We start from the raw sequence: 57,671 nt of genomic DNA, 5'->3' as shown, positions 1-57,671 counted from the left end.
CTATTTGCTACCGTACTGTTTATTTTTGGTGGGGCAATTAATTTTTGGTTAAAAAAAATGGCATCCCATCACCGGCATGCATCATCCATAGGCGGAGTTTTATTAGCCATAATACTCTTAGGAGTATCGATCTATGGCGGTTTCTTCAACGCTGGGCTAGGCATCATTTCACTGAGCTACTTAGCATTAGCTGGTCACACTAACATCAATGCTATGAATGGGTTAAAGCTATTAATCTCATCGACAATCTCACTCATCGCTATCGTACTGTTCATTTTTAATGATGTCATAGCCTGGTATGAAGGCTCTATTGTGTTATGTGGCACTATCGTCGGTGGCTATGTTGCGGCAAATGTGTCACGCAAACTCCCGCAAAAGCATGTCAGACAGTTTGTTATTGTGGCGAGTATTGCCACTACAGCCTATTTCTTTTTTGATATTTATGCCGGTTTAGACAGTGTTTAAGTATCCAGAATATAACCATTTTGCTAAACGGCTGCTGCGTGGCCTGGTTGAATAAATAGAGGAACCTTTCTGAGTTGGCGAAGAGCTGATCATCCAATTGATGCCCAAAGGGCCTTTCGATGCCAAAAAGTTCGCCGAGTGAAAGAGCGAAATCAAGCCAATACAAAGTAAGACGTTGGCATGTAAGCCATTGGAGGAGGTTACTTTTAGGCCAAAATATGCGCTATGATCTATTTGACACTTAGTAGTATAGCTTGGGAGTCTGGAGAAGGAATTAAGTTACATCTATTACCAGTGAGTAAGCACCTACGAGGTTAACTCAGCCATAACGCTTTTATCTAAGCCAAATAAACTAAGATAGTGTTGTGTGTTTGTCGGTTCAGGGTTATCACAATCATCAGCATCGATGATTTTACCATCCAGTAAATTCAATTTATGTAATAACATGTACTGAGATTTACGTTCCATAATTAACTCTACTTCGAGCATTTTCTGATATTCGTCGCTGTTTAAATGGGCTTTGGCGATCCGGCGTAAGCCTCGGTAAGGCTGAAGTACACTTGCTTCCCATTGCTCTATGACTTTAGTCAATGTTTCCCAATGTTGCTGCGTTAACATATAACACTGTTCATCGAGGTATTGCGCCAATAATAAAATGTTAATATTGACGTGATAACTGTCTTGTAGATTTATGTAAAATATAGGGTTAATAGAATAACTTTGCTCGCAATTATGCCAAATAGTGTGACTAAAATTTTGGCGATTTAAAGGCTGCGACATACTGTATTCCTTGTGGCATTTGTGGTGTGGATCAACAGCACAAATGCCAATAAAATAATCAAGACTAACCGCTTATTGGAAGTCTTGCTCGATAAGCTCAATTTGTTCTTGAATATCTAACCAATGCATTTCGCTTTCATCCATGGCTTGAGTCAGTGTGGTTCGCTCGTTGAGAACGTTAGTCATTTTAGCTTTGTTCTCGGCTTCGTATAAGCTGCCATCGGCTAATTCAATTTCTAATTCAGCTAATCTGGTACTCATTTTCTGTTGCTGGGTTTCTAACTTTACTTGTTGTTTTTTCAGTGGTGATACTTTTTGGCGCAGCTCAGCTTCCATTCTCTTTTGCTGCTTTTTATCAACTGCATCACCGCTGGTGGGCGTTTCTGATTTGTTGTTGGCTTGGGCTAATTTAGCGGCATCAAGTAACCATTGATGATAATCATCTAAGTCGCCATCAAAAGGTGTTACTACACCTTGATCAACTAGATAATAGTCACTACAACTCAATCGTAATAGGTGACGGTCATGTGACACAATTACCATGGCGCCTTCAAATGATTGCAATGCCATGGTGAGCGCGTGGCGCATCTCTAAATCTAAATGGTTGGTGGGCTCATCGAGTAATAATAGGTTTGGACGTTGCCAAACGACTAATGCTAAAACCAGACGCGCTTTTTCGCCGCCCGAAAATGGTCGTACTGGCGATAATGCCATATCACCATTAAAGCCAAATCCACCTAAGAAGTTACGTAATTCTTGTTCGCGCGCGCCTGCTGGCGCCAGTCTGATCAAGTGTTGCATTGGCGAATCATCAAGGGTTAAAAACTCAACTTGATGCTGAGCAAAATAACCAATATTCAATCCTGGGTTAGGTTGATACTTGCCCGTTTTAGCTTGTAACTGCCCAGACAACAGTTTGATCAGTGTCGATTTACCAGCACCATTTCTCCCCAATAGACCAATACGCGCGCCAGGAACAAGGTTTAACTCAACCTGTTTAAGAATCGTATTATCTTCATAACCAATAGAGACATTTTCCATCACTACTAATGGGTTAGGCAGTGCTTCGGGCTCTCTAAAGGCCATTTGAAATGGATTATCTACTTGCGATGGTAATAACTCCGCCATCCGTTCTAGCGCCTTTAAGCGGCTTTGTGCTTGTTTAGCTTTACTGGCTTTATAGCGGAAACGGTCAACAAACGACTGCATATGCGAGCGTTCTTTTTGTTGACGTTCAAAGGCAACTTGCTGCTGGGCCATACGTTCGGCGCGTACGCGTTCAAAAGAAGAGTAGTTACCCTTGTAGTAATTTAATTTGTGATTCTCGACATGAACAATTTCACCGACAATCCCATCGATAAAGTCTCGATCGTGACTGATCAAAATCAGTGTTCCCTGATAGGATTTAATCCAACCTTCTAACCAATACATGGTATCTAAGTCTAAGTGGTTGGTTGGCTCATCGAGTAACAATAAGTCTGAGCGGCATAGTAGTGCTTGGGCTAGGTTAAGACGCATACGCCAACCACCAGAGAAGCTTTTAACCGGGTTACTTTGGTCTGCATCTTTGAAGCCTAGACCGGCTAATAACGACCCTGCTCGAGCTTTAATGGCATAGCCGCCAATAGCATCAATTTTGCCGTGGATAAGCGCAATGGCGTTACCGTTATTGTCTGCTTGAGCTTTCTCTAGTTGGGCCTCTAAATCACGGTATTCAGTGTCGCCATCAAGCACGTATTCTAATGCCGACACATCTAATGCTGGTGTTTCCTGTGCAACAGAGGCGACTTGCCAACCTGATGGGAAACTAAATTCACCTTTATCAAGATGTAAATGACCCAGAATTAAGGCAAGCAATGATGATTTACCTGTACCATTGGCGCCGACAAGGCCTACCTTGTGTCCGGGATAAATTGTCAGTGAGGTTTCATCGAGTAAGGTTTTACTGCCGCGAATTAACTGAGCTTGGCTTATGTTGATCATTAATTACAACTTGATACTTAAGAATAGAATAATGGTGCAGATAATATCGCATATCCGATTTATTTCCCACAATCACGGGACTCATGTGGGCTAATCATGGCAAAATAGGCGTATAAATTGATAAATGCCGTATTGAGTCAACAGCTCATTGTATAAACACTAAGTCGAGTAAATCATGACCAAAATTAAGAAACGTTTTGTTGCAGGCGCTAAATGTCCTAAATGCAGTGCCAAAGACAGTATTTTATTGTTTAAAGAAAATGGGATTGAAACGGTTGAATGTACTGAATGTGATTATCGTGAGCAGCAAACGGACATTAAAGTGCCGCAAAAAACGAATGGCAGCATGATAGGGGTATTTAAACCAGATTAAGCCTGACTAAATATTTTACTCACAACAAACCTCAATACTTTTCAGCCGTTGAGGTTAATTACTCATGTATTCATCTGGTTGTGTTTCAGCGGTTATCTTCATTTTATGCTGATTTAGTACCTTAATCACATCGACGTTATTCTGAGTAAGATCATCAAAGCGATCGTTAATCTCTTGTAATTCTAAGCCATAACTTGGATCGTCTTTAGGCTTAGTTTGCCAAAAGCGTTTGCGATCAAGTTTTTGTATTTCGCTAGCTCGTAATATTTCAAAGTAGCTGTTTTCTTGCTTTAGACGATACATTTCACCATCAAGGAGTTGCAGTAACTTCTCTTTAGAAATAGTTTGTTTATTCAGCAGGGCTTTTAATGGGTCTTCTTTAAGTTCGTGCTTGTCGGAGTCGACTTCGGTGGTAATACCTAATTGGTATTCAATTTTGTGCTGACGATACTCTTGTGGGCAGACGGTTTGGCTGAAAACGACTTTGTCATCCATCATACATTTGTAAATAGTATTGGATTGAGCGGTAAATGCGCTCATGGCGAGTATGATAAATAGCAGTCTTTTTGCCATGCGGCCACACATCCTTTTGTCATCACAATTATGACTTGATATCAGTTGGTTACATTTTCTATGCGAGAGTTTTCGACATTAATTCAATTTAACAACCGACGACCTTGTCTAGCTGCCAATGGTAGTGGCATTTATTGTAAATGTACTACCAGTGTCATTGTATTTTTGCCTCTTACCAAGCCACTTGCTTTTGTTACCCTCGTGTTGGTTTTATTTGTGTTATTTGTCTATAACGTTAAGAATATTAGCATGTTTTTAGATTAAGCTACACGCAAAATTAGTAACAAATAAACCACAATAAGCAGCAGAAATTTCATACATAGTTGTTATGCTGGCTGATAATATAGCCACATTCATACCGATAACATCATGTTATCGGTTAAATATGGCCCAAGTTTATCGATAAAACCAGTTTTTTGACAATCGAAATTTGAATAAAAAACCATCTTTACTGTTATTTGATCTACTTAAACCGAAAACGGAATGTTTTCTTTGGTGATGATTAGCTGTTTAGTTAGCTTAAGTTACGTGAGAATGACACGTTATCAATTAAGCGAGCTTTACCTAAATAAGCGGCTGCAATAACCACTAAGTCAGTGTCTGTTGCTGTTGCTTGACGTAACGTCTTGGCATTTCTCACTTCGAGGTAATCTGGGGTAAAGCCGGCATTAGTTAGCTGCTTTTTGGCTATTTCAATCGCTACTTCTGTTGATTCGCCGTGTTTAATGGCTTCAACAATAGTATCTAATGCTTGTTTTAACGCTGCAGCTGAGTGTTTTTCTTCTGCGGTTAAATAGCCATTTCGAGAACTCATTGCCAGTCCTGATGCTTCACGAATAGTGTCAACACCAATCACTTCAATCGGCATGGATAAGTCACTCACCATGGTTTTAATTATCATCAATTGTTGAAAATCTTTACGACCGAATAAGGCGATATCTGGTTGGACAATATTAAACAGTTTGGTCACTATGGTTGCCACGCCACGAAAATGTCCAGGACGGCTTGCACCACACAGTTGATCGCCAATGTCGGGTACTTCAACAAATGTTTGTTGTGCTAAACCATTGGGATAGATTATCTCGGGCGTTGGGGTAAATAATATTTCTGTTCCGGCAGCCATCAGCTTATCGCTGTCTTGTTCTAATGTACGTGGGTACCCGTCCAAGTCTTCGTTAGCGCTAAACTGCATTGGATTAACAAAAATAGATACCACAACATGATCTGCACGCTTTTTAGCTTCGTTCACTAAGGTGATGTGGCCTTGGTGTAAGTTACCCATTGTTGGCACGAAGGCAACGGTTTCGCCTTTACGACGCCAAGCATTTACATGTTCGCGAATAGTTGAAATAGCAGCAGTGGTAATCATTTTCTGTTGAAACCTTAATAAAAACAATGTCGTTAATTGATGTACATTCAATGGCTCGTTAAAGGAGCAACTAAATCATTAGTTAAATGTATGCTCTTCGGCAGGGAAGCTACCGTTAGCGACTTCATCAATATAAGCTTTGATTGCTGAGCGGATCTCGCCAGTCTGTTTGAGGTAGTTTTTAGAAAAACGTGGGATGTAACCACTGGAAATGCCTAGTACATCATGCATTACCAAGATTTGGCCGTCAGTGTCTGCTCCAGCACCAATCCCAATAACCGGAATGGTCAGTGCTTCAGTAATGGCTTTAGCAAGCGATGCCGGAATACATTCAACCACTAATAATTGCGCACCAGCTGCTTGTATTGCTTTGGCTTCATCTAAAATACGCTGGGCATTATCAGCATCACGACCTTGCACTTTAAAGCCGCCAAATACGTTGACCGATTGTGGGGTTAATCCTAAGTGGGCACAGACTGGAATACCACGCTCTGTTAACATTTTTACGCTTTCAAGTAACCAATGACCGCCTTCTAATTTAACCATGCTGGCACCAGCTTGCATAAGAATTGCCGCGTTAGTCATGGTTTGTTCTGGGGTGGCGTAACTCATAAATGGCATATCTGCGATCAGTAATGCGCGCGAAATCCCCCGTTTAACACAAGCTGTATGATAAGCAATATCGGCAGTCGTAACGGGCAAGGTGTCGTCATGGCCTTGAAGTACCATACCGAGTGAGTCGCCCACTAAAAGTACATCCACACCTTCGCTGTCAAATGCGCTGGCAAAACTAGCGTCATAAGCTGTTAATGCAGTGAACTTTTTACCTTCTTGTTTGAACTTGATCAGGGTAGAGCTGGTGACTTTTGACATAGTAGACTCTTAAAACAATATTGAAATACTAAAAGCTGAGCTTAATGTGCTGTGCATTAATATCAACTTTAATCGATAAGCTTTTGCAATTCATCACGCATTGTCACACTAATAAGACTTTCAAGGCTTGTGTTACAAGGCAGTGTCAAAGTGGGTGCAATGTCTGCTAATGGTACTAACACAAAACTACGTTGTTTCATGCCATAATGAGGCACGCAAAGACGAGGTTGGTTTATGTGTTGTGTACCATACAATAACAAATCTAAATCTAAGGTACGAGGTCCCCAGCGTTCGAGACGCAAACGTCCTTGTTGTTGCTCGATATCTTGTAAAGCATCGAGCAATTCAATCGGCAATAGCTCGGTTTGAAACCCTGCTACAGCATTGACATAATCAGGTTGTATCACATCGCCCATAGGTTTAGAGCGGTAATAAGCTGACACCGTCAAGGTGTTATTAAGTGCTAATGTTTTGAGCGCCGTTACAGCAACATCGAGTTGTTGTAGCGGCTCTGCTAAATTTGCGCCCAAGGCGACATACACTTGCACCGCCATGGTGGTTACTCTTCTGTAGGCTTGGCAGCGGGTTTTCGACGACGCTTGCGCTGTGGTGCATTTCGATTGCGAGTATTACTGCCTTTGATGCTTTTGGCGATATCACTGCGGTCAGTTTCATCGGCTTCAACAAACGCTTGCCACCAATCCGCTATCTTGGCGGTATTACCCGCTTCAACTTCACCGCGCAGTAGCAGCAAATCATAAGCTGCTCTAAATTTCGGGTGCTCTAGCAGTTTAAAGGCGCGGGTGCCTTGACCACGTTCTAAGCGCAGTTGTAATTGCCAAATGTCACGTGCTGGAGTACTAAAACGACGTGGTAAGCTAATGGTTAAACACTGTTTCTCAAGCACATCACCCATAGCTGCAACATAGGCATCGTAATGCGTTAGGCCACTTTCAATCGCGATATCATCTGCGCGTTGTTTAACTGGGTACCATAATATTGCGGCAAAGAAAAATGCTGGCGTAACGGTTTTATCTTCACTGACTCGCAGGTCAGTATTACGCATAACGGTTTGCAGCATTTTAGCTGTATGACCTTTAGGCGACTCTTCAATTAGGGCACTCACTTGTGGGAACAGCGGAGCAAATAAACCAAAATCTTGCATCATGTGGTAATTCGCTTCGGCTTTACCGGCAAAGAATAATTTCAATACTTCTTCATACATGCGCGCCGCGGGAATATCACCTAATAGTGGTGCGAGTGCTTTGATAGGATCGGCGGTAACGGCGTCGATTTGCATATCAAGTTTAGTCGCAAAACGAACGGCTCGAAGCATGCGCACCGGATCTTCACGATAACGGGTATCTGGATCGCCGATAAGTTTTATCTTGCGTGCATTAAGATCGTTTATTCCACCGCCATAACTGCGAATAGAGTAGTCACTAATGTCGTAGTAGAGTGCATTGATAGTGAAGTCACGACGTTCAGCATCTTCATCTATCTCACCATAAACGTTATCACGTAATAAACGACCTTCAGCGTTTGATTTCGATACTTTGTCATTGCTTTCACTGTGGTGACCGCGGAACGTGGCAACCTCAATAACATCACGACCAAAAACGATATGTGCCAGTCTAAAGCGACGGCCAACTAAACGACAGTTGCGAAATAACTTTTTAATATCATCTGGGGTAGCATTCGTCGCTACATCAAAGTCTTTTGGTTCTATGCCAAGCAGAATATCGCGAACACCACCGCCGACTAAATAGGCTTTGTAGCCCGATTTATTCAGACGATAAAGTACTTTAAGTGCATTTTCACTAATTTGGCGACGTGAAATTGAGTGACCATCTCTGGAGATAATATCCAGACGTAAGCCATCTTCTTGAATTGGCTCTTCAAGGACTGGAGCTACTTTGTTGTTTTCAAATAGCTGTTTACAGAATTGGCTAATACGGCGAAAAATAATACACCTCGGGATGCTAGAATAATTTGATTAAAAATCTGGCGGGTATAATACATTAAATGTGACTGAATGAGTATACGTACAGTGGTGCTAAAAAGGGCTTAATGCAATAACTCGTCATGGTAATGATGATACCTAGTCGTTTCTAGTCGATATGATAATTTCTTTTTGTGCAGGAATCGCGCTGAGATCAAATTGTGCTACTGCCTGCTTAAGCATCACATCAACTGCATCAATATCCACTGTTTGTTGACCTAAAAATGTCAGCGCTGCGTTGATACTGGCTTGAGGGTGGACGATATCGATGGCAGAGGCATGATTCTGCTTTGATAATTTAAAGCCTTTTTGTGTGCAGACTAAAGGTAAATGTAACCAATCAGGTGACGCAAAATTCAATTGAGTAAACAAGCTTATTTGGCGGCAACTTGCTTCAAGTAAATCACAGCCCCTAACCACTTCAGTAATACCTTGATAAGCATCATCAAGCACCACGGCGAGCTGGTATGCGAACAAACCATCGCTACGTTTAATGATAAAGTCTTCATCAGCGAAGGCTTTATCAACCATCACATGTCCTTGCAGTTGATCAACAAAGTGGTCCATTTTAACTTGGTTACGAATCCGAATTGCACCTTGGGTCAGCCGTGGTGTCAATCGCCCACATCGGCCATCGTACACTCCGCCACTGGTTTGAATAATTTTACGTGTGCATTGGCAATAATAACCCGCATCACTTTCGATAAGCGCATCAATCTGATCTTGATATACTTGATGTCGTTGATGCTGATATAGCACGCTACCATGCCAATGTAAGCCATAGGCATCAAGTGTGCGGAGGATATTGTCGCTGGCACCGGGTACTTCTCTAGGAGGATCGATATCTTCTATGCGGATCAGCCATTGGCCTTTAAGACTATGCGCACGCAGATAACTGCCTAATGCCGCAATGAGTGAACCAAAATGCAGTGAGCCTGACGGGGATGGCGCAAAACGGCCAATATACGATGGGGTGATCATGTTATTTTGTAGCGTAATCTTAATTAACATCGCTGTGCCATTATCTTCTGTCAAAGTGACAACACTATAGCGCGGGTAACCAATTAAATGAGTGGCGTGTTTTATTGATGAATAAAATAAAACAAAAGGGCGAGATAATCTCGCCCTTCTTCGATAGCGGATTAACCCGCCATTTGTTTTTCTTTTATTTCAGCTAGCGTTTTACAGTCGATACACTGATCGGCTGTTGGACGGGCTTCAAGTCGACGGATACCAATTTCTACACCACATGAGAAGCAGAAACCAAAATCATCTTCTTTGATCAGCTGTAAGGTCTTTTCAATCTTTTTGATCAATTTACGTTCTCTGTCACGAGCGCGTAATTCTAAGCTGAATTCTTCTTCTTGTGCTGCACGGTCGACAGGATCAGGAAAGTTTGCAGCTTCATCTTGCATGTGAGTTAACGTACGGTCGACTTCTTCACGCAATTGGTTACGCCATGCTTCGAGGATCAATGTAAAGTGACCACGTTGCTTGGTATTCATATACTCTTCACCAGCCGATTCCTGGTAAGGATCTACTCCAGCGATAGCGAGTACGCCAAGTTTTTTCGTGCCTTGAGGCATAACGCATCTCCTGTAATCATTTGCGTTTAAGGACGTCTTAAATTTATGGCCGCTATCTATACCAGAAACTCTATAGCGTGGCAAATTTTTTACATGTATTTGAGCTTTATATTTTTATCTATACGACCACATTACAAGAATCGGTGATGGAACTTGCTTGCGGTGAAAGTGCTGTTTTATAGGCTAGCACTTCAACGCCATGTTTCATGGCTTGTTGAAGTAAGTCTGCGTATTGCGGATCAATATGGCGCGCGGGTTGAACAGTGGTTATGCCACTGTGTTGTACCACAAATAATAATACCGCTCGATGACCTAGAGTGACCATATGCATCAATTCTCTAAGATGCTTTTGCCCCCGAGTAGTAACGGCATCAGGAAAATAACCTATGTGTTGTTCTAAAAGGGTGCAACTCTTCACTTCGATATAGCAATCTGCTCGATTAGGGCTGGTGAGCAATATATCGATTCGGCTATTTTCACTGCCATACTTCACTTCACGTTTTAGATGCTCATAACCTAACAGTTCCGAAATCACTTGCCTCTTTATGGCATCTTCGGCAAGAGCATTGGCACGTCCGGTGTTAATCCCGATAAGGTGCTGCTGATCGGTTTGCATCAATTCCCAGGTGTGGGCGTATTTACGTTTTGGATTGTCTGAGGTAGAAAACCACACCGTCTCACCAGGAAATAAGCAATTTTTCATTGAACCAGTATTAGGACAATGAATGGTGATCTGTTCGCCATTGGCAAGCATGATGTCGGCAAGAAAACGCTTATAACGTTTAATTAATATGCCAGATTCTAATTCGGGGATAAATTTCATCCATGACCCAAGTGTTGAGTTGATTTACAACAATGCTAACAAACTTTAGCTTGGTTTATCGATTATGTTTTGTCTACACTACTGCCATTAGCTCGTGATTACGTGCGAGTATTGGTGTTCTTAGGCTTACAACAAGGGATTATTATGAATATTATGACCGTTACTCTGACCACAGAAGCCCCAGCCGCTCATTGGGGTAAAGCTGATGTGACCTATCAAGGCTCTTTGGCGACAATTCATTTATCAGGTAGCGATGAACTTCGCCAAGTGCAAATGGCGGCACGTAAAATTCGCACCCAAGGGATTAATTATGTGCAATTAGATGGCGGCTTATGGAACCTGCATTCTCAGTGGGCATTTGCGCAAGGTTTTGCGACAGCGAAAGCTGGTTACCAAGTTGACTGGTGTGGCAGTGACGCCGATAAAGAGACCTTGAATCAACGCGCTGTCGCGACTCAGTTTGCCCGTAAATTAATTAATGACACTCCTGAAGATTTATCGCCATTAGCGTTAGCTAACCAGGCGGCATCTTGGTTAAAAAATATTGGTGGCGACCATGTTAGTTTCAACATTATTGAAGGCCAAGAATTATTAGAGAAAAAGTGGGTTGGTATTCATGCTGTTGGTCGTGGCAGCGAGCGTCCTCCTGCGCTATTAGAGCTTGATTTTAATCCATTAGGCGCTGATGCTCCTGTATCTGTTGCCTTAGTCGGTAAAGGCATTACGTTTGACTCAGGCGGTTACAGCCTAAAGTCGACCGAAGGTATGCTGACAATGAAATGTGATATGGGTGGCGCTGCGACTGTCACTGCCGCTTTGGGATTAGCGATTAACTCCGGTTTGAATAAACGCGTTAAGTTATTCTTATGTTGCGCAGAAAACCTCGTCAGCGGACGTGCTTTTAAACTAGGTGATATTTTAACCTATAAAAATGGTACTACGGTTGAAGTCGTCAATACCGACGCTGAAGGACGCTTAGTATTGGCTGATGGTCTACAAGCCGCATCTGAAACTGGCGCTGGCTTAATTATCGATGCAGCAACCTTAACCGGCGCAGCAGTGATGGCGGTTGGTTCAAATTATAATGCGATTTTCTCACCACAAACCGCGACATTACAATTAGCACAAAAAAGTGCTGCCGCTGTGTCTGAAAACGTCTGGCCATTACCGTTAGATCCATGGCATAAAGACATGTGCCCATCAGCGTATGCCGATACCGCTAACAGTCGTCCAGTAAAAGGTGGCGGCGCAGGTGGCGCCTCTAACGCCGCAGGTTTTCTATGGCGTTTTGTATCACCACAAGCCAATTGGTTGCATGTCGATTTAGCTGCAGCGTTTGAATCATCAGCGTCGGCGCTATGGGCCGCAGGTGCGACAACTCATGGTGTATTGACCATTGCTGAATTATTGAAAGACTAGCCGATAAAAGTGCTAATATAAGGCAGATTTGAAGCCGTTGTTATTTAATGTTAACTCAGTTTAAGAGCTGGACATTAGATAATAGCGGCTTTTTTGTTGTCTTCAGTTAGCGGCCAACTTTTAAGAACAGAGTAGTCAGTTTGGCGTTTATTCTTGATAGATTGATACAGATGTAACTCAGTTGGCATCAACGATAACCTAGTGGTGCATCTCAACGTAGGTAAAGTAGTGATGTTAACTTGGCGAAATAAACTAATGTGAGGGACGTATTGGTGTTCGCTAATCAATACGTTGTGATTTTTCGCAATCAAGAGTAGCGATTGAGCCATAAGCAATAACGGTTCGCTAGCGTGTCCTTTTAGGCAAATTAATTGTGCTGATTGCCATAACGATAGTGTATCTAACTCTTGCATAAAAGTCGGTTTTGGCATCAACTCGATCGCATCAACAACACTGGCATAACTGGTCTGATCTATCTGGCCTAAAAAACAGAGTGTCATGTGTAAATTACTATTATCCACTACCTTTGCTGTATCATTAATAAATGGACTAAGGCGCTGTTTTATTAGAGATGTTTTTTCTATTTCTGACTTTTTTAAGCCAAAGCCGACAAACAATCTTCGCGAAGATGTGGCTTGCATACGCTTATCCTTAATGAGTAATGAGTTGAAACCCTAAGCCGAATAGATTATTAATATTGAATGATGTAAACAAATATCGTTATTTGTGAGTGACTAAACTACACTTAGGTGAATGTTAACGATAATATAGCGCATGTTTTTTTATTCCTAAGCAAATTGAATTGCTAACCTTGACTGAGTTGATGAATGGCAGATAGCACCCAGCAACTATTGAAAAGTGTTTTTACAAATGGACCTATTGAGAGTAGTAATACTTCGGTGTTATCGCTGCTTAATCAAGCACTAGAGTTAGTCTGTAAAAGACTAGAATGCAGCGCGGCATTTGTACTGACAAATCAGTACGATAAAGTATTTTCGGTCGATGTTGAAATTATCGACACGTCAGAGCAGCAATGTGCTAGTTATTTTGGTACTTCCCCCGCTTCTGAAGCACTGTTCAATCAACAGTTTAAAGATCATCTGTCGCTTTGCGAATCCTTATTATCTAATCATCAGCTTATCACTTATGCTCATAATGCTACGCAAGGGTTAACCGACCAACAAGATCCAATATTAACTCCACTCATTAGCCTTTTTAACGGTCTCAATATTAATTGCCAGCATATTGCACTCAGTCCCGTTTTACAGGTAGGCAATGTCAGAGTCGTGTTAGGCACTCTGTGTGCTTCAGATGCTAATCCTGTTGTGAGTCAGCATAACGATCCCATTTCGTTTATACACAAGCTACTCGAAGATACCGCTTATCAATTGGCATCGTCACTTGAGTTACGTCGTTTAGCCGTTTTGCTCGATAGTAAAGATAAACAATATCAAGAGCTGTTTCAGTTGTTGCCGATAGCCTGTGCGCTCATTGATTTACAGAATAATATTGTATTGCAAAATGATGCGAGTAAAGACAGTCTGCTTATTAGTGAAGGCCAAAGTTTATTTAACTTATTGCGTGAAGAAGATCACCCACTGCTACTCGATACGTTGCACATTGTCCGCGAAGGTATTTTACGTCAAGCCTGGTGTGAAGTACCGCTGCGAAATGGTGGGCAAATTCATTGGTACAAGTTTAGCTTTTGCCATGCTCTTAATAAGCAGCAGCAGTTATTGTTAATGATTGAAGATGTCACCGAGCGTTATCGACTTGCTGATGAATTATCATTTCACTCCAATCATGACGTATTAACCGGCTTACCGAATCGGCTGCAGTTTGAAAATATGCTCGAAGAGTTATTAGACGATGAAGATCATACACCTGCTTGTATTGCCTTTCTCGATCTCGATCAATTTCAGGTAGTTAATGATCTAAGTGGTCATCAAGCGGGTGATTTGTTATTGCAGCAAGTGGCCACACGGTTAAAACAATTATTACGCAAAGGCGATGTTGTTGCGCGGCTAGGGGGCGATGAATTTGGCTTATTGATGAACAATTCTGATGTGTCATCAGCACAACAAGTGGCGCAACGAATTTGTCAGCAATTATTTGAGCATGAATTTATTTGGAAGGGGGTTAAGCATAATATTAGTGCCAGTCTTGGCATAGCCAAAGTTGATTATGTTGCTCCGGATATCTATGGTGTCATGAGTAAAGCGGATGCTGCTTGTCGATTAGCCAAAGAGGAAGGCCGTAACCGCTGGCATTTTTACAATCCTGATGACCCACAAATGAACCTCATGTATAACCAAATGCTTGCATCTGTAGATATTACTGGAGCACTTGCGTTAAATCAGTTTGAGTTATTTTATCAACTTATTGAGCCGCTAAATAAGCCCGAAACGGGGATACACATCGAAATATTATTGCGCATGGTACAAAGCGATGGCCGATATGTATCACCTGGCGTGTTTTTACCTGCTGCTGAGCGTTATAACTTAGCGCCTCGTGTTGATAGATGGGTTATCGATAACTTATTGAAATGGGGTGGCAATAATTTAACCATATGGCGTCAATTGTCTATGGTTTCGGTTAATTTGTCGGCAATGTCACTGGCCGATCAAAAGTTCATGAATTGGCTTGAAATGCGCTTAATGGTTGAACCAGAGTTGGTGAGTAAGTTATGTTTTGAGATCACCGAAACCGCAGCCGTAAGCCAGTTAGACCAAGCCACAGGGTTAATTGATTTGTTACGTCCGTTTGGCTGTAAAATTGCTTTAGATGATTTTGGTTCTGGTTTTTCAAGTTTTGCTTATTTAAAATGCCTCGATGTGGACTACGTTAAAATTGATGGCCAATTTGTGGTCAATTTATGTGAAAACCGCAGCGATAAAGCGATTGTGACAGCAATTTGTCAACTTGGTAGAGACATGGGGTTTGAGGTTATCGCCGAGTTCGTTGAGAATATTGAGATTGGCTTATATCTGAAAAATATCGGTGTTGATTATGCTCAAGGTTATGCCATTAATAAACCGACGCGCTTGGCCGAATTACCACACGGTTTGCGAACACCTTGGTTAACATCCGCTACGTTAGGAGATAATCTTACGGCCTTAAATGATTAATTGATGTATGCCATCTGCAATTAATGACACCTTGATATGATTGTGGGTAAAATGAGCCCCATAAAATTGCCGTAAAAGTTAATAGCGTTGACCTCAAAACAAGCATTACCGCGCCCAGAATCATCGATTATCACTTCATTACCCATACAGGCGGTACTTAACTCGTTGCGGGTGCAGTTTGCCGATCATTCGCAGATTATTCTCGAAGCACCTACCGGTGCGGGTAAATCAACAGCCTTGCCATTAGCCATGCTAGCCTGGCCTGAAATTAGTGGCAAAATTCTCATGTTAGAGCCGCGCCGAGTTGCCGCCCGTAATGTAGCTCAATTTATCGCTAAACAATTGGGCCAGGCGGCTGGCCAACAAGTGGGTTATCGTGTACGCGGCGAATCAAAAGTCAGCGCTGATACTCGACTCGAAATTGTGACTGAAGGTATTTTGACCCGCATGATCCAACAAGACCCTGAACTGAGTGGTATTGATGTGATTATTTTCGATGAAATACATGAACGTCACCTCACTACCGATTTAGGCTTAGCTTTAGCATTAGAAGTGCAGCAATCATTGCGTGACGATTTACGCATTATTGCCATGTCTGCAACCCTATCTGGTTTACCGCTCGACACCTTAATGCCCGATGCAGCTCACATCCACAGTGATGGCCGCAGTTTTGCGGTTGAGATTGCTTATCAACCTTGTCCAAGTCAGCAAATGTGGCTTACGCACATGTCTCGAGTCATTCTCGACACCATCACGTCGATTGAATTAGCCGCTTATCAACAAGGCAGTGTGCTAGCATTTTTACCCGGCAAAGGTGAAATCCGTAAGCTCGCTGGATTGTTACGTGAGCGTTTGGATGCATCATGGCTAATTTGCCCTATGTATGGCGATTTATCGTCTGCAGAACAAGATCAAGCTATTCGAGCAGCAGAGCCTGGTAAACGTAAGATAGTCCTTGCGACCAATGTGGCGGAATCGAGTTTAACTATCGAAGGCATTACGCTAGTGATAGACAGTGGTTATCGACGTGAAGCGAGTTTTAACCCTAAAACCGGCGTGACACGCTTAGGGCTTAAGCGCATTAGCCAAGCTTCTGCCATTCAGCGAAGTGGTCGTGCAGGGCGCTTAGCGGCGGGTTATTGCGTACGTTTATGGAGTCAAGAAGAACAAGGACGTATGCGCAAGGTCGACGAACCTGAAATTACGCAAGCTGAACTGACTTCGATGGCTCTTGATTGTGCCAATTGGGGCGCTAAATCATTTGCCGAATTGTCATTGCTTACGCCGCCGCCGGCCATTCATGAACAGGTTGCTTGGGGATTACTTCAGCAACTTGAATTGATTGACTCACAACGTAAGTTAACGCCATTAGGTCGAGATGCTTATGCATTAGGTTGCCATCCGCGTTTAGCGCATATGCTGCTTAAAGCTAAGCAACTTGCCCAGGATGACAATCAGCCGCAACTGTGTTTATTGGCATGTGTGTTAGCGGGCATTATTGAAGCTCGCGGCTTACCCAAAAAAGGCGCCGATATTCATCATTATTTGACTGAGGCTTTGCAGGGACAGATTAAGCAGCAAGTAAGGCAATGGCAGCAATCCTTGGCGATATCGGGTCAGATCAATGAAGCCATACGAAATGCATCCACTCGCGATATTAGTTATTTGTTAGCACTTGCTTACCCTGATCGTATTGCCAAAGCCCGTGGTCATGAAGGCTTTTTATTAAGTAATGGTACTGGCGTAGTGATCAGTGCCGATGATAGTTTGGCACATGAACCTTGGTTAGTGGTTGCTGACTTTCAAGAGACTCAAGGTCGTAATGCTGGTCAGGTTTACCTTGCTGCAAGGTTGGATGAGCGTTTATTTACGGCTGAGCTTACCTCGTTAGTGACCACTCATGTACACGCTGGTTGGGATGAAGCAAAAGGGCGTTTCTTTGCAGAGAGACACACTAAAATCGGTGAGATTATTATTAAAGTCGATACCGGTATTACACCTGAACGAGCACACATTACCGCCGCGTTGTTAGCACAAATCCGCATTAAAGGGTTAACAATCCTTAATCGTGACGAGCTATTAATCCAGTTACAATATCGGGTTGAATTAGCACGACACTTTGATTCAGAGCATGATTGGCCTTGCTTAAGTGATGAGTTCTTGCTGGCTTCATTAGAAGATTGGCTTGGGCCACATTTAGACAATATTCGTTCATTGGCCGCATTAGCTAAAGTTGACGCTTATGGATTAGTGAAAAACTTACTCAATTGGCAGCAGCAGCAAAGGTTAGAGCAATTGGTGCCTACACACTGGCCGATGGCAACAGGTACTCGTGCGCCAATTCGTTACCAGATGCCCCTTGACGCCGATGGACATTTTTATCATAACCATGATCAACAAGGGCGTGCGTTGCTCAGTGTACGATTACAAGAAGCATTAGGGATGGCGCAAAGCCCGACAATATTGCACGGTAAAATGACCGTGACTATGGAGTTATTATCGCCAGCACAAAGACCATTAGCCGCAACGGCTGATTTAGCCAGTTTTTGGCAAGGCCCTTATATTGATGTGAAAAAAGAAATGCGTGGCCGTTATCCTAGGCATTTATGGCCTGATGACCCAGTGAATACTGTGGCTACAAAATTTACTAAAAAGAAAACTCCTGGCGTGTAAATAAGTTATCTAGCTTATTAATAACATGTAATTATTCAGCGTTATATGGAAAATGAAATCATTATTTATGACTAAAAAAACCAAAAAGTCTTCGGTAACCACAAAAAAGACAGGACCCTCTTGGTGGCGAAAGCTGTGGTCACTCACATGGAAATTATCCATAGTTGGTATTGCCGTTGTAAGCTTTTATGCTATTTATTTAGACCAAATTATTGCGCAAAAATTTGAAGGCCAAAAGTGGCATTTACCTGCGCAAGTTTTTAGCCGTTCAATGGCGCTATACCCGGGAGCTGCGATAAACCATCCTCAGCTAATGGCCGAATTAAAGCTATTGGGTTATCGTAAAGTGGCTAACCCACGTCAAGTGGGCGAGTTTTCAGCATCCAGCACCCGCATTGAATTATGGCGTCGGCCGTTTTTGCACCCAGAAGGTAATCAAGTCGCACAAAAAGTGATGATTAGCTTTGATTCTCAGGGCGTGAGCTCGGTTAAGCGCATGTCTGATAAACGTGAATTAGCCGTATTTCATTTAGAACCAGTCTTACTTGACCGTATTATTGCCGGCGATGGCGAAGATCGCTTATTTGTGCGCGCGCCTGAAATGCCTTCGATGATCATCGATGCGCTTATTTTGGTTGAAGACCGCAGCTTTTATGATCACTTCGGGGTAAACCCATTGGCCATTGCAAGAGCTGCAGTTGTCAATATCACCGCGGGTCGTACCGTTCAAGGTGGTTCAACCTTAACTCAACAGTTAGCCAAAAATTTCTTTTTAAGCAGTGAACGTTCAATTGTGCGTAAAGTACGTGAAGCCCTTATGGCGTTGATCATTGATTTTCGATATAGCAAAGATGAAATTTTAGAGGCTTATCTCAATGAAGTGTACATGGGCCAAGATAAAGCCCGTGGTGTGCATGGTATGGGGCTAGCATCACAGTTTTACTTTGGTCGCCCCATTGCTGAGCTGACCGTGTCGCAACAAGCCTTTTTAGTTGCGGTTATTAAGGGGCCTTCTTATTACAATCCTTGGCGTTATGCTGAGCGAGCCCAAGAGCGACGTGATCTAGTATTACGTTTATTGATGGAAAACGATAAATTAACCGTTGCTCAATATAAAGCTGCTGTAGAGTCGCCTATTGGTCTTCGCAGTGCGACAAAATCGGTACATCAAAAATTACCGGCATTTTTTGCCGTGGTAAAACAAGAGTTGCGCGACCGTTATGGCGACTCATTACTCAAGCAATCGGGTGTTAAAGTCTATACCACGCTTGATCCTATGGCCCAAGAAGCAGCTGAAAAAGCCGTGTTATCTACCATGGCATCACTGGATAAACGGGCTAAAAATATTCAAGTCGGTATGGTGGTTACCGATAAATACACCGGTGGTATTGCTGCCATGGTGGGCGATAAGCAACCCAGTTATGAAGGCTTCAATCGTGCGGTAGAAATTAGACGCCCAATCGGATCGTTAATTAAGCCATTCGTGTATGCCAGCGCATTACGCCAAGCGGATAAGTTTACCCTAGCGACCCCAATTGAAGATAAACCTATTACGCTTCAAAATGAGCAAGGTAAAACCTGGTCACCTAAAAATGTCGATAAAAAGTTCAGTGGTCAAGTGCCGTTATTAAGTGCATTTAAAGATTCAATGAACGTTCCAACGGTAAATGTTGGTTTGGCTGTTGGAGTAGACAAGGTTGCTGCTACGTTAAAAAGTTCAGGTTGGGATGATGATATTTCTCCTTACCCATCCATGTTACTTGGTGCTGTAAATGGTTCACCATTAATGGTGGCTCAAGTTTATCAAACCCTTGCAGATGAAGGACGTTATCGTAAGTTATCATCGATTACTGCTGTGCTCGACAGTCAAAACCAAGCATTAGATGTTAGCCGTGTGCCATCGTCGATGGCGATTGATCCTGCTACCGATTATTTAGTCCAATATGCAATGAATCAAGTGGTGCGTTCTGGAACCGCTAAGCGCTTAGGTGCTGCATTCCCTGGCGTACGTCTAGCGGGTAAAACGGGGACCAGTAACGACAGTCGCGACTCATGGTTTGCAGGTTTTGATGAACGTAACGTGGCAGCTATTTGGGTTGGTCAAGACGATAACAGTAAAACTGGTTTATACGGCAGTAGTGGTGCAATGGCTGTGTATCAAGCTTTTCTAAATGAACGTCCGCCGCTTAGTTTGCGTATGATGCCTGTTAATGGCGTAATAAACGGTTATTTTGATCGAACAACTGGCGCGGCTAAACAAGGTAATTGTGACAATATTGTTGGCTTACCGGCTTTAGAATCAAGCTTTCACCCAGTCGCTAATTGTGGCGAGTCACTCTCGTGGTGGCAGAAGCTGGTGGGGCAATAATTGATCTGCTAACTCGTCTTAAAGTATAAGCCTATTTCAGGGCAATACATCTGAATATAAAAAGCCCAAGGTTAAATAACCTTGGGCTTTTTATTGGATTCAACGTTGGTTTAATAATGGCTAATGTTTATCTAGCTGTTGCCTTAACTTTTTGATTTCATCGAGCATGTGTTGTTGGTTTTGTTCCATTTTCTGCTGGTTTAGCTGCATTTGTTCCAGCGCCAGATTTAGCTGATTGTTAATGTGTTCTTTATGTGCGGTTTGGGCTTCTTGTGCCTCGGTACGTTCTTGCTCATCAGGAGCGACGAAAACAGAAGCCATGTAACCCGATATCACCCCAAAAAAGCTCACCCCGCTGATAATCACTAGCCCACCAATAACATGACCAATTGTAGTGACAGGGTAAAAATCCCCATAACCGACTGTTGATATGGTCACTAAAGCCCACCAAATGGCTTGTTCTGCAGTTTGGATGTTGGCGTTAGGCTCAGCGCTTTCCACTAATAAAATAAGTACTGATGCAGCCGCTAAAATTAACACCATAGCGACCAATAAGCTGGCCAGAGTCGTTTGTTTACGTTGACGCAATAATGGGATGAGTAATGAGCGACTCATGCGGATTAACCGAATGACTCTTAATATTTGGAATATACGAGCAAAACGCAGTGCTTCAATAGCCGGAATACTGGCAATAAAGTCAATCCAATGATGGCGGATGTAAAAGGCTTTGTTGCGTGCTTTGACTAAACCATAGAAAAATTTGGTCATGAAAATGACACATATGGTCGTGTCGATATAGAGTAAGACTTTGTTCGTTTCAGCGCCTAACTTGCCGAAAGTCATGGTCAATACAATAACCACTGAAATTAATGATAACACCATCATCGCGAGTTCGAATGGACTCGGACCATCGACGTTTTTAATTGACCAACTTTTAGATTCGAGCATGCCGTTAAATCCGTTTACATTCGTTAGCCGTTAGGCCTAGTGAATTGATTAGCTTTATCATAACAAAAAACGCACAAGGCAGGGGCCTAGTGCGTTTTTTTAGTTGGCATAATTAGCATAAAACCGTGTTTATTTTGCTGATTTATTATCAACGAAGTGGACTAAGTCATCTAACACACGCTTTTTAATTTCCAGTTGTGACTCACTGTCTAAACCGTATTTCTGCGCTAAAATAACATAGTCAGCAGCATCTAATGACACGGTTAAACGCGGACGTTTAGGTCGTTTAGATACCGATAATCCTAGTATCGTCCTAATTTGGTCTGATGGACTCACGCCTTTGTCTAAGGCCGCTTTGCGGATCGAGTATTGAAACTTCTCATCCAGATCAAAAGCCACTTGAGTCGCTTTCGCCGCTTGTTGGTTTTTAAGCCATTTCTCTGGTAACGGTTTGCCTGAACTCATTAGAAAATCGTCTCCTACCTGTATCAGCTTGCTGGCCAGTATTCTCTAATATCTGTCAGTGGTCGATATAATGTCAACATCACTTCAGTGTCGCCACTTTCGTAAACTTCAATATCTACCGCATGAGAGTCAGCAGAGTTGACTAAGCTGTAGCCTTCAAAACCTTCACCGCGGGCATCATCGTCATTTTGAGGCGGCTTTAAATCTCGATAATCTTGACGATGGAAGTAGCCAAAACTAGCAAATTCGGCTTGATGATATTCATCACTGAGCCATTTATCTAACTCGGTCGCTAATTCGTCATTCAGAGTTTGCAGAGTGAGTGTTGCTTTACCTGGTTCTTCAAATATTTCTGCAAATGCATCAAGGTCAAACAATTGTTCAACCAGGTCACGATTTATTTTGATTGAAATACTTAAGTAAGATTCGTCTTCTTGAATATAGGATAGGTAAATTGCCGTGCCGCTATGGCCACGCAATAAGAATTCACAAAGCTGCGAGCGCTGGTATTCATAAGTATGAATAGCCTCAACCTTAAGCTGTTGCCCACGTAATTGCGTGGGCAAAGCAAAACTGTCATCAAAGGTGATCATATCACCCTTGAGCAGTTTATTAGGGTGGTCAAGCTGACGCTTCGGGGCTTCTTTTTTGCCGAATAGGCCGCTAAGAAATCCCATAATCGCTTAGCCTTTACGTGCTTTGATGCGATCTAACACTGCATTAGCATTCGACTTTTGCTCACCAATACCCGCTTCTGCTAGTTTTGCGTGTAATGACTTATCGCTATTTTCTTCAGCTAAGGTTTCAGACGCTTTTAAGCGGTCATCAAATTGCTGCTGACGTGCTTTGATGCGCTCAAGTGAATCTTTAGCATTAAGCAGTTTTGAGTTGCTTGAAGCAAATGAGTCAGTGATAGTCGCAGTCGCTTTTTGTACACTTTCAGTTGTTTTAACCATGGTTAATTGACGTTGATAATCATTTAACTGACGCTCAGTCTTCTTCACTAAATCTTTTAAACGCACTGCATGCGAACTAAAGCTGTCATTGGCAGTTTGTTGCTCGGCTAACTCTTCGTCTAATTGAGCAATCTTTTCTGCAATTTCAATCGCTAATGCTTCATTGCCTTTTTCTAGCGCTTGGGTGACATAACCTTCGTGCTCAGCAACGCTGCGCTTTAAGCGATCAATTTCGCGGCTAGCTTGCATTTCTTTGGCCATCACGTCGGTTAATTCACGTTTAGCGCGAGTTAAATGTTTTTCTGCATCTCGAATTTCTTGTTCAAAAATACGAGTTGAGTTTGCGTCAACGATATTTTGGCCAACTTCTGTTGCACCACCACGAAACGCTGTAAGAATCTTGTTTAGAATGCCCATAATTGGCTCCTTAGTTTAAAAATTCGACGAGTTCGTCGATGACTTCCAGACAGTTGTCTGACAGTACTGCTAATTCTTGTTCAATCTCTTCCATGCTTGAAAGCACAGATAAAGCTCCGTAAACCACATATTTATCATCAATTTTAGCAAACGATGATAATGGCATTGGAATGTTCAGTTCTAACATGGTCTCAAACATTTCAGACCGACGAGCTTGATTTACTTCGTTTTCGCCCCACAAGTAACTGATGCACAATATTTGGTTATCAGTTACTGATACAAACACCGGAATTTCTTCGCGGCCGACAATATTGACTTGTAACACTTCAACATCACCGTCAATCGGATAACAATCAAATTGAAAACCGGTTTTGCTGTGATCGCACAGTCCGTTTAGATGACTTGCAATAGTATGGATGTTCATATTCGTCCTTAATTGACATATTATGTCTGTGAGTAAAGATAGCATCTAGACATAATATGTCAAGCGCTATCTGGTCCAATTAAAAAAGATTAATTACTTCATTTTCTGACCAAGCTGCTAAATGGTAGTAATACAGCTGCAGTGAACCAATTTCGTTCACTTTGATCTTGTCTATATCGGCATAAAAATGCTTAGGGAATTCAAATGAACCATGGATAAGCCCAGGAGTAAGCCATTCTTCTGGCACCGGAATATTATCGATGGCGGCTAATCGCTGCTGTGGATTTTTGCCCATCTTACTGCCGATACTCCAACCCCATTCCCCAAAGCTCGGCACATTATGATGATACTGTTTTACATTAAATCCTGCTGCAGTAAGGGTTTTTCCCACCGATATAAACGCTTTTGGCGCATGATAAGGTGACGTTGACTGCACAGTGATCACGCCATCTGCACTGAGTAATTCATTGAGCTTGCGATAAAATAAATCTGAATACAATTTATTTAAGTCTGGGTGGCTTGGGTCAGGCAAATCGACAATGATGGCATCAAATATTTGACCTTTTTGGATCAGCTTATCAACCCCGTTAAACGCATCATCGACCATTAAGGTTAAGCGAGGATCGTTTAACGCATCGCCATTTAATGCTAATAATGCATCGCTTAAGCGTTTGGGCATATCTGCTGGTGGCGATTTAAATAAGGCTAATAGGTCTTTATCCAAATCCATTAAAGTAACGGCTTTAGGTTGCCATTTGAGCACTTGTTTTAACCCTAGGCCATCACCACCGCCAATAATTAACACATTATCGTGCCTTGCGCTGGCTGCTAATGTTGGGTGAACTAAAAAGCTGTGATAGATGTGTTCGTCGCTGCTCGAAAATTGCAAACGGCCATTGATGTATAAATTATAAACTGGCGGTAAACCACCTCCGCGCAGACGCTCTGTAAAATTGAGTTGCTGGAAGCGCGTTGCTTTGGCATACACCACATGATCTTTATATAACAGGTTATTAAAATGCTGTTCCCAGCTAGGGCCTTTAACGGCCAATAAGCCAATCACCACACTGGCAATAATATGGCCTATGAGCAGCAATTTGACATGATTGATTTTTGACCAGAAACGCCAAATAAAGATTAGCCCTGCGATGAGGTTAACACTGGCGGTGAGTGCTGCAGCCAGTTGAATATCGATGGCCAACATAAAGCCGACCCAAATAGCGGCACCTATGCCCGCACCAATGTAATCGGCACCATATATGGTGCCGGCATTATGCAGTAAGTGTGCTTCAGACAAAGATTGCCGAACGCGGGCAATCAGCGGTATTTCCATGCCAATCATTAATCCCAGCAGTACGCCCCAAACATAGGGTAGGTATGCGCTAAGGGTTTGCAAACTTGCAATAAAGCCACCATTAGGTAGGTGATCTGGCGGCAGCCCTAAAGTATTGGCGATGGTTAATGGCAGTTGTTGACCAAAGCCAATTACGGCCGCGGTAACGATAATCGCAAATGAGCCACACAGTGCTACAGTTAATTCGAGCATAGCAAAGCCAGTGAAAGCGCATTTAATTTTCCGTGCAGCAAAGGCTCCCACACCCATAGACACAATCATCAAGCCTATCATGGTGTAAATAGCTGCTTCTAGTGCGCCAAGAATTCGGCCCGCATAGTGAGATAATAGATATTCATAAATAAGACCACATCCCGCCAACGAGGCCATGATGCCGAGTAATAAGGCATCATCAAACCACGATACTTGACGGGATGGAGGGGAACTTTGCTGTGAGCCCCCTGGTGTAGTGTTAGCGGGAAGTTCATCGAGCAAAGGTGTTGTCATAAATTAAGCCATTAACGCCGTAAGAATAAGAGCCACAGCAATACTAATCGCCATTTCAACGGCTGCTATACCGATGTTTTGTTGTTTTTCGACTTCCTCGGCAAGATTAATACCGGCCAATACCAGTTTTTTTACCACGGTTATCAATAGCGATAATACCACCAACATAATCAGTGAAAATACGCACCAACCAATAATGTTGCTGACGTGAGCCGTTGGATTGTATGCAATGAAATGGCTTGCGGCGTTAAAGCTTAACGCCATGGCAATCATGTAGCCACTATGACGCAATGCTAATGCCGTTTGGCCTTGGGTTAAGGCTTGTTGCATTGACGCACCTTGATTACGTTGAGCGTAACGTTTTTCGCGCAGCCTGGTGAGAATAACTAACATTAATTGGGAGATTAAGAAGGCGCTGAAAATAGCGATGAAGGTATCGATGGTAATATCTTCTGCCCACATTAATACTGCGCGGATAATAATGGCAGTGGCAATAGCCGCCGCAGCATCAACCACAGCCACAGAGACATTACCTTTGAGAATTTCAGCGTTTTTCGCAAATTCATTTAAGGCGATTTTGTCGTGTAAAAAACGGCCCAATTTAATCAGTACTAAACCAAATAAGCCGTACGCCGACATGCCAATCGCTTCGGTTAAATAAGACGGTGCTGCCTCGCCGGTTATCGCGCCGGTAAGCACAATGCCTAATGCTGCGATTGCACCTGCTGTACTAATACCAAAGGCGAAATTGTCACGTTCTGCTAGCTCGGCACTGCTGTTAACTTTAACACTCCAGCCTTGCAAGTAACGCATTAGCGTCAGTAAAACGATAGCGATGGTTAAATCAATGGCTAAGATAATCGCCAAATGTTGAGTTAAGCCATATTCTTGAAAAAATGTCATGGTGAGTCCTTACCTATTTTCCACGGCTAACACCGCGACTAGTGCGGCTGCTTGAGTTACGGAAACTGCTGTCTTTTGAATAGCTCGAACGAAATTTTCTACTCGCGCTCTGAGTGGTACTACTGGCTTTAGGTGCGCTAGCACTTTGACGCGACAAGCTTGTAGAACCTGTTCGAGTTTTTGCATAAGGGCTGTCAAATCGCTTCCCTTGGCTGTCAAAACGTTTCTTGGTTTGTTCAAAGGTTTTTGCTTGCGATGTGGCTTGTTTTGGTGAGGTATAACGGTAACGTCCTACATCATTATAATAGCTGTAACCACGGTTACCCGACCAACGGTCGTAACTTGTTGGACGAGTAAAGTTAGAAAACATCGCATACATGCCATACCAAGCCCAAATCGATGTGCCACTTGAATTGTTTTGCCAGCTACCATAAGCAGGATTACCCACAAGCTGGCTGCCTGCACCACCAACGTCGGTTCCATTCGCGAGCGCTTCGGCTTCACGGCTGATTGCATTGACTCTGGCCAGTTGGCCATTAGACATATCAGCGACAACATTGACTGGATCAGACAGCATATCATTATACAAACTGCTGTCTGCAGCTTGATAAACATTTTGGGCTTCAGCCAGTTGCTGGTCTAAATCAATAAAGTTAGCGCTATCGTTTAAGTCTTTATAACGACGCGTTAATGACTGAAACATTGGACCTTCAGTGCCGGCATCTTTTGCCAACTCTTCGAGTAAAGGTGTTAAGTCTGATTGGCGCTGAGCGAGAATACTGGTGTATTGTTTAAGTAACGTCGCATTACGCAGCTGATTGTTGTCGAGTGAACTGGCCAACAGATCAAGACGTTGTTGGGTCAGTTGCTGGTACTTAGCAATTTGTTCCGGTCGGTCGTCACCGCAACCGCTAAGGGCTAACGTGGCAAACAATACCGTTATCAATATGAGTACACGGGGGAGGTGACCTACCATGTTTTCTCCAAAATGTAGATTTTTCATGTGCTAATTCAATATGACACAGGTTATAGTAATCTGGGTATCAATGATATTAATCTGATCATTTTACTGACCAATAGATATACCATTTACGACATAATATGTCCAACGTTCATTTTCTTTAGGGATCATTATTGCCATGCAAAACCAAGGTAACAAGGTATTATCTGCCGCTATGTTAGACAGCGCAGATCGTTACTGGTTAAGACTCTGCGACAGTTGGCCTGAGGCTAAAACCGCACTGCCCCCCTCGCAGCAGCAAGAGCTAAAAGTCGTATTTGGCTTGAGTGATTATATTGCTGAGCAACTTTGTCGTCATCCAGAATGGATTGTGCAGTTATTTGATGGCCTGTTAGATGATGTAGTGCGCAGTGATTTTGATGCTCAGTTACATTCGCTGTTAGTTGAGTTAACTCAAGAAGAGCAGGTTAAGTCAGCCTTACGTTGTTATCGTAATCTACAAATGGTGCGTTTAGCATGGCGTGATTTTTTAAATTACACTCCAGTAGAAGAATCTCTACTCGACTTATCTGCACTGGCCGAAGCATTGGTTATTGCTGGACGAGATTGGTTATATCAAGAAATGTGTCAGCAATATGGTACCCCCATGAGTGCCGAAGGTACGCCCCAACCTTTATTGATTTTAGGTATGGGTAAACTGGGTGGCCGTGAACTTAATTTTTCATCTGACATTGATTTAATTTTTACCTTTCCAGAGCATGGTGACACGGTAGGTGGAAGACGTACTCAGGCCAATCAACAATTCTTTATTCGAATGGGCCAACGCTTGGTAAATTTACTCGACCAAGTGACGGTTGATGGATTTGTATTTCGTGTTGATATGCGTTTACGGCCTTACGGAGAAAGTGGTCCGTTAGTCGTCAGTTTCAGTGGTCTAGAAGATTATTACCAAGAACAAGGTCGCGATTGGGAACGCTACGCCATGGTTAAAGCTCGCGTATTGGGACCTTGGTCTGGCTATTGTGACGAGCTACATGATTTATTACGCCCATTTGTATATCGCCGTTATATTGATTTTTCTGCGATTGAATCATTACGTAAAATGAAGCAACTCATCGCTCAAGAAGTCAGGCGTCGCCAGTTAACAGATAACATTAAGTTGGGCGCGGGAGGGATCCGCGAGGTCGAATTCGTAGTGCAAAGTTTTCAGTTGATCCGTGGCGGCCGCGAACCCGCATTGCGGCAACAAAGTTTATTTGGTGCCATTGATACCTTGTACAGCCTTGGGCAGTTGGAATATTTAGCGGTTGATGAGCTTAAACATAGCTATATTCTTTTGCGTCGGGTGGAGAATTTATTACAAGCTATAGATGATAAACAAACACAAACTCTGCCCAACAATGAGCTTGATTGGCAGCGGCTCTGTTATCCATTAGATATTGAAAACGAAACAGAACTTCGTCAAAAGATTAATACTGCGATGGCTACCATTCACGGCCATTTTAATGCCACGGTCGGTGGCACTGACAGTCACGAACAGAATGATCATTGGACATCATTATTTTGGAATGTGCAGCAAGATGAAGACGCTAATGCCTTGCTGCAAGAACAACAAATCGATGATAGCGAATTATGGCCGTTATTAAGTGAATGGCATCAAATGGTGTCAAAACGTTCTATCGGACCTCGAGGGCGTGAAACCTTAGACAAATTAATGCCTAAATTACTCGAGGAATTGGTTAATCAGGCGAAACCGAGTCAAGCTTTTAAGCCCGTTGCCAACGTGCTAGATAAAATATTAACTCGAACTACTTACCTTGAGCTTTTATGTGAAAACCCGGGTGCTAGACAACAATTAGTCAGTTTATGTTGTGCAAGCCCCTGGATTGCGCGTGAGCTAGCTAATTTTCCTATGTTGCTCGATGAGCTTATTGACCCGTCGCAACTGTATGACATCACTTCGATTGATGATTATCCGAGCGAATTACGCCAATATTTATTACGAGTACCAGAAGATGACATGGAGCAGCAAATGGAAGCGCTGCGCCAGTTTAAATTGTCTCAACAACTCAAGATAGCAGCTGCCGATGTCACAGGCGTTTTACCTGTCATGCAGGTCAGCGATCATTTAACCTTTTTAGCCGAGGCAATTATTGAGCAAGTCGTGCTGCAAGCTTGGCATCAGGTGGCGTCTCGCCATGGCACGCCTGAGGGAACAAGCCCAAGTAATATGGGGTTTGCAGTGATTGGGTACGGTAAGCTTGGTGGTATTGAACTAGGTTATGGTTCTGATTTAGATTTGGTTTTCTTACACGGTCACAGCGGTTCTGGCAGTACAGATGGCGAACGATCTATTGATAATGGCCATTTTTACCTAAAGCTTGCTCAGCGTGTGGTGCATTTATTTGCTACCCGCACCACGTCTGGAGAATTATATGAAGTTGATATGCGTTTACGCCCATCGGGTGCATCAGGCTTATTAGTTAGTGAAATTGAGCATTTTGGTGCTTATTTGCAGCAAGAGGCTTGGACCTGGGAGCATCAAGCTTTAGTGCGCGCTCGTTTTGTGTTTGGTGATTATTCACTTGCGGGTCGTTTTAGTGAACTACGTGCGCAAGTGTTGCAAATTGAGCGCGATAAAGTGGAGTTGGCTAAAGCTGTTAGGGATATGCGCACAAAAATGCGCGAGCATTTACTTCAAGCAGAAGCAACAATATTTGATTTAAAACAGAGCGCAGGTGGTATTGCGGACATTGAATTTATAGCCCAGTATTTAGTCTTAGCCTATGCGCATCAATATCACGAGTTAACTATTTGGTCTGATAATGTGCGCATTTTTGAAGTGTTAGCAGAGTTGGAATTATTGCCGGTAATGCAAGCTCAGCATTTAACTCAAACTTACTGTTGGCTGCGTGATGAGAATCATGAACTGACCTTACAGCAATTGCCTGGTAAATTACCGCAGCAAAGCGTGCAACCCAAAACTGATAGCGTCATTGAAATTTATAATAATATTTTACACATTTGATACTAAATGAAGTGGTTAAGATCGATATTTAGTTCTATAACTGTCTTATTGAACTGGTGTTATTTGATTAAGTTGGACTTTTAATGCTTCTGGCTCCGATACCTGAAAATGAGCATACTCGACTCGAAACGCTTCGAGGATTAAACATGCTCGATACCGCAGCTGAAGATCGCTTTGATCGTGTCACTCGGCTAGCAAAACGCTTATTTTCAGTATCGATTAGCGTGATAAGTTTAATCGATGCCGATCGTCAATGGTTTAAATCCTCACAAGGATTAGATGTATGCGAAACCCAACGTGATATTTCTTTTTGTGGTCACGCCATTAATCAGCATGGCATTTTCATTGTACCTGATGCGCTAAAAGATCAGCGTTTTGCCGACAACCCACTGGTACTCGGGCCACCTAATGTTCGATTTTATGCCGGTTATCCATTAACTATGCCTAATGGCGTGATAGTCGGAACCTTGTGTATTATTGATGACAAGCCGAGGTCCTTTTCTAAAGATGATGAAGCAACTTTAGAAGATCTTGGCAATATTGTTATAGATGAGCTGTTATCGATTAAACAAAATACTTTGGATGCGTTAACGGGTATTTTTAATCGTCGCGGCTTTGAGTTACTTTCTCATAGAACAATGGCCCGCAGTGATAAGCTCGGCTTTAACACCTGTCTGATTTTCTTAGATTTAAATGATTTTAAATCTATTAATGACGCATTTGGTCATGAAGAAGGAGATAACGCATTAAAAATCTTTGCCCGTTTATTAGTCAGCAGTTTTCGTGGCTCAGATATTATTGCTCGATTTGCTGGTGATGAATTTGTGGTATTGCTGAGTCAAACTGATGAAACTATTGTCAATGATGTATTACACAGGTTCCAGCAGTCTGTTGAGCAGCATAACCAGCACAATGCTAAACCTTACCAATTAACTTACAGCAAAGGTGTAGTGCATCGACAAGCAAATCAGGCACTATCCTTGTATGAATATTTGGTGACAGTCGATAAAGCCATGTTTGTTGACAAAGCAAAACATCACCAGAAAAACGAAACGGTAATTAAATAGCCTGTTACTCATGAATGATGCTGAATTACTCGCCGATAATGGATATATCATTGTGATTAATCTTAGTAAAAGATGATGTCCTGTAACTACTATTATTTTTCATTTCAACTTACTCAATTATTAATTTATCTACACTCAGCAGATTACCTCTATTGATGGCTTAGCCTAATATCCAGTGAACGACAATGAACTAATTTCATTTAAAATCAATGCTTTATTTGCAGGTGCTGTCTCAAGCGATACCAGCATAGTCAAGCCAATATTGGCATAGGGTATTGCCGCCTTAATGGCTTCTTTTTGCGGCAATTTGATAAGTTGGCGTAGCATTGAATACACACGCAGAAGAATAATAAATCCAAGCGCAATAACAGACGGCATTTAGTGATCGCTAAATGACTTTTTTGCCTTGTCATGCCCTCTGTTATTCCTAGTATGAGCATTAACAAAGTGGATAAGGTTTCGCAGGTCGCCTTAGGGACGTTTAAATCTGACTTGATCAATCCTGCATTTAAACCGAGGGCAAAAAAGCCATCATAGTACTAAGCATGTTATCGCTTCTATCTGTTATAAACTATGGTGATGCTGCCTTGTAGTCATAACAAAGTGAAATATTTTAAATCAAAATGGCGCAGTAATATTGAATAAATCTAGGCTGTTATAGTTATTAATAGCAGATCTGTGAAGTACTGATCTATTAAGTATTGCTAGCGTATAGTATCGTTGAATAAGAACATAGCAATATTAATGGTAGAGCCTGTAATGAAAAATGAAATTGATATTCATCGTGCGTTAAAAGTATTTAACAAAGTCACTCAATATGGCGAAAAACGTGCGCTTGAAGATGGTTTTGGTGGCCATGATTATTGGTTGTGTGGTATTAGTGCCCAAACGGATCACGATGGCTACACCATTACCTTGTCTGATGCTCAAGTTAGTTTAACGGTGTTTTTTCACAATAAGTATCAGTTCGAATATCCTACCAATGATGCGCTCGATAATTTTTTACGTCGATTTAATGACGTTGAAAATTTCCAAGCATCTTGAATAAAGCATTAAGGTTATTAAGCACTCATAACCTTGCATCACATACTTTACGCCCATTGTTGCATTTCGATTAGGCGACTGTAAGTGCGTCTAAATTCAAATTGTAATGCCCCATCAATGTATAAATCTTCCAAGCTAAACCTGCTATTGAGGATTAACATCACTTTTTGATCGTATAGTTCATCAACTAAACTAATAAAGCGTCTGGTTGGATCATCCTCACTGGCATAGGATAGTTGTCGCTCGCCTGTGATGGTTGCTAGTGAACCATCTTCGGTGCCACGTGCTCTAATCCAGCTTCGTAGTTCTCCGCCTAATATCGGTACATCGCTGAGTAAGATATGGCTAAATTGTCCCGCGAGTTCAATATAATCTAATGCTGAGCGTGGGCCTTGGCACAAGGCTGAAAAGGTAAACCAAGCAAGCTGGCCGTGTATAGCCATAATGGCAATGTCTCTATGGCATACCTCAATTGAATGTGGCAGGTTTTTGAGACTCGCATGAGGTTGTGGGTATTGTTGACATAATTGTTGAAAAACAACCTCGGGCGCCATTGATGATGGCTGTTTTAGCCAAGGTGGTGTAGTTGTTAATATGTTGGCGTTAGCGTGTAAACGATGATCAATTTGACCATTTAAATGGATTGATTCGGTATATTGTAGAAGCAGATCAATAGTGGGTAAAAAACGATCGCGCTGTAATCCGTTTTTATACAAGTCAACAATCGGCACATTTGACGTTGCAACTAAGGTCACTTCTGACTGAAATAATGTCTCAAATAATCGCCCAAGTAAAATGGCATCACCGATATCAGATACAAAAAATTCATCGAAGCAAATGACAGAATATTTGGCTGCAATTTGCTTAGCGATATGAGCTAATGGATCGCGGATCCCCGATGTTTGATTTAATTGCTGATGGAGCATAGCCATAAAACGATGAAAATGAAGACGTAATACGGTTTTATTTGCTTCAGACTGCGGGCTATATAGGTACTGCTCAGACAAACTTTGATAAAACAGATCCATCAGAAAGGTTTTCCCACGACCAACATCTCCCCACAAATATAAACCGCGGTTTTTTTTGTTAATCGATAGACATTGCTGATAGAGCGAATCTAAGGCGAGTACTGCTTGCTGTTGCGCAGGATCATCAAGCATGTTTTGTTTAATGCGCTGCTGATAGGCTTGTAATGGCGACATAACACTTAAGCTAAATTGTTGAGCTGAGTAGTATACCATTAACTGTTGCCTTTATTATGGTGCGTATTTCCTTTAAGCTCTTGTGACAAAAATAACAATCTATTAACTCTGAGCGTGAACCCTGAGTATTAATCCTAACAAGGACCCAGACATGAATCATAAAAATAAGGGGATGACCTACATTGGTGCGGATATGACATTAGAAGGTAATGTACGTATTCAAGGTCCTGCAATGGTTGCTGGTCACACTAAAGGTACTATTAACTCTTCTGATCAAATCAAAATTGAGCTGGGAGGCGTGATTGAGGGTGACGTTTTTTGCCAAGAGATGCGCGTGTCAGGATTATTTAAAGGCAAGTTACATTGCAATAAGTTAATTATTGTCAGCTCGGGTATTGTAGAAGGTGAAGTGTCGAGTCATCAGATGGAAATTTATGATGGCGGTCAATTCATCGGTATGCGCACTAAAGGTCCTGATGCATCGCAGTTACCACAAGCTGAAGCAGAGCAATCATCACATCAACAGGCGCAGCAGGCTAGGGTTACTCATTCGGTTTTTTCTGGGCGTAAATTCACTTATGCCGCAGTTGCGACTATTTTGATTATTGCTGGCACAATATTACAACCAACCATTAGCTCGGCATTAAATCGTGGTCAAATATTGTCATCTGACAACAATCAAGCCAGCGTAGAGCAATACTCACAATCAACTGCGACAGCAGAAGATGCTGAGATCTTATTTCAAGATATAGATCAACAGACTTCATTTGTCGATCAAGCTGAAGCATTGATGGGGGCTGGTCAAAGTGATATTAATGTGGCGATGGAAGATTTACATGAACTCGCTAAAACCAGTGAGGCTATGGGGGATAGCCAAACAGCGAGTGACGATGTCGAACAAATCGAGCCAGCGTTTGGCACGCCAGATAAGTAAGCATCTTTTTATTAAACCCATAAAAAATGGTTTTATTAACCACAGTGTTTAGTGGAGTAATAAAACCATTTTATGCTGTTTTGATACAGCCAAATATTTTTATATTACTTATGGATTAATGCGAGTTGGCATACCTGTACGTTGCTCTAGCAATCGCTTTAATATAAATGAGTCAGTTTGTGGGTGAGCAACAAAGCGAGTGGTTTCTTTATCAAATGATAATGCTACCGGCTCAGTCGAATCAAACTCAGCTTGAGTGCGTGATAGCGGCTGATGAACTTCTAAATAACGATTACCATCAGGTTCTTCAGTCGCTTTAATGGGTTGGTTAATAAATTCAACACGAGTACCTACTGGCACGGTATTAAATAAATGTTCAATATCTTCATCGCGTAAACGAACACAACCAGAACTGACGCGTAAACCAATACCAAAGGTGGCGTTAGTGCCATGGATTGCATATAAGTTACCCACATACAGTGCGAACAAACCCATTGGATTATCAGCGCCTGCAGGCCATACCGCTGGTAATGTCACTCCTTTTGCTTCGTATGATTTACGAATGTTAGCAGTTGGTGTCCACGTTGGGTTTGCGCGTTTACGTTGAATGGTTGTTACCCACTTTTCTGGAGTGTCTTTACCAATTTGGCCAATACCAATAGGCAATACTTCAACAATATCTTTTCCTTTTGGGAAATAATATAAACGCATTTCAGCGCTGTTTATCACTACGCCTTCACGTTTAGTGTTCGGCAAAATTAGCTGATGTGGGATTAATAAAGTGCTACCGGCTTTTGGTAAAAAGGGATCCACGCCAGGGTTTGCTTCTAATAAGTTAGTTAATCCGAGCTGAAATTTTGAGGCGATTTGTTCTAGGGTTAACTTGCCCTCAGGAACAACATAGTATTGATTTTCACCGACTAAATTGCTGCCTTTAGCAGGTAGACGATATTCAACAGCAGCACTCGAAAAACTGAGTACCATAGCCGTTGCTGCAATTAAAGTAGTGCGTAACGAATTCATCATAAGCGTTATATCATTCCAAAAACAGACGTTATACCAGTCAGACTACAATATCTTACCAAGTTTGACTATTTTGTACTGGTCATTAGTACATATTATTAGCGCGCATCCTCACTTATTACGCTTAATATTTCAACTGATTTTTTCCTGTTTCGTTATTTAAATCCTAAACGTTTAGTAAGCTGATGTAAGTTGTCTGGAGCGATTGGCAACTGATGTTCTTTTAGCGTTAACTTATAACCTATTTGAGTGTCTATTTTGTGGAAGAATGACTCTTAAATGGATTTTTTATAAGACTTAAGCTTATGGGTATTTTATGCAATCGGCCTTAACACCGTAAGCGATGATGCACACTTTCAGCCTCTTTAATTAACGACGCAGGGTTACGCTCCTATCGCATCTAAAAATATGTATTTGGATTTTTGCCTATATAGCTATCTCAGTATTTACCGAGGAAAATTGCAGTAAAAGATGTCCTCGATGAATCCCCAAAGTACGTACAAGACGACAGTAAAACCAGATTCTAGTGAACATTTATTTAAATTAATGTTTATTTTTAATTTATATATCAATTGGTTATTTTTTTACTCTGCTTATTCCTCATCAAAATAAATTGTTGCACTTTTAGTTAGCATGCTAACCAGTTATAATGCTTAGCATGCTAACTAAGTGGTGACTTCATATGATTTCTACAGAATTAGAGCGATTAAAAGAGCTACATCTTGCTGAGCAACTCGGCCGGTTACATCGATTATGGCGCACTGTCGCAGATGTTGAATTAATTCCTTTAGGCTTAACTCATCCTCGCTGGACCGCGCTGTGGAAGTTATTACGCTTAGGCGATAACGTCAGTCAAAAAGTACTCGCCGACGCGTTAGAAATAGAATTGCCATCATTAATGCGCACTTTGGGGCAATTAGAAGAACATGGATATGTTAAAAGGCGTTGTTGCGATACTGATAAGCGAGCACGAATTGTCAGTTTGACCCCTCAGGGAACCGACATTCTGAAGCAAATAGAAACACGGATTATGCAAATCCGTGCTGAATTACTCAATGGCATTAGTCATCAAGAATTAAATGAATTTGAACGTGTGATCAGTCTGATTAGTGCTAATGCTATGGCTAAGCTTAATCAGTCTGATGACCCTTTTAGTGAGAAGTAACATGACTCCAGATCAACAATTTGCCCGTCTCGTTAAAATATCGATTGCGATGTTTGTATTCGTATTCGGTTACTTTATGTTTGCCGATGCTGTCATGCCAATGACGCCACAAGCTATGGCAACACGGATGGTCACCAAGGTAACACCACAAGTCAGTGGAAAAATAGCCTCTATTAAGGTCGCAAATAACCAATTTGTGGCCGAAGGTGATGTGTTGTTTAGTATCGATTCAGCCTCTTATGAGTTAGCGGTTGAGCGAGCAACATTAGCCTTAGAGCAAGCAAAACAAGATAATGCAGAACTCGATGCATCGATATTAGCCGCCAAAGCCGACGTGCAGGCAAATCAAAGTAATGCACAGCAAAAAAGCAGCGAGGCAAAGCGTATTGATGCTCTTTATTCTACACGCGGTGTATCGCAGCAGTTAGCCGATCAAGCTCAAAATGATGCCGCAACCGCCGAAGCTAACTTACTTGCCGCTAAAGCTCGCTTAACTAAGTTAATCGTTAGTCGTGGGTTTAACGGCGCGGATAATTTAAAAGTTCGCCAAGCTCAAAATCATTTAGCTCAAGCCGAGTTAGACTTGTCATATACTCAAATTCGCGCAGATCAAAATGGGGTTGTCACTAACTTACAGTTAGAAGTCGGTAGCTTTGCTACAGTCGGTCAGCCTTTATTAGCACTCGTATCAGAAAACGTTGATATTATTGCTGATTTCAGAGAGAAAAGTTTACAAGGTATTGAGCCACAATCAATTGCGCTGGTTTCATTTGATGGCCAACCTGGGCATTTATACTCGGCCAAAGTGAGTTCCATTGATGCAGGTGTGAGTGCCGGACAATTTGATGCCAATGGCCGCTTGGCAGATCCCCAAGAGTCGGTTCGATGGGTACGTGATGCCCAGCGCTTACGTTTACATTTAGAGCTCGATCAACAAGCCGTTAGCCTATTGCCTGCAGGGGCTCGCGCCACGGTGCAATTGGTGCCCAATAGCAGTTTTCTCGGTTTTTTGGCCAAGGTACAAATTAAAGTCATTAGTGTGCTGCACTATATTTATTAAATGAAGCATTAACTTCAATCATTATTTCCCTAATCCATACTTATAGCTGGTTACCACTTTTTAGTGTTGACTGAACAAACCATTTATTAGGGTGGGTGATTTAGGGTGCCGTATTCTCTCCAATGCGAAGGTATTTTACATGTTGCTACGCCACAGTCCTTTGACTACAAACGATTTACGTCAATGCCTTCGCATTGCAACAGGCGCAACGCTTGGGTTTGCTATTTGTAAATTTTTCGACCTAAGTTATGGAGTATTTTTTACTGTAACCCCAATGTTACTGTTGGGTTTAGTACCAGTGATGAATGCCCATGCAATGCGGCAACTATTAGCATCATCGGTGATGGCTGGAATTGAGGTAGGTATTCTAGGTGGTTTATTTGGTACTCATCCAGGGATGATCTTGCCAATTGTGTTTATACTTTTTCTGTATCGATTTGCGGCAATGTCACGAGGCAGTTTGTTTTTGTTCGGCGCTAACGGAGTGATCAGCTTAAGCATTATGCTGCACTTTGCCAGTTATCCGAGTGTCGATATTAATAATCTTATTTTTAATAATTTTTGGGCGACGGCAGCATCTGTCATTATTGCTTACGCTATGACCGCTCTTTGGCCAGATGTCGAACCTCGTCCGCCAATGGCATCGGTTGCTAAAGCGTCTAATCGTATGCGTCATGAAGCATTACTCGGTGCATCAATTGCGACAGCATCATTTGTGGTTTTTCAGGTATTTAACTTGCGAGACTCTATGTCAGCTCAAGCCACCACCTTATTATTGTTATTCCCCATGCATTGGAATGGTGCACTCGGCTATGCCCGCAAGCGTGCTATCGGTACCCTGCTTGGAGTGACCTTTGGTTTACTAGGGCAAGGGTTACTTTATGATTGGTCTGGGCAACTGATTTTTGTCATACCGCTATTGTGGATAGGCTTAATGTTATTTAGCCAAGTGCATGTGAGAGAGGCGAGTGGCTCAGGAGTGGGGTTTGGCGCCATGACCACATTAGGCATACTATTTGGCCAATATTTAACCCCCAATAACGATCTAGTATTTAGTGCTTTGTATCGAGTCAGTAGTATTCTAGTTGCAATAGTGGCAACTTTATTATTGTGTTATTTAGTGCATCGCTTATTGAATCAATTTACAGCGACTCGATTTGGTTGAACGATAGATGTGTGCGGTAAATCGATCTAATTTGAGTATATTCGTTTATCGATATTATTCAGTAGTTAATTGATGATTTTAGCTGCAGCGTGCGGTTAGTTTTATAGACATAATTACTATAGACATTTGTTATATAAATGCTAATAGTAATGGATGGTATATAAAAAGGACTTAACATAATGAAACAAAATACTATTATTTTTAGCTTAATATTGAGCTTTCTCGCTTTCGCCCCATTTAAAAGCCAAGCAAATCAATTGCCTGAGTGTAATACTTCTGAATGTATTGAATACTTTAAAGCCTATCGAATTTTAACTAAACGAGGCCATTCCTCAGCGATGGCCATGTTAGCTGAATTCTATTATACCGGTTATGGTACCGATAAAGATTTAGACATGGCGTTAAAATGGTACCGACGTGCAGGTAAATATGGCGTACTGGATGCAAAATATAAAGCGGGCGTTTTGTATTTACAAGATACTCCTTTGAAAGATATCGATGAAGGTGTTGAGTTTTTAAAGTACGCATCAAAGATGGGCCACTCTCAATCATCGTATTTATTGGGTAAAATGTATTTAGGTGGTGGCATGGTAGAACAAGATTTGGCACTTGCAGATCAATACCTTGCTAGAGCTTATGAAGAAAATAATCTTGCCGCCAGAAATTATGGGCAAGTACTTTATCTGCATGAATCTACTAAAGATTTACCTCTTAGCAATCTTTATGCTTTAATTTCAAAAGATGTTGTCACGTTAACCCCTGAGAAAACGGGTTCAAATGAGCAAACTGCAGCGATCATTTTTCCTCAAGGTGAAATGGAAACCATTGACGTACAAATGGATACATTTGAAGACATGTTTGGCTCGCATATCACACAGTTGAACCACATGATCCCTGACACTTCAAAAGGCACTGGATCTAATATAGCCGGACAAACATGTGCAAAAATGTGGGGATGTAGTAGTGAAGGTGACGGTCAACGAATCCAGGATGCCATGTTATCTGATTGGGGCTTAGAAACACTTCAATTCAGACTTGAAGGTTCAATATTTATTATAAAATAATAGCTGAGCTAAATAGAATAATTAGTTTCAATGACAAACGCGTTATGTTGCTAGTATGACTAATGACAGAGCAATTGCAGGTTGTCGTTAATGTCATAATTAACACATCAACAAGCAGTTTGATCAGCGTTTATCTAACGTTGATATAAAAAAGTGACTCGTTTTGCATAAGCAAGAGTCACTTTTTTATTTTACAAACGTCATAATGAATATGTTTTGCAATAGATTATTGCCAGCCAATTTTCCACTGTTGCGGATCTTTAAGGTTGCGCCAGTCAATAGCAAACTCTTGTGCATTCATTTCTGCCCTTATGATGCATTCAATGACGTTTTGCTGCTCGTCATATTCCACTTTACTGATGCTAAAATGCTTCAGTTTCTGAACCACGTTCACCTTGGTCCATTTGCTATTGAGTAATTTCTTAGGATGAATTGGGTTCATATTCGTTTTCGTTCTCCTATTCTCAGTATTTCGATGCCCATATTAATATTCATGTTATGACTCAAGACGTTCCTAATCAGTACTGGTGTTAATCATTGTGAGAGTGACTAACTAATAACTGCTGCAATTGGCTTAGATCATTGATAATAATATCGGCGAGATGTTGATATTCGCTATCAACTCCATGATTAATAAAACAAGCTATCATGCCGGCATTGTTAGCTGCCTGAATATCATATAAATAGTCGCCGACATAGATAATATGTTGCGGTGAAATTTGCCATTGAGTTGCTATGGCTAGCAGTGCATCCGGGGCCGGTTTTGCTGGATAATCTTCTCTGGTCAATACGTGATTGATGGCGATATTATTCTGTTTTACTTTCATTGCACTGGCGGCAAGGCTATTACGAGTCACTATAGCAGTGGGGAGTTTTGCCGCTTCAATAGCATTAATCAGCTCTGCCATGCCTTTAATCGGTTTGGCATTGATTGCATCTTGGTATTCATGATCAAGGATAATCTGATTGGCGCTGGCTTGAGTGTCTTTGCAGCTTAACTCGTCGACATATTTAAGGAGATCGATACTATCAGGACAACCAATTTGCTGACGAATTAAGTTAAAGTCTAAACTGGATTCAACTAAGGTACCATCTAAGTCAAAAATAATACCTTTAATTTGCATTGGTAAATTCAATTAATACCCTTATCTAATTTATATTTATCGGTTAAATTGCATTGAGTGTAACTCAATTAAAAACGGACCTTGTTGTTTTTGTGCCACTAAAAAGCCAACCCGATCAATGTCATTAAAATCTAATGCTGGTGCATTTGCAACCTTACGTCCCCTGAAGTTAACGGTAAAATCAGCAGGGATAAAAGTATGTTGCGTTAGCGTATTTGGACGAGTGATAAAATTCGCTACATACGCTTCACCATACGATAAGTTGGGTGATTTTAGGCGTATTTGATAGGTTTTACCATCGCCTTTAACTGTGAGACTAAGCTCTGATTGATCGATAATTGGATGCTTATAATTCGACTCTATCGATGCGAACCCGCCATTGTTTTCCAATGACACAGACCCTGTAAATAACAACACTTGCTGGTTAATTTCAACTTTGCTTTGTGAAATACCACCCATTACAGTGTCATTATTGATTAACCATTTTGTAAAGTGACTCGGATCAGTAAAATGAAATAACATATTATCCTCACTGGCACTCCATGCGGGTTGGCCAAACATTAGTAAAATTCCTGCGACAGTTCGAATACCTATTGGTACTTTTCGGCTAATATGCCCGTCCTGTGTATTGAGTAATACCATCATATACTCCTATTCATTATCGTTCGATTTATCGCTCCAAAGGCCATAAAAAAATGGCTTATCAGGGTGAGGGATAAGCCATAAAGGGTCTTACGGAGGATAATGTTACTTACTGCATCGGGTCTTGCTACATGGGGTCTAACGTATCGGGCTTTGGTCTATCAGGTGTCATCTAACGGTATAGCTATCATTTATTACGCGTGCTATTCAATTTAGGTTCACTTATTTTGCCGTTCTTTTTCAATGCCAGATCCTTCCCATCTGGGGGAGAGTTATATTCGACAAGTTGGGATCTTGTCAGTACCCTTGGTATAGGTTTTATTAAGTGGCTATTTATCTTCGATGATGAGCAATCATATCAACAGATGATAGACCTGAGGGACAAGATATTTTGGACGTAAACGGTGGGTTATCGACTCAGTCAGCCGCGCTTACCTTTAGTGTGGTAAGCATTAATTTATTTAATTTTATTGAACCGCCTTATGCTTTTTATGATTTTGAAAATATCTATAGTGATAAACAGTGGCAAAAAAAGTGTGCCTGGTTAAGTGATTTTATTAACCAATCTCAAGCTGACATTATTGCTTTTCAAGAAGTGTTTAGTCCCGATGCCTTAGCTGTGCTGACTAAGTCTCTGGGGTATGAATATTTTGTGGCACTAGATTTACCTGAAGTGGTGAGTGACTATGTGTATCGAAGTCCAGTCGTGGCGATTGCATCTAAGTATCCTATTATCGATTCGGTTAATGTCGTGCCAGATCCGCAATGGGTCAATCAATTAGGTTTAGCTGAGTCATTTAGTTTTAGCCGTAAACCACTTCGAGCAACCATACAGTTACCTATTTTTGGGCCATGTGATTGTTATGTGATTCATCTTAAGTCTAAGCGTAGCGGTGTCAGTCGCGACGATATCAGTGAAAGTGGTTTACATGGTGGTGCAGATTTTGTAGCAAGGCAAGTGCTTGGGCGCTGGGCATCGAGTTTACAGCGAGGCAGTGAATCAGCATTGTTGTGCCATCAAATGTTAATGAGACGACAACAAAGTCAGCAACCTTTCATGTTAATGGGTGACTTTAATGACACTATGGGTAGTGAACTCTTAGCCGCGTTTAATAATCAATTACGAGTGTTTCGCAGTGATATTGAAGACCCTGGGCTGGCTAAGTTAGGCGAAACGTCATTGATGGCTGAATTACACCAAAGCAGTTTGTTTGACAGCTATGAGTTGTTTATTGCCGCCACCAAGTGTAATGCGACCTTGGCCCAAGATGAGTTTGAATCAAGCGCATTAGTTGATGAGCAACCCCATCCGGTCAGACAGCCGACACATTACTATGGCAACAGTGGTTCTGTGCTTGATTACATATTAGTATCGAGTGAGTTTAATCCAACTCAGCAACAAAATCTTGCTCATATAATTGATTATAAAACGTTTGATCGCCATCTCGTTCGACCTGACTATGAACGCGATAGTGACAGCACAGACCATGCACCTGTGATGATGAGTTTTAGCGTACGCAGTTAATGATATTTATTATGTAATTTATCAAATGCTATAAAATCCACAGGCTCAGTATAGAGTTGTTTTATTGAGCTAATAAAAAAGCGCTGATATTTATCAGCGCTTTTTTGTATTCACCCCATGGCTTCATCATTAAATGACTAATCCATTGATTGTTATTACGACTAGAGTAGCGGTTACTGCAATAGCAGTTTTATTTTTACGCAGCGCTGCTCTTCTTGACGGGTTTCAAGTAGGGCGCGGCGCGCGAGTTGTGATAAACCTGTTTGCGTATCTAGGACATCACTAATTGCATTAATGTTGCCTGCACTGCACTGCGTCGGGATCAGTGCCGCGGCAAAACTACGCATAAATACTGGTCCTTTATCGTCCATTAACGGTAGGTTAGCAAAGCGTTGTTCTGCGGTCGCCGCACTTAATAGCTTTTGCTCCGCAGGATAGAGGTTAAACATCGCAATACGGATCTTAGAGAAAGGCATAGTGTCATTATTCTCAATGGTATTTAACCATTGGCGTTTAAGCGCTGACTGCGGACGGATGGCTTCAGCTGCAATAGCTGCTTTTTCGCCGGAGTCAGATTGATCAAGATGTTTTTCTTGAGCAAGTAACGCTTGAGCGTCACCATAATCATAGCGGTTTAACTGGCGGATCATGGCCCAGCGCAAGTCTTGATCTATGCTTAACCCTTTAATATGGCTTTTACTTTGCAGTAAAGATTGAATATGTTTTAACGCCTCGCCGTGACTAGACAGGCTAATATAGGCATCGAACCAACGGCGTTGGAAGTCTCGGTTACGGTAACTTTCCATGCTCATACGCAAGCTCATTTGGCTTAATGCCTTTGATATTTTGCTGTTGTAACTTGCATGCATGGGTGCCATAAGATCAAGATAGTTTTTGGCTTGCTGAAGATTACCAAGCACTTGACCTAATATGGTGTAATCTTTTTCCAGTGGTGCATTAATTAATGCGATATTTAAGAACTGCTCCATTGATGTATTACCATCAATGACGCTGTCCCACATACTTTGCCACAACATTGAGCGTAATAACGGATCGCTCACTTGGCCGAGAGACTGCTTAGCGGTATTAAATGAACTCGTGTCTAACTCAACTTTTACAAATCCCCAGTCGTCATAGTTGGGATAGACTAAATCAGGGCAAACCTCACCGATTAACTGATCAACTTTGGTGTAAGCGCCTTTATAGGTAACTGCGATGACTTGTTGTTTTTCAAGTTCGTACCTGTTTTTGTTAAATAGCCCAATTTGAACACGTTGTTCGCGTAATGTTGGAAATTGGCTATCTGCTGTTTGTACTAAAGCGAATGAGTTAATTTGTCCACCTTGGCAGGTGTACTGGGCTTTGATGGTATTGACCCCTGCGGCATATAACCATTCTTTGGTCCACTGGGATAAATCTCGACCACTGGCAGTAGCTAGACTATTGATAAAGTCATTGAGCTCAGCATTTTGATAGCTATATTGTGTAAGATATTGGCTTACACCACGGCGAAAAATGTCTTCACCGAGCAAGTGACGTAATTGCTTAATGGTTGATGCGCCTTTTTGATAAGTAATGGCATCGATGTTATCAAAGGCATTTTTGCTGGTGGCCACAGGTACTTCAATAGGATGGGTCGTGACTAAGCTGTCTTGATGGTAAGCTGCTTGCTTACCTTTAGCATAAAAGCTACGCCATGCATTGCTAAACTCGGTTGCTTCGCTGGTAGCAAGGGTGCCCATAAACGAGGCAAAGCTTTCATTTAACCATAAGCCATTCCACCACTTCATTGTCACTAAGTCGCCAAACCATTGGTGCGCCATTTCGTGCATGATAACGCCGGCTAACCGTTCTTTTTGTTCAGCGGTCATTGCGGCATTAAATAAGAAACGGTCTTCTGAAAAGGTAATTGCCCCAGCATTTTCCATTGCACCGTAAAGGAAGTCAGGCACCAATACTTGGTCGTATTTTTTAAACGGGTATGCAATACCAAAGTAGCGATCAAAAAAGTCTAACCCTTGTTTGGTGTAAGTAAACCAATCTTGTGGTGAAACTTGATCCGCTACTGATTGACGCGAAAACAAGCGCATTGGATAACGGCCTGAGTTGTCTTCCCAAACATGGTATGGACCAGCGTGCATAGAAAAGTTATAGGGGCTCAACTTAGGCGTGGCAGGGAAGGTCCATAAGTTGGTTTCACCTTGGTCGACGATATTGGTTTCACGCATAGCACTGATCACTTGCCAGTCTTTGGGGGCATGAACATTGATTTGATAGCTGGCTTTAAGGTCGGGTTGATCAAATACGGCAAACATTTGCTGAGCGGCAGCAGGTTCAAAATGCGAGTACAAGTAAACTTTACCGTCTACGGGATCGACAAAACGATGTAAGCCTTCACCATTGGTGCTGTGCTCGCGAGTAAACTCGACTTCTACGGTATTGTGGCCATCTACTAGTAGGCTTTGATTTAGTACAATATAAGCACCATTGTAATTAGGATATACCTTAGTACCGTTAATGATAAATTGTTTGATATTGGCTTTATTAAGGTCGAGCGTAAGCGCTTTTGGCACGCTGCTTAAGTCAAAGTTAACAACTGATTTTGCACTGAATTGACTATGTTCACTTAGAAAGAAAGTGAGCTCATATTGCGCATTTGATATCACACTGGATCTAGCTTGCGCTTGTTCTTGGCTAATGTAGGCAGAGCCATCCCGTTGAAAGGCGGTGGTGGATATTGAGCTACTGCAGCTAATAACGCTAGCACAACATAATGCGATGAGACTGGTTTTAATAACCCGAGGACTAAACAATTCAGTGGATAACAATTTCACGTTAGTGTTCCTAACTTATTATTAGATTAATGAAAAAGCCGACAACAATGTCGGCTTTAATGTTATAGGTTGTGACTTATAAACCTAAAAATGACTTTGATTTCATTTTACGGATTTCTTTTTCATCAGACCATTCAATTAAACCTGTTTCAAGATCCATTAAACGCATGGTCATCTTGTAATAAACGTCTTTGGTGCTGCCATCTTGTTTAACAATGCTCGACAAGTTGCCATAAAGCATATATTGCGCGCCAATTTGGCGACCAAATTTAATCGCAGTAGATGGATCGACCATGCCCGCATTGTTTTGATAATCGAGTTGTTTGCGAACAGTATCAACCTTAGTCATATCAATAAAACGGAACTTACCAGAGCGTAATAGCTTGTTGCTAATGCTATCGGTTACCGATTCAGTATCAATATGCTCAGAAGTTTTATTTTTAATTTTATCCACAAATACAATCGGACGGTTGCTCTGCGTCATTACCACCACTGGTGGGAATGCCATCATGCTGTCGACCATTTTAGCTGCAATAGCTTGAAGATCGGTGGAGCCGAAGTTCTCGTTAACGGTTTCAACTTCAGTAGCGTCGCCATACTCTACTTTAGATTGACAGGCGCTCAGCCCCATCACTGCTGCGAGTATCAATATCAGTTTCAAATTTTTCATAGTAAATTCCATTAGTGATGAGTGACAGTTGATATGTAATTATCGTTTATCAGATTATTATCGAATAAAAACGGGTACGATTTCCAGTCTCTATTGCCCAAATTAATGTTGTACGGTTTGCTGTTACGTCAATTTTTACATTTTTACTGTTATTTAGGTGAATATTATAGCTGCCAGCGTCGATAAATTGTCGGGCAATTTGAGCTTGTCGTGGTAGCGTGAGCCAGCTTCTGCGATCAGCTTGCTCAGTGATAACATTAAATATTTGCATCACCATCGCAGCAGCATCAACTTGATTATTGGCGCGTTGGTCACTGTTTTGTACGCTACGGTTCATTTGGTACTTAGCATAAACTCTTGCCGCTTGACGAAACAAGGCTGCGGGTAAATCTTCTTTTAATGCATTAATGGCTAACGCATCAATATTGGCAATGGCTTGCGCGGTCAGTGGCGCATCGAGCCCTTGAATTTGGTTATTATTTGCTAATGGATGTTGCGGCAAGTAAGTGGCTAATGAGGCCGATTGTATATTACCGTTAATGGGGAAAGGAACCGTAATACTTTGTTTTTCAGGTACAAAGCCTTGTTCAATAATAAAGATTACTTGCCCCTGACCCGCAGTGGGTAATGTCGCCTCTCCCCAGCGCCGTTTAAACTCATCATATTGAGGCATGCTTAATTGTTTGGCTAAACGGACCAAGTCTTGTTGGAGAAAAACATTATCTGGGGTAATTTGCGCCGCTTTTCGGTAATCAATAAAGGCATCGTTAGGTTCGTTAGCCAGTTCGTGCAATAACCCCGTGGTGTAATAACTGTAAGCATTGAGAAACGAACTCGTCACATTTCCAGCTTCTTTACCTAACCGCTCCACTTGATCATCGATGACGCCATTAGCCATGTCTTGTACTGACTTTTGTGATTGTTGATAGCGTGCTTGCTCAAGGCTTTGCAGCTCATTGCTGCGGCGGACTTCTACTAATGCCCCTTGAATATCGCCGCTGAATAAATAATTAAGCGCCTGATATTGATGTAGCATGATGCGCTCATAACCTGGACCTCGATATGGAATCGCATTATCGTTTAGTAACAGGCTGCTTGCACCTGCGCCTAACTTGCTGGCGCTAACGATGGCTTTGTCATCAAATCTTTGATAAGCATCGATGGCTTGTTGGTAGTAGGTTTTACTGCGAGTAAAATCGCCCGCAACTTGCATAATACGTCCCGATTCTTGGGCATAAAGTAAGCCATCATTGCCGCTGATATTATTGGCTAAATCGGTGATGTTTGCTGCTGGAGTCTCGCTGTTGAGCTGTTGTTTAAATGGAGCAATTTGCGACGGGTAATTAACAAATACACTGTTAAAAGCGCAACCGGATAGGCTAAGGCTGAGAATTAACCCAATACAGAATGTTCTTAACATTGTGTCACCTGGATCTTGGTTGCCATCAGATTGACCCGTTCAAGTAAGGTTATGCCTTGTAAATGGTCATATTCATGTTGAAAAATACGGGCAACAAAACCCGTTAATGTTTGTTGATGTAACTGGCCATCTAGTGACTGGAATTGCACTTTAATTTCGCAATGTCGTGAAATCGATAGCCGCTGCCCTGGGATCGATAAACAGCCTTCAACTCCAACTTCAGTCGCAGCCGATGCGGCTAATATCTGCGGATTTATGACCACAATCGGAGCCATTAATGGGGCATCGGGATAACGTTCGTTGGGATTTGACGCCATAATAAACATGGCCGCTTTACTAAACACTTGCGTTGCCGCAATACCAACACCATTTGCGTTTAGCATAGTGCTGAGCATATTATCAGCTAAAGTGTGTAACGCTTGGTCAAACACCGTCACGGGTTCAGCTTTTTGAGTCAGTATCTCTTCGCCTGTCGTGGCAATGCTGAGTAATGGCTTTAGCTGCATAAGTGACGGCTGTCCTTGTTGTTTGTGTTAATGACGATCGGCATTAATCTATTTTTCAAATCGTGATTGCTTCACATATAGCGACTTAAAAATGTTACAACTTACTGATAATATCTTCAATCTCACCCATAGTTAACTGATTCTCGATCTGAGTCTAGCCACATAGTTGGGCGTCGAATCTATAGTGCGATTTATCATTTTTTCGAGAGATGTTCTTTACTGTAAAGAGTTAGTAATGCGGCGGAGGTGTCTCTTCAGCTGGAGACGCCATGTTACTTGGCTCAATAGAATGCAGTTTATTTACCATTAATAGCATTTGCTGTTGTTGTCTGGCAACTAATGCATTGAGTTTTATCACTTCTTGGTTTAACTCTTCAATAGAGATATCTTGAAATGATAGTTTCATTTCAAGATCATCAATTTTTTGCAAAATGCTGTCCATGTAGACCTCTTATTAATTAATTACTGCTGCCAATATTCAACTAAACCTTGGCTGCTAATACTGACGATTGAGCCAGGTGCTGGCATAGTGGCAGAGTATACTACAGCCCCTCTATTTTGGGTGTTTTTACTCAATTGAACTTGCCAATGCGAAACTTGTTTACCCGAGTTAATTTGCCATAAAAAGATTTCTCTTGATGGCGTTCCTGTGAGTAATTGCTGATCATTATTGACAAAACGAGCCGTTGAAAAGTTCATTTGGCGTCGATTAATATCCAGATGACTAATGAGAATGCCTGTATCAGATTGCCACAGGGTGGCGTTACCAGTGATATCGCTGGCAAAACTGAGTGAAGCTGAGTCATTAATTAGCACTTTCGTCACGCGTGAGCTCAACTGCCATTGTTGCTGTGGCTGGCCAGTTTGAGTTTGCCAAAGAATCACCTTGCCATCATTATCGCCACTTAATGCGCTGTTACCATCGGCACTAATTGAAACACTATTAACCTTTTCTTTGTGGGCTAAAAACTGGATGAGTCGCGATTTTTCTGGCGACAATGACATTACAGATCCATCGACTAAACCAACGAGTGTTTGCCCTGTATTGGCGATGGCGACACTTTGGGCATAAGAGGGTAATGACCACCATCCCACTGAAGAGCCATCGGTTAAGCGCCATATGGCTAAGGAATGGCTACTAATTGTTGCGGCATAAAGGTTATTAGCAGATATTGCAGTGTCAATAACATTACTGGTATTTTGTTGCTGCCCTTGGAACCACTGATAAGATAGGCTTGAATGGCTGAGGTCCCATACTTGTACTCCGTTATGGGCTGTGCTTACTAAGGCGATGGTGGCATCGTTTGACAAGCTTGCACTGTAACTGGCATCGGTCGTGATAACGTGTACTTGAGTTGGGCTAGGTTGGCATGCAGATAGCAGACCTGTTAGGACGAGTGTTGAACAAAAAAGCAGCATTGAAACGCGTGTCATGAACTTGCTCCTTGAATTATTGTCCTAAACCTTGTCATATAAGGTTTACCCAATGGTATAACCGTTTTAACTAGTATAAAGTGGCAAACGAACATGACCACTTAAACATCTCATTGATTGAATGTATTAAGGTTATTGTAACCACTAAAGGATGCTGAGGAAGCTTTAATGAAATCTATTTACAAATTATCGTTAGTTGCATTAGCCGTTGTTGGCCTTACTGCGTGTAATGAAGCACAAGACGTTGCTCAAAAGAAAGTTGAATTAACAACTGACGTTCAAAAAGAAGCATATAGTGTTGGTGGTTCAATTGGTAAGTACATGTCTGGCCACATTAAAGAACAAGAAGAATTAGGTTTTACTGTTGACCGTAATATGGTGATTAAAGGCTTTAGCGATGGCTTAGGCGAAGAAATGCTGTTAACAGAAGAAGAAATGCAGACTGTATTGCAAAATCTAGATAAAAAGTTAAATGACAAACGTTTAGAGCAAGCTGAAGCTTTAGCGGCTAAATCGATTGCTGAAGGCAAAAAATTCTTAGAAGAAAACAAAGCTAAAGAAGGCGTAACGACTACTGAGTCTGGTTTACAGTATGAAGTATTAGAGCCAGGTACCGGTGAGAAACCAGCAGCTGAAGATACTGTAGAAGTACATTATCGTGGCACGTTAATTGACGGTACTGAGTTTGATAGCTCTTATGCTCGTGGTGAAACGGCTAAGTTCCCATTAAACCGCGTTATTCCTGGTTGGACTGAAGGCGTGCAGTTAATGCCTGTAGGCGCTAAGTACAAGTTTGTTATCCCATCAGAACTTGCTTACGGTGAACGCGACACGGGTACTATTCCTGCTAATTCAACACTTGTTTTTGAAGTTGAATTGGTTTCAGTAGAAAAAGCACCGGCACCTGCTGCAGATGCTAAGTAATATCATCTATAGTTCAGTCGCTCAGTGATTGACATTTTGATAGTAAAAAGGACGCTTCGGCGTCCTTTTTGTTTACATTGAAGTTGGCTTGAAGGTGTTTATCTTAGATCTAAATAATTGCATCATTCAGTCTGCCAATGTTGCGCTATGTTAGGCGTATCAAATGTCGTAATACTGATGCCATGACGCCAATAATAGCGCTGATATAACAGAGACGCTTAATTTAATGATTGCCTAAGCTCACGAATAAATGCAAATGCCAGATTACCGTTAAATTATCGTCAGGTTATAGCCATTTTAAGCGGTAAAATAGGTACATTTGTAAGGCAATGAGTGCAAATAATCCACCACAGAATGCTGCAAAAGCCCAGTTTGATTCCGCACCAGGAATGCCACCAATATTGACGCCTAATAAACCGGTTAAAAATCCTAATGGCAGAAATACGGCCGAAATTAAAGATAAAAAATACAGTCTTTGATTCACTTGCTCGGATTGTTGCGATTGTAGTTCTTCTTGGGTGACGCTGGCGCGGTCGCGTATAGCATCCAGATCCTCAATTACTCGAATCAGCGTTTCATGTATTTCACGAAGACGGACTTTATCATTGTGATCAAATAATTCGCTGGTTTCTTGCAGCATACGAGAAAATGCTTCTCGTTGTGGCGCAAGGTAGCGACGCAACACTACGGTCTGTCTGCGCAATTCTGCAATGTCGGTGCGCAAGCTCTTGTTCACTTGAGTCACAACACGTTCTTCTAGTTCATCGAGCTGTTCTTCAAGCTTGCCAATAAACTCTACTTTGCGTTGCGTTAGGCGTTCGCAAATGGCCATGATAAACGCCGCGCTATCAATTGGGCCCTTACCTTGAACGATTGCATCGGCAACATCAATTACGGATTGTAGCTGGCGCTCGCAAGTTGAAATGATTTTGGATTCTTCAGCGTAGATCCGCACAGCAACCATGTCTTCAGGATCTGAGTTAGGATTTAAATTAACCCCACGCAGCGCCAATAAGATACCTTTGTCTGAGCTTAATACTCGCGGGCGAGTATCAGTAGCCAAGAGGGTATCCCTCTCAACTCTATCTAAGCCAGAGTTGAGGATCCATTTACGCGCTTTAGGTTCGCGGTAACGCAGATGTAGCCATAACAGACCATCAGCAGGTTGCCATTGTGCTATTTGTTCCTCAGTCAATGACTGGCCTGCATTGGGCCCCGTTAGCAACAAACTGTATATAAAACCATTATTCATTATAAGAGAGTCCATGTGATCACTATTGTCATAATTTACGCTACTTTTTAATCTTGCCCAAGTTTAAAGCAATCTTATAAAATGAAATCCTTTAGTTATCGTATATTTAACCATCAAACACATTATTCGGTCTGTTAACTAGCAGCGGAGTCGCCGATCATCGGTTAAAATAGAAAAAATACTAACAAAAAAGAGTTCTAGTATGGAATATCAATTTCGTCGTAACCGCCTAGAAGGCACGGTATTTGCTGAATTTAGTATGGATCATGAAGTGTTAGGCAGATGGTTTGCAGAAGAGCTTGGTGACGACAAGAGCAAAGCGATTCATATTCTAACGCAGATAGCATTAATCAAATCTGGGACCCTAAACCACATGCGAGATGTCGGTGGAGAATTAACCATCGATATTGACTCTGAGCAAGTGAGAGTATTTGCCAGTGTGATTGATTTTGAGGAAGAGCACTTATTAGAAGACTCTATGAGCCTGTACAATGCGGAATCTGAATCTTATTGTGGTCTTGAAGATTTTGAGTCAGTACTGGAGAGTTGGTTAGCATTTATTAACGATAAATAATCATGTCTTAATTCTCGTTGATGTTAACTAACAACAAAACCAAGTTTAAATGGCTTTGTTGTTAATTGTTAATGGTGATTTAAACTTTGATAGTGGGCTAATTATTAAGGTAGCGAACTGCCATTTCTGTCCGTGATTTTGCATTGGCTTTACGCAGTAAATTTTTAACGTGTACTTTGACCGTGCCCTCGCTGATGTGTAAATCCTCAGCGATCATTCGGTTACTTTTACCTTCTGCCAGTTGTTGTAATATTTGTAATTCGCGAGGGGTCAAGGTTTCTACCCAGCTGTTGTCGTCAATAGCGCTCTCTAATTCATAAAGATAAGCTTCTACTTCATTACTGATTACCCGATGGCCTAGCATGGCGTTTTTGAGTTGCTCTAACAATAAATCAGGCTCAGTGTCTTTGAGTAAATAACCATCGGCACCAGCGCGTAGCAGTCGAGTGACATCTTGTTTAGCATCAGAAACCGTTAAAATAACAATTCTTGCTGTCACTCCCTCTTGACGCATCGCATTAAGAGTATCAAGGCCAGACATGCCTTTCATGTTCAAATCGAGCAAAATAATATCGGGTTCATTTTCGGCCACAGCGGTTAGTGCTTCTAGTCCCGTGCCGGTTTCACCAAAAAGGCTGAAGTCACTGTCTGAGGTGATTAATTGGCAAATACCACGACGTAATAACGGATGGTCGTCGACAACAAGTACAGAATACGGCTTACCCATTTAAAGGCTCCTGTTGAGGTGGAAAGCTCAGCGTAACAGTAGTGCCACCAAGCTGGTTACTATTGAACGATACGATCCCATTCAGTTTGTTGGCGCGTTCATGCATGATACCAATACCAAAGTGTTGATCTCGTTCTACTAAATGTGTCACACCGATGCCATCATCACAAATTGAGATAGTAATCATGCCCTTGTCGGTTAACTGACAATCTATCACTATATGCTCAGGGGTAGCGTGTTTTATTGCATTTAATGTCGCTTCACGAATTAATTGCAAAATATGAATGTGCTGTTTTGCTTCAAGTAAGTGCGCTGATAGTTTGTAATTCAATTGGATATCAATTTGGCTTTGATGGCGTAACTGATCCAACATTACGTCGATAGCTTGCGGTAAATTAGGTTCTTTAATGGTTAACCTAAAGGTCGATAACAGTTCACGTAATTGAACATAAGCCGTACTGACACCTTCGTTTATCTCCATCAATTGGGCTTCTACTTCTGGGCTTCTACATGAGTCATTGAGGCTTTTGCGTAATAAACTGACTTGGATTTTTAAAAAAGATAATAATTGCCCAATTGAGTCGTGTAGTTCTCGGGCAATCACAGCACGCTCTTCGAGTAGCGCTAATTGTTGGCGTTGTTCAGATGCATTATGGATGGTAATAGAGCGCGTTAACATCATGGCGAAGTTTTCAAACAGTAATCGGTTAACTGGTCGATGAGATATCACATCCAAATAGCCCAATTGAGTCTTTTCTATTAATAATGGAAAGTGTAACGATTCAATCGGTAATTCATCTGGCCAGCCCCCTTCAGCCTTAATGATGTCTTTAGAGCCGTCATCATGTTCAATAACTAAGCGTAAATAGGATAAATTTTCATAATATTTCAATTGATTGATTGCTGATTGTAAGGCTTTATAGTCGAGTTTATTGGCATGTAACATGACAAGGTTGTCGTATAGAAACTTTAACTCGTTATTTGTGCGGGTCAATGCCAAGGTTTTTTCGTTGACTTGGTTTTCTAAATCTTCATATAAGCTGGCTAATTCAGCGGCAGTTTTTTGCAATGCATTACCTAAGGCGGTGAGTTCAATATAGTCCGTTTTAGGCATTTTAACTTTGAAGTTTCCTTTAGAGATTGTTGTGGAACTTTCTATCAATAATTGCAATGGCTTAACGACGCGCTTACGGGTAAATGCCACCGCAAAAAAAGCAATAATCAGTAAAATAGATAAACCAATAATTTGCCCAATAACCAGTAACTTTAATTTAAAGGCGGCGAACTGTTCCATGTTCAGCACTAAGGTATCAATGGTGTTAACAAAGTCGGTTAACGAAGCGGAGTATAGGCGGATGTTTCCTTCCTCAATATAGACTTTCATTACTTGCCACTTATGAATAACCAATACGTATTGGTCACGCATTTCTTTTGGGCTATACCATGCAAGCGAGCGTTTAAGCGCTTCAGAATTGAGTGTTGTTTCGAAATCAGCAATTTTTTCATCGATATTATGGCTGCCAATATTGGCGTCAAGCAATAGTCGGTAGCTTTGCATTCGTAGCGAGCCTGAGGCGTTTATTCCTCTGGCGTCTCCCAAGCTAAAAGTTAAACTGACGATGGAAAACACCGCTAAGCTTGATGACAATAAAATCACCACGAGCATTAAACTTAAAATGGTGGAGGTAAGGCTGCCACGAGTAAACATAAAGTCCTGCTGTCGATAACGGTAAGGGATTAAAAATAAGCAAAAGCCCAGTTTTATACCAGGTTCAATAGTGTGTTCTACATTAGGTGTCGCTTGAAAACATTAACAAGTTTGCAAAAGTGTGAAACACATCCTGTCTACATATTGATCTGGCGCAAACTTTAGTCTCTATACCCCATAAGAGGTATATTTAAAGCCGTTTTAAATAGCTAACTTTGTCTCTAGTGATGTCGTGATTATTAAATTAAATATAATGTAACACGGAGATGAAGGGTGATGAAGATGAACGCAAAATCAATTGCACTGAGTGCAGTGATTGCAGCCAGTTTTTTAGCCGCTGGCGCAATGGCTAGTGAGAAAACCGAACCTCGTAATGAAGTTTATAAGGATAAATTCTCAAAACAGTACGACAGCTGGCATGCTACTGATGAAAGCAAAGAAGTTGTCGATATGTTAGAAAAAGTACCTAGCCTAGTCGTGTTATGGGCGGGTTACGGTTTTGCTAAAGATTACAATGCACCTCGTGGTCATATGTATGCAGTAACTGACGTAACGAATACATTGCGTACTGGCGCACCAAAAAATGCACAAGATGGTCCAATGCCAATGGCCTGCTGGAGCTGTAAAAGCCCTGACGTACCACGGGTGATTGAAGAGCAAGGTGAAGATGGCTATTTCAGTGGTAAATGGGCTAAAGGTGGCCCAGAAATTGTCAATGTGCTCGGTTGTGCTGACTGTCATGAAAAAGGATCTTCAAAGTTACGCATGTCTCGTCCGTTTGCTGAGCGCGCTATGGCAACATTAAATACGCCATTTGATAAAGCTTCTCGTAAAGACAAGCAATCAATGGTGTGTGCTCAATGTCACGTTGAGTACTATTTCGAGAAAACAGCAGAACGTCCTGGTTTTGTTAAATTCCCTTGGGATATGGGTACCACAGTTGAGCAAATGGAAGTGTATTATGACAACATGGAGTTCTCTGATTGGACTCATGCCGTGTCAAAAACACCAATGTTAAAAGCGCAACATCCTGGTTATGAAACTTGGAAAATGGGCGTTCACGGTCAAAATAACGTGAGTTGTGTTGATTGTCATATGCCTAAAGTGACTAATGACAAAGGCCGCAAATTTACAGACCATAAAGTGGGTAACCCATTTGATCGCTTTGAAGAAACATGTGCCACTTGTCACAGTCAAAGCAAAGAGTTTATGGTCAATTTAGTGAATGAAAGCAAACAGAAAGCACAAGACTTAAAGGCACGTGTTGAAACTCAATTAGTAAAAGCTCACTTTGAAGCTAAAGCGGCGTGGGATGCTGGTGCAACTGAAGTTGAAATGAAGCCAATCCTAATGGATATTCGTCATTCACAGTGGCGTTGGGATTATGCCACTGCATCTCATGGTGCATCGTCTCATGCTCCTGCTGAAGTATTACGTATTTTAGGTACTTCATTGGATAAAGCTGCTGATGCTCGGGTTAAATTGGCTCAGTTATTAGGTGCTAAAGGAGTTAAACAACCAATTGCATATCCTGATACGTCAACTAAAGCGAAAGCGCAAGCAGCATTAGGCATGGACATGAAAACCATGAATGCTGAAAAAGCTGAATTCAAGAAAACACTTGTTCCTAAGTGGAAAGAAGAAGCTAAAAAGCGTGAGGCGACTTATAAATAACTGGTGTTGAACCTTAACGCTTTATGGTGTTATTAATCCTTAAATCATAAAAATAGCCCTCATTTGAGGGCTATTTTTTTATGTTCGCTCTAAAAACCTCTGGCTTAAGCCGTTGTTACTCGATGTGATAAAAGCCAGCTCAATAATTGCACTAAAATGATGCGCTGATGTTTGAGATGCACTTGAATGGTGCTTTTATGTTAACAAATAAAATGAAAAATAAAATAAAACTTATACATAACAGTGGTTTGAAAATGTGGCCTAATGATTGAATTAACTATTCAACAAATAAATAACAATTACATTTTTTCACACTTTTGGAGGTCGAGATGAAACTCGTCAGCGCTATCATCAAGCCATTTAAGTTGGATGATGTCCGTGAAGCCATTGCAGGCATGGGCATTGAAGGTATGACTGTTACTGAGGTAAAAGGCTTCGGACGTCAAAAAGGCCACACTGAGCTTTATCGTGGGGCAGAGTATCAAGTGGATTTTTTACCTAAAGTAAAATTAGAAATTGCGACCAAAGATGAAAACTTGGACATGCTTATTGAAGCGATTACCAGTGCTGCCCATA

Annotated in this window: 53 protein-coding genes (2 of these 53 cut by a window edge); 19 read left to right on the top strand and 34 right to left on the bottom strand. The window is 41.7% G+C overall.

The annotated features are described in order from the left end of the window. Nucleotides 1–465: the 3' portion of a sulfite exporter TauE/SafE family protein gene (locus GW828_RS02725; protein WP_273057912.1), read on the top strand. 321 nt of this gene lie to the left of the window's left edge; 465 of the gene's 786 nt are visible here — the last part of the coding sequence; its start codon lies off the left edge, out of view; its stop codon occupies nucleotides 463–465. Between the two features lie 306 nt (nucleotides 466–771). Here the strand turns inward: GW828_RS02725 and GW828_RS02720 are convergent, their stop codons facing one another. Both GW828_RS02720 and GW828_RS02715 read right to left on the bottom strand, forming a co-directional pair. Further along, nucleotides 772–1,245 carry a TIGR02444 family protein gene (locus GW828_RS02720; protein ID WP_182722337.1) on the bottom strand — a complete coding sequence of 158 codons (474 nt, stop codon included), beginning with the start codon at nucleotides 1,243–1,245 and terminating at the stop codon, nucleotides 772–774. A 72-nt stretch (nucleotides 1,246–1,317) separates the two neighbouring features. Continuing rightward, on the bottom strand, nucleotides 1,318–3,228 hold the full coding sequence (locus GW828_RS02715) for an ABC transporter ATP-binding protein (RefSeq protein WP_182696692.1): 1,911 nt from the start codon (nucleotides 3,226–3,228) through the stop codon (nucleotides 1,318–1,320). Between the two features lie 175 nt (nucleotides 3,229–3,403). On the opposite strand from GW828_RS02715, the gene GW828_RS02710 reads away from it, so the two are divergent. Further along, complete coding sequence (locus GW828_RS02710) at nucleotides 3,404–3,601, top strand: YheV family putative zinc ribbon protein (RefSeq protein WP_165870192.1); 198 nt, start codon at nucleotides 3,404–3,406, stop codon at nucleotides 3,599–3,601. A 54-nt stretch (nucleotides 3,602–3,655) separates the two neighbouring features. Here the strand turns inward: GW828_RS02710 and GW828_RS02705 are convergent, their stop codons facing one another. The 8 genes from GW828_RS02705 to sfsA form a co-directional block, all read right to left on the bottom strand. Beyond that, a complete protein-coding gene (locus GW828_RS02705; RefSeq protein WP_182696691.1) occupies nucleotides 3,656–4,174 on the bottom strand; it encodes a DUF4124 domain-containing protein in 519 nt (172 codons plus the stop codon). A gap of 514 nt (nucleotides 4,175–4,688) precedes the next feature. Beyond that, on the bottom strand, nucleotides 4,689–5,543 hold the full coding sequence (gene panC, locus GW828_RS02700) for a pantoate--beta-alanine ligase (protein WP_273057913.1): 855 nt from the start codon (nucleotides 5,541–5,543) through the stop codon (nucleotides 4,689–4,691). A gap of 78 nt (nucleotides 5,544–5,621) precedes the next feature. Continuing rightward, nucleotides 5,622–6,416, bottom strand: a complete 795-nt coding sequence (gene panB, locus GW828_RS02695; RefSeq protein ID WP_182696690.1) for a 3-methyl-2-oxobutanoate hydroxymethyltransferase — start codon at nucleotides 6,414–6,416, stop codon at nucleotides 5,622–5,624. Nucleotides 6,417–6,484: 68 nt separating this feature from the next. Further along, nucleotides 6,485–6,970, bottom strand: a complete 486-nt coding sequence (folK, locus tag GW828_RS02690; RefSeq protein ID WP_273057914.1) for a 2-amino-4-hydroxy-6-hydroxymethyldihydropteridine diphosphokinase — start codon at nucleotides 6,968–6,970, stop codon at nucleotides 6,485–6,487. Between the two features lie 5 nt (nucleotides 6,971–6,975). Next, nucleotides 6,976–8,277 (bottom strand): polynucleotide adenylyltransferase PcnB, encoded by a 1,302-nt coding sequence (pcnB, locus tag GW828_RS02685; RefSeq protein ID WP_165870193.1) that lies wholly within the window; start codon nucleotides 8,275–8,277, stop codon nucleotides 6,976–6,978. Nucleotides 8,278–8,517: 240 nt separating this feature from the next. After that, nucleotides 8,518–9,429 carry a tRNA glutamyl-Q(34) synthetase GluQRS gene (gluQRS, locus tag GW828_RS02680; RefSeq protein ID WP_420542421.1) on the bottom strand — a complete coding sequence of 304 codons (912 nt, stop codon included), beginning with the start codon at nucleotides 9,427–9,429 and terminating at the stop codon, nucleotides 8,518–8,520. Nucleotides 9,430–9,560: 131 nt separating this feature from the next. After that, nucleotides 9,561–10,004 carry an RNA polymerase-binding protein DksA gene (dksA, locus tag GW828_RS02675; protein WP_011638715.1) on the bottom strand — a complete coding sequence of 148 codons (444 nt, stop codon included), beginning with the start codon at nucleotides 10,002–10,004 and terminating at the stop codon, nucleotides 9,561–9,563. Nucleotides 10,005–10,122: 118 nt separating this feature from the next. After that, nucleotides 10,123–10,827, bottom strand: a complete 705-nt coding sequence (sfsA, locus tag GW828_RS02670; RefSeq protein ID WP_273057915.1) for a DNA/RNA nuclease SfsA — start codon at nucleotides 10,825–10,827, stop codon at nucleotides 10,123–10,125. 144 nt (nucleotides 10,828–10,971) lie between these two features. Between sfsA and pepB the strand changes: the two genes are divergently transcribed. Next, nucleotides 10,972–12,246, top strand: coding sequence for an aminopeptidase PepB (gene pepB / locus GW828_RS02665; protein ID WP_124018103.1), 1,275 nt, complete (start codon nucleotides 10,972–10,974; stop codon nucleotides 12,244–12,246). 74 nt (nucleotides 12,247–12,320) lie between these two features. On the opposite strand, the gene thpR is transcribed toward pepB, so the two are convergent. Then, complete coding sequence (thpR, locus tag GW828_RS02660) at nucleotides 12,321–12,887, bottom strand: RNA 2',3'-cyclic phosphodiesterase (RefSeq protein ID WP_273057916.1); 567 nt, start codon at nucleotides 12,885–12,887, stop codon at nucleotides 12,321–12,323. Nucleotides 12,888–13,073: 186 nt separating this feature from the next. On the opposite strand from thpR, the gene GW828_RS02655 reads away from it, so the two are divergent. From GW828_RS02655 to mrcB, 3 genes are all read left to right on the top strand, one after another. Then, complete coding sequence (locus GW828_RS02655; protein WP_273057917.1) at nucleotides 13,074–15,374, top strand: putative bifunctional diguanylate cyclase/phosphodiesterase; 2,301 nt, start codon at nucleotides 13,074–13,076, stop codon at nucleotides 15,372–15,374. 129 nt (nucleotides 15,375–15,503) lie between these two features. Further along, on the top strand, nucleotides 15,504–18,047 hold the full coding sequence (gene hrpB, locus GW828_RS02650; RefSeq protein ID WP_273057950.1) for an ATP-dependent helicase HrpB: 2,544 nt from the start codon (nucleotides 15,504–15,506) through the stop codon (nucleotides 18,045–18,047). Between the two features lie 67 nt (nucleotides 18,048–18,114). Next, the gene (gene mrcB / locus GW828_RS02645; protein WP_273057918.1) at nucleotides 18,115–20,415 is read left to right on the top strand and encodes a penicillin-binding protein 1B; all 2,301 of its coding nucleotides are present in this window, start codon (nucleotides 18,115–18,117) and stop codon (nucleotides 20,413–20,415) included. Nucleotides 20,416–20,535: 120 nt separating this feature from the next. On the opposite strand, the gene GW828_RS02640 is transcribed toward mrcB, so the two are convergent. The 8 genes from GW828_RS02640 to GW828_RS02605 all read right to left on the bottom strand — a co-directional run bounded on the left by GW828_RS02640 (nucleotide 20,536) and on the right by GW828_RS02605 (nucleotide 27,344). Beyond that, nucleotides 20,536–21,363: an ion transporter gene (locus tag GW828_RS02640; protein ID WP_182696684.1), complete on the bottom strand. Its 828-nt coding sequence runs from the start codon at nucleotides 21,361–21,363 to the stop codon at nucleotides 20,536–20,538. Between the two features lie 129 nt (nucleotides 21,364–21,492). Next, nucleotides 21,493–21,828, bottom strand: coding sequence for a hypothetical protein (locus tag GW828_RS02635; protein WP_124018087.1), 336 nt, complete (start codon nucleotides 21,826–21,828; stop codon nucleotides 21,493–21,495). Between the two features lie 23 nt (nucleotides 21,829–21,851). Next, complete coding sequence (locus tag GW828_RS02630; RefSeq protein WP_182696683.1) at nucleotides 21,852–22,505, bottom strand: hypothetical protein; 654 nt, start codon at nucleotides 22,503–22,505, stop codon at nucleotides 21,852–21,854. A 6-nt stretch (nucleotides 22,506–22,511) separates the two neighbouring features. Continuing rightward, nucleotides 22,512–23,201, bottom strand: coding sequence for a PspA/IM30 family protein (locus tag GW828_RS02625; protein WP_124018085.1), 690 nt, complete (start codon nucleotides 23,199–23,201; stop codon nucleotides 22,512–22,514). Nucleotides 23,202–23,211: 10 nt separating this feature from the next. After that, nucleotides 23,212–23,625, bottom strand: coding sequence for a YjfI family protein (locus GW828_RS02620; protein ID WP_124018084.1), 414 nt, complete (start codon nucleotides 23,623–23,625; stop codon nucleotides 23,212–23,214). A gap of 79 nt (nucleotides 23,626–23,704) precedes the next feature. Further along, on the bottom strand, nucleotides 23,705–25,465 hold the full coding sequence (locus tag GW828_RS02615; protein ID WP_259395232.1) for a polyamine aminopropyltransferase: 1,761 nt from the start codon (nucleotides 25,463–25,465) through the stop codon (nucleotides 23,705–23,707). 3 nt (nucleotides 25,466–25,468) lie between these two features. Beyond that, nucleotides 25,469–26,368 (bottom strand): DUF350 domain-containing protein, encoded by a 900-nt coding sequence (locus GW828_RS02610; RefSeq protein ID WP_124018082.1) that lies wholly within the window; start codon nucleotides 26,366–26,368, stop codon nucleotides 25,469–25,471. Between the two features lie 13 nt (nucleotides 26,369–26,381). Then, nucleotides 26,382–27,344 (bottom strand): hypothetical protein, encoded by a 963-nt coding sequence (locus GW828_RS02605; RefSeq protein WP_124018100.1) that lies wholly within the window; start codon nucleotides 27,342–27,344, stop codon nucleotides 26,382–26,384. A 163-nt stretch (nucleotides 27,345–27,507) separates the two neighbouring features. On the opposite strand from GW828_RS02605, the gene glnE reads away from it, so the two are divergent. Together glnE and GW828_RS02595 are read left to right on the top strand one after the other, a co-directional pair. Beyond that, nucleotides 27,508–30,357, top strand: coding sequence for a bifunctional [glutamate--ammonia ligase]-adenylyl-L-tyrosine phosphorylase/[glutamate--ammonia-ligase] adenylyltransferase (gene glnE / locus GW828_RS02600; RefSeq protein ID WP_182741066.1), 2,850 nt, complete (start codon nucleotides 27,508–27,510; stop codon nucleotides 30,355–30,357). 83 nt (nucleotides 30,358–30,440) lie between these two features. Next, a complete protein-coding gene (locus tag GW828_RS02595; RefSeq protein ID WP_182696680.1) occupies nucleotides 30,441–31,424 on the top strand; it encodes a sensor domain-containing diguanylate cyclase in 984 nt (327 codons plus the stop codon). A gap of 251 nt (nucleotides 31,425–31,675) precedes the next feature. On the opposite strand, the gene GW828_RS02590 is transcribed toward GW828_RS02595, so the two are convergent. After that, nucleotides 31,676–31,924, bottom strand: a complete 249-nt coding sequence (locus tag GW828_RS02590; RefSeq protein ID WP_273057919.1) for a sodium-dependent bicarbonate transport family permease — start codon at nucleotides 31,922–31,924, stop codon at nucleotides 31,676–31,678. A gap of 259 nt (nucleotides 31,925–32,183) precedes the next feature. Between GW828_RS02590 and GW828_RS02585 the strand changes: the two genes are divergently transcribed. Then, nucleotides 32,184–32,468, top strand: a complete 285-nt coding sequence (locus GW828_RS02585; RefSeq protein ID WP_273057920.1) for a DUF3081 domain-containing protein — start codon at nucleotides 32,184–32,186, stop codon at nucleotides 32,466–32,468. A 47-nt stretch (nucleotides 32,469–32,515) separates the two neighbouring features. On the opposite strand, the gene zapE is transcribed toward GW828_RS02585, so the two are convergent. Then, nucleotides 32,516–33,709, bottom strand: a complete 1,194-nt coding sequence (gene zapE / locus GW828_RS02580) for a cell division protein ZapE (RefSeq protein WP_273057921.1) — start codon at nucleotides 33,707–33,709, stop codon at nucleotides 32,516–32,518. A gap of 112 nt (nucleotides 33,710–33,821) precedes the next feature. On the opposite strand from zapE, the gene GW828_RS02575 reads away from it, so the two are divergent. Beyond that, nucleotides 33,822–34,604, top strand: coding sequence for a bactofilin family protein (locus tag GW828_RS02575; RefSeq protein ID WP_273057922.1), 783 nt, complete (start codon nucleotides 33,822–33,824; stop codon nucleotides 34,602–34,604). A gap of 108 nt (nucleotides 34,605–34,712) precedes the next feature. Here GW828_RS02575 and GW828_RS02570 read toward each other — a convergent pair whose 3' ends face one another. Further along, the gene (locus GW828_RS02570) at nucleotides 34,713–35,627 is read right to left on the bottom strand and encodes a L,D-transpeptidase family protein (protein WP_124018098.1); all 915 of its coding nucleotides are present in this window, start codon (nucleotides 35,625–35,627) and stop codon (nucleotides 34,713–34,715) included. A gap of 685 nt (nucleotides 35,628–36,312) precedes the next feature. Here GW828_RS02570 and slyA point away from each other — a divergent pair. From slyA to GW828_RS02550, 4 genes are all read left to right on the top strand, one after another. Next, the gene (slyA, locus tag GW828_RS02565) at nucleotides 36,313–36,792 is read left to right on the top strand and encodes a transcriptional regulator SlyA (RefSeq protein WP_182722427.1); all 480 of its coding nucleotides are present in this window, start codon (nucleotides 36,313–36,315) and stop codon (nucleotides 36,790–36,792) included. A gap of 1 nt (nucleotide 36,793) precedes the next feature. Continuing rightward, nucleotides 36,794–37,852, top strand: coding sequence for an HlyD family secretion protein (locus tag GW828_RS02560; RefSeq protein WP_273057923.1), 1,059 nt, complete (start codon nucleotides 36,794–36,796; stop codon nucleotides 37,850–37,852). 139 nt (nucleotides 37,853–37,991) lie between these two features. After that, nucleotides 37,992–39,017 carry a DUF2955 domain-containing protein gene (locus GW828_RS02555; RefSeq protein WP_182696676.1) on the top strand — a complete coding sequence of 342 codons (1,026 nt, stop codon included), beginning with the start codon at nucleotides 37,992–37,994 and terminating at the stop codon, nucleotides 39,015–39,017. A 179-nt stretch (nucleotides 39,018–39,196) separates the two neighbouring features. Beyond that, on the top strand, nucleotides 39,197–40,081 hold the full coding sequence (locus GW828_RS02550; protein WP_220492450.1) for a tetratricopeptide repeat protein: 885 nt from the start codon (nucleotides 39,197–39,199) through the stop codon (nucleotides 40,079–40,081). Nucleotides 40,082–40,307: 226 nt separating this feature from the next. Here GW828_RS02550 and GW828_RS02545 read toward each other — a convergent pair whose 3' ends face one another. The 3 genes from GW828_RS02545 to GW828_RS02535 form a co-directional block, all read right to left on the bottom strand. Further along, the gene (locus GW828_RS02545; protein WP_124018073.1) at nucleotides 40,308–40,523 is read right to left on the bottom strand and encodes a TIGR02450 family Trp-rich protein; all 216 of its coding nucleotides are present in this window, start codon (nucleotides 40,521–40,523) and stop codon (nucleotides 40,308–40,310) included. A gap of 88 nt (nucleotides 40,524–40,611) precedes the next feature. Further along, nucleotides 40,612–41,217 (bottom strand): HAD family hydrolase, encoded by a 606-nt coding sequence (locus GW828_RS02540; protein WP_124018072.1) that lies wholly within the window; start codon nucleotides 41,215–41,217, stop codon nucleotides 40,612–40,614. A 24-nt stretch (nucleotides 41,218–41,241) separates the two neighbouring features. Then, nucleotides 41,242–41,850 carry a CIA30 family protein gene (locus GW828_RS02535; RefSeq protein WP_273057924.1) on the bottom strand — a complete coding sequence of 203 codons (609 nt, stop codon included), beginning with the start codon at nucleotides 41,848–41,850 and terminating at the stop codon, nucleotides 41,242–41,244. Nucleotides 41,851–42,238: 388 nt separating this feature from the next. Here GW828_RS02535 and GW828_RS02530 point away from each other — a divergent pair, with 388 nt between their 5' ends. Further along, nucleotides 42,239–43,372: an endonuclease/exonuclease/phosphatase family protein gene (locus GW828_RS02530; protein WP_273057925.1), complete on the top strand. Its 1,134-nt coding sequence runs from the start codon at nucleotides 42,239–42,241 to the stop codon at nucleotides 43,370–43,372. A gap of 173 nt (nucleotides 43,373–43,545) precedes the next feature. On the opposite strand, the gene pepN is transcribed toward GW828_RS02530, so the two are convergent. From pepN to GW828_RS02500, 6 genes are all read right to left on the bottom strand, one after another. Beyond that, the gene (gene pepN, locus GW828_RS02525) at nucleotides 43,546–46,206 is read right to left on the bottom strand and encodes an aminopeptidase N (protein WP_273057926.1); all 2,661 of its coding nucleotides are present in this window, start codon (nucleotides 46,204–46,206) and stop codon (nucleotides 43,546–43,548) included. Between the two features lie 76 nt (nucleotides 46,207–46,282). Beyond that, nucleotides 46,283–46,876 carry a penicillin-binding protein activator LpoB gene (lpoB, locus tag GW828_RS02520; protein WP_182696671.1) on the bottom strand — a complete coding sequence of 198 codons (594 nt, stop codon included), beginning with the start codon at nucleotides 46,874–46,876 and terminating at the stop codon, nucleotides 46,283–46,285. 49 nt (nucleotides 46,877–46,925) lie between these two features. After that, nucleotides 46,926–48,296 carry a COG3014 family protein gene (locus GW828_RS02515; RefSeq protein ID WP_182741074.1) on the bottom strand — a complete coding sequence of 457 codons (1,371 nt, stop codon included), beginning with the start codon at nucleotides 48,294–48,296 and terminating at the stop codon, nucleotides 46,926–46,928. After that, entirely contained in the window at nucleotides 48,290–48,802 is a 513-nt protein-coding gene (gene def, locus GW828_RS02510; RefSeq protein ID WP_182741075.1) for a peptide deformylase, read from the bottom strand. Before def ends, GW828_RS02515 begins: the two co-directional genes overlap by 7 nt. Before the next feature lie 229 nt (nucleotides 48,803–49,031). Then, nucleotides 49,032–49,244 carry a SlyX family protein gene (locus GW828_RS02505; protein ID WP_124018065.1) on the bottom strand — a complete coding sequence of 71 codons (213 nt, stop codon included), beginning with the start codon at nucleotides 49,242–49,244 and terminating at the stop codon, nucleotides 49,032–49,034. 20 nt (nucleotides 49,245–49,264) lie between these two features. Then, entirely contained in the window at nucleotides 49,265–50,236 is a 972-nt protein-coding gene (locus GW828_RS02500) for a WD40 repeat domain-containing protein (protein WP_124018064.1), read from the bottom strand. A 168-nt stretch (nucleotides 50,237–50,404) separates the two neighbouring features. On the opposite strand from GW828_RS02500, the gene fkpA reads away from it, so the two are divergent. Further along, a complete protein-coding gene (gene fkpA / locus GW828_RS02495) occupies nucleotides 50,405–51,160 on the top strand; it encodes an FKBP-type peptidyl-prolyl cis-trans isomerase (protein WP_124018063.1) in 756 nt (251 codons plus the stop codon). A 286-nt stretch (nucleotides 51,161–51,446) separates the two neighbouring features. Here fkpA and GW828_RS02490 read toward each other — a convergent pair whose 3' ends face one another. Next, nucleotides 51,447–52,412, bottom strand: coding sequence for a zinc transporter ZntB (locus tag GW828_RS02490; protein ID WP_124018096.1), 966 nt, complete (start codon nucleotides 52,410–52,412; stop codon nucleotides 51,447–51,449). 202 nt (nucleotides 52,413–52,614) lie between these two features. On the opposite strand from GW828_RS02490, the gene GW828_RS02485 reads away from it, so the two are divergent. Beyond that, complete coding sequence (locus tag GW828_RS02485; RefSeq protein WP_182696667.1) at nucleotides 52,615–52,986, top strand: YacL family protein; 372 nt, start codon at nucleotides 52,615–52,617, stop codon at nucleotides 52,984–52,986. Between the two features lie 97 nt (nucleotides 52,987–53,083). Here the strand turns inward: GW828_RS02485 and GW828_RS02480 are convergent, their stop codons facing one another. Continuing rightward, complete coding sequence (locus GW828_RS02480) at nucleotides 53,084–53,713, bottom strand: response regulator (RefSeq protein ID WP_182696666.1); 630 nt, start codon at nucleotides 53,711–53,713, stop codon at nucleotides 53,084–53,086. Beyond that, the gene (gene narQ, locus GW828_RS02475) at nucleotides 53,706–55,421 is read right to left on the bottom strand and encodes a nitrate/nitrite two-component system sensor histidine kinase NarQ (RefSeq protein WP_273057927.1); all 1,716 of its coding nucleotides are present in this window, start codon (nucleotides 55,419–55,421) and stop codon (nucleotides 53,706–53,708) included. Before narQ ends, GW828_RS02480 begins: the two co-directional genes overlap by 8 nt. Nucleotides 55,422–55,703: 282 nt before the next feature. Here narQ and nrfA point away from each other — a divergent pair, with 282 nt between their 5' ends. Both nrfA and glnK read left to right on the top strand, forming a co-directional pair. After that, nucleotides 55,704–57,095, top strand: coding sequence for an ammonia-forming nitrite reductase cytochrome c552 subunit (gene nrfA / locus GW828_RS02470; RefSeq protein WP_182696664.1), 1,392 nt, complete (start codon nucleotides 55,704–55,706; stop codon nucleotides 57,093–57,095). Between the two features lie 329 nt (nucleotides 57,096–57,424). Beyond that, nucleotides 57,425–57,671 carry the 5' portion of a P-II family nitrogen regulator gene (glnK, locus tag GW828_RS02465; RefSeq protein ID WP_011636110.1) on the top strand. 92 nt of this gene lie beyond the right edge of the window, so only the first 247 of its 339 coding nucleotides appear in the window; it begins with the start codon at nucleotides 57,425–57,427; the stop codon falls past the right edge of the window.

It is taken from the genome of Shewanella vesiculosa, from assembly GCF_009994065.1.
Classification (GTDB): domain Bacteria; phylum Pseudomonadota; class Gammaproteobacteria; order Enterobacterales; family Shewanellaceae; genus Shewanella; species Shewanella vesiculosa.
This window is presented reverse-complemented; position numbering and strand designations above follow the sequence as displayed.

Bases quoted from the DNA above. Each gene is read 5' to 3' on its own strand.
- GW828_RS02560 (WP_273057923.1), top strand. From the start codon at position 36,794: ATGACTCCAGATCAACAATTTGCCCGTCTCGTTAAAATATCGATTGCG.
- GW828_RS02615 (WP_259395232.1), bottom strand. From the start codon at position 25,465: ATGACAACACCTTTGCTCGATGAACTTCCCGCTAACACTACACCAGGG.
- GW828_RS02640 (WP_182696684.1), bottom strand. From the start codon at position 21,363: ATGCTCGAATCTAAAAGTTGGTCAATTAAAAACGTCGATGGTCCGAGT.
- dksA (WP_011638715.1), bottom strand. From the start codon at position 10,004: ATGCCTCAAGGCACGAAAAAACTTGGCGTACTCGCTATCGCTGGAGTA.
- GW828_RS02535 (WP_273057924.1), bottom strand. From the start codon at position 41,850: ATGATGGTATTACTCAATACACAGGACGGGCATATTAGCCGAAAAGTA.
- GW828_RS02545 (WP_124018073.1), bottom strand. From the start codon at position 40,523: ATGAACCCAATTCATCCTAAGAAATTACTCAATAGCAAATGGACCAAG.
- GW828_RS02490 (WP_124018096.1), bottom strand. From the start codon at position 52,412: ATGAATAATGGTTTTATATACAGTTTGTTGCTAACGGGGCCCAATGCA.
- GW828_RS02480 (WP_182696666.1), bottom strand. From the start codon at position 53,713: ATGGGTAAGCCGTATTCTGTACTTGTTGTCGACGACCATCCGTTATTA.
- narQ (WP_273057927.1), bottom strand. From the start codon at position 55,421: ATGTTTACTCGTGGCAGCCTTACCTCCACCATTTTAAGTTTAATGCTC.
- GW828_RS02515 (WP_182741074.1), bottom strand. From the start codon at position 48,296: ATGTTAAGAACATTCTGTATTGGGTTAATTCTCAGCCTTAGCCTATCC.
- GW828_RS02635 (WP_124018087.1), bottom strand. From the start codon at position 21,828: ATGAGTTCAGGCAAACCGTTACCAGAGAAATGGCTTAAAAACCAACAA.
- fkpA (WP_124018063.1), top strand. From the start codon at position 50,405: ATGAAATCTATTTACAAATTATCGTTAGTTGCATTAGCCGTTGTTGGC.
- GW828_RS02575 (WP_273057922.1), top strand. From the start codon at position 33,822: ATGAATCATAAAAATAAGGGGATGACCTACATTGGTGCGGATATGACA.
- GW828_RS02505 (WP_124018065.1), bottom strand. From the start codon at position 49,244: ATGGACAGCATTTTGCAAAAAATTGATGATCTTGAAATGAAACTATCA.
- GW828_RS02605 (WP_124018100.1), bottom strand. From the start codon at position 27,344: ATGGTAGGTCACCTCCCCCGTGTACTCATATTGATAACGGTATTGTTT.
- GW828_RS02715 (WP_182696692.1), bottom strand. From the start codon at position 3,228: ATGATCAACATAAGCCAAGCTCAGTTAATTCGCGGCAGTAAAACCTTA.
- zapE (WP_273057921.1), bottom strand. From the start codon at position 33,709: ATGGTATACTACTCAGCTCAACAATTTAGCTTAAGTGTTATGTCGCCA.
- GW828_RS02630 (WP_182696683.1), bottom strand. From the start codon at position 22,505: ATGGGATTTCTTAGCGGCCTATTCGGCAAAAAAGAAGCCCCGAAGCGT.
- GW828_RS02555 (WP_182696676.1), top strand. From the start codon at position 37,992: ATGTTGCTACGCCACAGTCCTTTGACTACAAACGATTTACGTCAATGC.
- glnE (WP_182741066.1), top strand. From the start codon at position 27,508: ATGCAAAACCAAGGTAACAAGGTATTATCTGCCGCTATGTTAGACAGC.
- GW828_RS02705 (WP_182696691.1), bottom strand. From the start codon at position 4,174: ATGGCAAAAAGACTGCTATTTATCATACTCGCCATGAGCGCATTTACC.
- lpoB (WP_182696671.1), bottom strand. From the start codon at position 46,876: ATGAAAAATTTGAAACTGATATTGATACTCGCAGCAGTGATGGGGCTG.
- panB (WP_182696690.1), bottom strand. From the start codon at position 6,416: ATGTCAAAAGTCACCAGCTCTACCCTGATCAAGTTCAAACAAGAAGGT.
- gluQRS (WP_420542421.1), bottom strand. From the start codon at position 9,429: ATGTTAATTAAGATTACGCTACAAAATAACATGATCACCCCATCGTAT.
- GW828_RS02610 (WP_124018082.1), bottom strand. From the start codon at position 26,368: ATGACATTTTTTCAAGAATATGGCTTAACTCAACATTTGGCGATTATC.
- GW828_RS02550 (WP_220492450.1), top strand. From the start codon at position 39,197: ATGAAACAAAATACTATTATTTTTAGCTTAATATTGAGCTTTCTCGCT.
- def (WP_182741075.1), bottom strand. From the start codon at position 48,802: ATGCAGCTAAAGCCATTACTCAGCATTGCCACGACAGGCGAAGAGATA.
- pepB (WP_124018103.1), top strand. From the start codon at position 10,972: ATGAATATTATGACCGTTACTCTGACCACAGAAGCCCCAGCCGCTCAT.
- GW828_RS02655 (WP_273057917.1), top strand. From the start codon at position 13,074: ATGGCAGATAGCACCCAGCAACTATTGAAAAGTGTTTTTACAAATGGA.
- GW828_RS02595 (WP_182696680.1), top strand. From the start codon at position 30,441: ATGCTTCTGGCTCCGATACCTGAAAATGAGCATACTCGACTCGAAACG.
- GW828_RS02620 (WP_124018084.1), bottom strand. From the start codon at position 23,625: ATGAACATCCATACTATTGCAAGTCATCTAAACGGACTGTGCGATCAC.
- GW828_RS02625 (WP_124018085.1), bottom strand. From the start codon at position 23,201: ATGGGCATTCTAAACAAGATTCTTACAGCGTTTCGTGGTGGTGCAACA.
- GW828_RS02485 (WP_182696667.1), top strand. From the start codon at position 52,615: ATGGAATATCAATTTCGTCGTAACCGCCTAGAAGGCACGGTATTTGCT.
- GW828_RS02720 (WP_182722337.1), bottom strand. From the start codon at position 1,245: ATGTCGCAGCCTTTAAATCGCCAAAATTTTAGTCACACTATTTGGCAT.
- GW828_RS02500 (WP_124018064.1), bottom strand. From the start codon at position 50,236: ATGACACGCGTTTCAATGCTGCTTTTTTGTTCAACACTCGTCCTAACA.
- thpR (WP_273057916.1), bottom strand. From the start codon at position 12,887: ATGCAAGCCACATCTTCGCGAAGATTGTTTGTCGGCTTTGGCTTAAAA.
- GW828_RS02585 (WP_273057920.1), top strand. From the start codon at position 32,184: ATGAAAAATGAAATTGATATTCATCGTGCGTTAAAAGTATTTAACAAA.
- mrcB (WP_273057918.1), top strand. From the start codon at position 18,115: ATGACTAAAAAAACCAAAAAGTCTTCGGTAACCACAAAAAAGACAGGA.
- panC (WP_273057913.1), bottom strand. From the start codon at position 5,543: ATGATTACCACTGCTGCTATTTCAACTATTCGCGAACATGTAAATGCT.
- GW828_RS02710 (WP_165870192.1), top strand. From the start codon at position 3,404: ATGACCAAAATTAAGAAACGTTTTGTTGCAGGCGCTAAATGTCCTAAA.
- GW828_RS02570 (WP_124018098.1), bottom strand. From the start codon at position 35,627: ATGAATTCGTTACGCACTACTTTAATTGCAGCAACGGCTATGGTACTC.
- folK (WP_273057914.1), bottom strand. From the start codon at position 6,970: ATGGCGGTGCAAGTGTATGTCGCCTTGGGCGCAAATTTAGCAGAGCCG.
- sfsA (WP_273057915.1), bottom strand. From the start codon at position 10,827: ATGAAATTTATCCCCGAATTAGAATCTGGCATATTAATTAAACGTTAT.
- nrfA (WP_182696664.1), top strand. From the start codon at position 55,704: ATGAACGCAAAATCAATTGCACTGAGTGCAGTGATTGCAGCCAGTTTT.